The organism is Massilia sp. HP4 (assembly GCF_005222695.1).
Taxonomy (GTDB): domain Bacteria; phylum Pseudomonadota; class Gammaproteobacteria; order Burkholderiales; family Burkholderiaceae_D; genus Telluria.
In genome coordinates this window covers 1-57,333 of sequence record NZ_STGG01000009.1, presented here as the reverse complement: position 1 = coordinate 57,333, position 57,333 = coordinate 1, and the positions used below count along the sequence as shown (strand labels likewise).

The window sequence follows — 57,333 nt, the reverse complement described above, 5'->3', positions numbered from 1 at the left end:
TATATCGGCTACGTGCTGTTCGAAACGCCGAGCAACCTGCTGCTGGCGAAATACGGCGCGCGCAAGACCTTCGTGCGGATCATGATCCTGTGGGGCCTGGCCTCGGTCGGGATGATGTTCATCCAGACGCCGACCCACTTCTACATCCTGCGCTTCCTGCTCGGCGTGTTCGAGGCCGGCTTCTTCCCCGGCATCGTGCTGTACCTGACCTACTGGTATCCGCCGCTGCGCCGCGCCTCGGTGCTGGCCTATTTCTTCGCCGGGGTGGCCGTGGCCGGCATCCTGGGCGGCCTGGTGTCGGGCTGGATCATGCGCGACATGGCCGGCGTCTGGGGCCTGGCGGGCTGGCAGTGGATGTTCGCGATCGAAGGGTCGCCCGCGCTGCTGCTGGCGGTGATCGCCTATTTCTACCTGAAGGACAGCCCGGCCCAGGCCCACTGGCTGAGCGCCACCGAGAAGGCGCGCCTGGCGGCCAACCTGGAAACCGGCGGCGGCCAGGTGCACGGCAGCGCCGGCAAGTCGCTGGCCGCGACCCTGCGCGATCCGCGCATCTACCTGTATTCGATCCCGTATTTCGCGGTGACCGGCGCGGCGCTGACCCTGAGCTTCTGGATGCCCCTGATCATCCGCGACTTCGGTGTCAGCGACGTGTTGATGGTAAGCCTGTACTCGGTCATTCCCTACACCGTCGGCGCCATCGGCGTGATCGTGGTGGCGCGCGCCGCCGACCGCTCCGGGCGCCACGCCCGCTACTTCGCGGCCTGCGTGATCAGCGCCGCCGCCGCCCTGGCCGTAATGACGACCCATCCATCGAGCCTGCCGGTGTCGCTGGCGCTGCTGTCGGTGGCGGCCGTCGGCTTGTATTCGGGCCTGCCGATCTTCTGGGCGATCCCGACCGCCAACCTGCCGCAGGAATCGCGCGCCGCCGGCATCGGCGTGATCAGCAGCCTGGGCACCAGCGCCGGCATCGTGGCGCCGTGGGTGATCGGCCAGGTGCGCACCGCGACCGGCAGCATGGACGCGGCGCTGCTGGGCATCGGCGTGATCCTGGTGGCCAGTAGCGCGGTCCTGTTCATGGTCAAGGGCGGCGCCGGAAAGGGCAAGGCATGAGCAAGCATCTGTTGATCGCGGCCGCGGTCCTGGCCCTGGTCCAGGCCGCCGAGGCCCGGGCGCAAGGCGGCGTGCAGGTGTTCGGCATCATCGACACCTATCTCGACGTCAGTCGCGGCGGCGAGGCGAAGGCCGAGCGTGTGCAGAGCGGCGGCATTTCGGGCTCGCGCCTGGGCTTTCGCGCCAGCGAAGACCTGGGTTCCGGCATGAAGGCGGTGTTCCTGATCGAATCGGGCATCAATGTCGACGACGGCAGCCTGGGGCAGGGCGGGCTGACGTTCGGGCGCCAGGCCTGGGCCGGCTTGTCGACCCGCGCCGGCGACCTGACCTTCGGCCGCCAGTATTCGCCCAACTTCTTCACGATCGTGACCTATGGCCTGGGCGGCGGCCTGGCCTGGGGCAATGCGTCGAATTACTTCACCGACGTGTCGCCGCTGCGGGTCAACAACTCGGTCAGCTATACCTCGCCGACGGTCAAGGGCTTCAAGGCGCGCCTGCTGTATGGCGCGGGCGAGAACACGACCCAGCCCGGCGGCCACCACATCGGCGACAGCAGCAGCGGCTCGCTCCAGTACGACAACGGGCGCTTCTCGGCCGGCTTCGCGGTCCAGACCCGCAAGACGACGACGTCGAACACCGAGCGCTTCTTTGCCGGCGGCGCCAGCTACCAGTTCGACGTCGCCAAGGTGGCGCTGCTGGCCCAGGGCCGGCGCGACGACGTGAACCTGACGGAAAACGACGCGCTCGAGATCGGCGTACAGATTCCGGTCGGGCCGGGTTTCCTGCTGCTCGACGTGGGCCACACCCGGCACCGCAACCTGCAACAGGCCGATGCCACGGCCTTGAGCGTGCGCTACGACTACAACCTCTCGAAGCGCACCATGCTGTATGCCGGCGCGGCGCACATCCGCAACCAGGGGCAGGCGCGCTTCGGCATCAACGGCAATACCGGGCAGGCGCTGGCGATGTCGCCCGGCGCCGATCCGCGCTCGGTGGTGGCGGGCATGCGGCATTCGTTCTGAAGCCCGGGCGGCGAACGCGCCGCCCGGCCCCGCCGGCATGATTTCCTGCGCTAGCCAGGTCGCATGATTTGCCCGTTGCCGATGCTATCATCCGGCAATGAGCCTTCCGTTATCTCGCCACGCTTGCCGGCACGCGCTCCGGACCGGATCGCGCCTGCTGGCAGCGCCGGCGATAGCCTTGCTGCTGTTCGTGGCGGCCGGCGCGCAGGCCATGACGCCCGACCGCCTGGACCACCGGCGCTGGCTGGCCTCCGACGGCGGCCCGGGCCAGGTCGGGGCGATCGTCCAGGCCGCCGATGGCTATCTCTGGCTCGGCACCAACGACTCCCTGGTGCGCTTCGACGGCATGCGCTTCCGGCCCCATTCGCCCGACGCGCGCGGGGCGCCGCTCATTGTCTCGTCCCTGCTGGCGCAAGGCGACGCCCTGTGGGTCGGCCTGCGCAGCGGCGGCGTGGCGCAGGTCCGCGCCGGCATGCCGCTTGTGCGCGAAGCCGCGCCTGGCGCGCCGGCAGGGGTGGTATTCGGGCTGGCGCAAGACCGCCGCCAGGCCCTCTGGGCCGCCGCCGACGATGGTCTCGCGCGGCGCGCGGACGGCGCCTGGCGACGGGTTGGCCCCGGCGACGGCTTCGGCGACGGCGGGGCGCGCGCAGTGTTCGTCGACCGCGACGGCGTGCTGTGGGCCGCGGGCGAACGCCGGCTCTACTATCTGCGCCATGGCGAGCGCCGCTTCCTTGACGCCGGGCTGGCGGTGGATGGCGTGGGCCAGATCGCGCAGGCGCCCGATGGGGCGATCTGGCTGACGGAACGCCATAGCGGCAAGGTGCACCGCGTGGTGCTGGGCGGGCAGGGCGTCGCGCGGGATACGGCGCGGCTGGATGCGCCGGCAACCGGCCTCGTGTTCGACGCCGCGGGCGAGCTGTGGCTCGGCACGCGCGGCAACGGCCTGCTGCGTGTCGCGCGGCCGGACGGCCTGGCGGCGCTGGCCGGCGCCGCCAGCCTCACGGCCAGGCAGGGCCTGAGCTCGGACTTCGTCTGGAAGCTGCACGCCGATCGCGAAGGCAATCTCTGGGTTGGCACCAATACCGGCCTGGATCGTTTCAGGCCGCGCCTGCTGGCGCCGGCGCCGTTCCCGGCCGGCGCGCTGAACGTGGCGCTGGCCGCCGCCGACGACGGCAGCCTGTGGGCCGGGCCGGGCAGCGGCGCCGCGCTGCGGCTGCACGCTGGCCGGGCACGGGCGCTGGCGATGCCGGCCCCGGTCAACAGCGCGATGCGCGACGCCGACGGCGGCATCTGGATGGCCGGCCCGGCCGGCATCTGGCGTTCGCGCGGCGAGCAGCTGGCCTTCTTCGCAGGCCTGCCGCCCGGCGCCGGCGCCCAGGCGCCGGTGCGGGCAATGGCGCGCGACCTCGAGGGCGGCCTGTGGGTCTCGATCGACAAGTCCGGCCTGTTCCGGCACGCGGCCGGACGCTGGGAACGGATGGCAGCGGGATCCGCCCGCGACAGCCAGCGCATGCCGGTCAGCGCGCTGGCCGCGTCCGACGGCTGGCTTTGGTTCGGCTACCGCGACGGCTTGCTGGAAGCGCGCCGCGGCGGCGCAACGCGGCGCTGGACCCAAGCCGACGGCCTCGAGGTCGGCCATGTCACGGCGCTGGCCCACCATGCGGGACGCACCTGGATCGGCGGCCAGCATGGCTTGGCGTACCTCGAGGCGGGCCGCCTGCGGCGCCTGGCGCTGCCCGACGACGGCGTGTTCGACAATATCTACGCCATCGTCGCCGTCCCGCGTCCGTCCGGCCCCGACGCCGACCTGTGGCTGCACACCAGGGCCGGCATCTTCCAGCTGGGCGCCGCTGAACTGCGGCGCGCCCTTGCCAGCCCCGGCCACCGAGTCGGCTACCGTTCCTTCGACGCGCTCGGAGGCCTGGCGAACGATCCGCACCAGGTACTGCCCCTGCCGACCGCGGTGCGCGGCGGCGACGGCCGCTTATGGTTCTCGACCAGTGGCGGCGTGGTGTCCCTCGATCCGGCGCGCCTGCCGCCGCCGGAACCGGGGCCGGTTGCCGAGATCGAGACGGTCAGCGTCGACGGCGCCAGGGTGTCCCTGGCCGCGCCGCTCAGCCTGCGGCCGGAAACGCAGCGGATCGCCATCGACTACACCGCCCCCAGCCTGGCCGCGCCCGAGCGCCTGGGCTTTCGCTACCGGCTGGACGGTTTCGATAACGAGTGGATCGACGCCGGCCGCGCGCGCCAGGCCATCTATACCGGCCTGGCGCCGGGTGCCTACCGCTTTCGCGTGATCGCCCTGAACAAGGACGGGGTGGCGGGCGCACGCGAGGCCGGGTTTGCGTTCCGCGTCGAGCAGGCCTTCTATCGCCATCCGCTGTTCCTGAGCGGCGTCGGCCTGCTGCTGCTGGCAGCCTTGTGGCTGTCCTACCGCGCCACCGCGCGCCGCGCCGCCGAGCGGGTGCGCGATCGCCTGCAGGAGCGCCACCGCGAACGCGAGCGCATCGCGCGCGAGTTGCACGATACCCTGCTGCAGGGCGTGCAAGGCCTGGTGCTGCGCTTCCAGGCCGCGGCCGACATGCTGCCCGCCGACGCCCCGGCCAGGGCGCACATGGAACAGGCCTTGCTGCGCGCCGACGGGGTGCTGGTGGAGGGACGCGACCGCGTGCGCGAGCTGCGCGGCGGTCCGCACGATACGCGCGAATTGCACGAGGCGCTGGCGGCGGCGGGCGAGGAACTGGCTTCCCAGTGGGATTGCGGCTTCGCGTTCGCGACCAGCGGCTCGGCCAGGCGGCTGCAGCCGGTCATCCTCGACGAGGTCTATCGGATCGGGCTCGAAGCGCTGCGCAATGCCTTCGCCCACGCCCGGGCGGCGCAGGTGAGGGTGGACCTTGCCTACCGGCGGGCCGCCTTCGTGCTGACGGTGTCGGACGATGGCTGCGGCATCGACCCGGCCTGGCTCAACGAATGCGGCCGGCCGGATCACTGGGGCTTGCGCGGCATGCGCGAACGCGCCGAACGCATCGGCGCGAGGCTGGAGATCGGCGGTGCGGATCGGGCGGGCGCTGGCGGCACGCGGGTCGTGCTCACGCTGCCGGGACGGATGGCGTACCGGCGCCGGCGCGGGGCGCCATGAGGGCATCGGTCGCGATGCGCGCGCCGCTGCCCCGGCAGTGCACGTACACTCACTGGCGATTGTTGACTTACCGTCGGTAGGGCCGGTGGCGCCTGCCGGCGGCTCCGAGGAGATCCCCTGCATGCCATCGAACTTGCCCACTACCGACACATCCGCGCCGCAGTCGGCGGCCCGACGCGCTATCCTGCTGGCGTCATCCCTGGCCGGCCTTGGCCTGGCGCCGCTGCCATCGATGGCGGCCGAAGCACCGCCGCTCCGGCGCCACAAGCTGCGCGTCAATGGCGAAACATTCCACGTGATCGAGCAGGGATCCGGCCCCGCGGTCCTGTTCTGCCATGGCTTTCCGGACACCGCCGAGACCTGGCGCAGCCAGATGCGCGCCGTGGCGGCGGCCGGCTACCGCGCAGTGGCCCTCGACATGCGCGGCTTCGGCGACAGCTTCGCGCCGCCGGATGCGAGCCAATACACTTCGCTGCACATCGTCGGTGACCTGGTCGGCGTGCTCGACGCCCTCAAGATCGACAGCGCAGTCATCGTCGGCCATGACTGGGGCGCCGACCACGCCCAGCGCGCGGCCCTGCTGCGGCCCGACCGCTTCCGCGCCCTGGTCAGCATCAGCATCCCATACGCCCCGCGCGGCGACATCGACACCTGGAGCGACTTGCGCAAGCGGGGGCTGGGCGAACGTTATTACGCGCTGGACTGGATCAGGCCGGGGCGCGAGAGCCTGTTCGCGCCGGCGGCGAAGTCGATCCCCGCCATCCTCTACTGGCCGTCAGCCAGCCCGCTGCCCGCGCAGCGCTGGGATCCGGTCGACCCGGCGCGCAGCATGCTGCGTCCGGCGCCGGTGGCCGCGCCTTCGTGGGCCGATCCGGCCTATGTGCGGCACACGGTGCAGGCCTTCGACAAGAGCGGCTTCCAGGGCGGCCTGAATTACTACCGGGCCTTGCCGATCACCTTCGAATTGACATCGGCCTACAGGAATACGGTCATCCGCCAGCCGTCGTTGTATATCTGGGGGGCGGCCGATGGGCTGTGCCGGTTCTTCCATCCGACCACGCCGTCGCTGGAGCAATTGCGGCGCACCCAGCCGAACCTGGTCAGGCAGGTGCGCCTGGAAAATGTCGGCCACTGGGTCCAGCACGAGGCGGCCGAACGCCTGAACGCGGAGCTGCTGGCCTTCCTCGGCGCACTGGCGCCGCGATAAGGTGAACATCAGCCGCGCATCAGCCGCCTGCGCAAATCGTGCAGGCGCTGGCCCAGGCCGCGCCTGGGCAGGGGGCGATAGGCCTTGTCGGCCGGGATCCGCAAGGCGATCTCGGTCCCCTCGCCCCGGGGCGAGTCCAGTTCGAGCGTACCGCCCAGCGCCAGGGCCCGTTCGCGCATGCCGGCCAGGCCCCAGTGGCCTTCGCGGCCGCCGGCGCAACGGATCGCCGGATCGATGCCACGGCCATCGTCGCGCACGACGAGGCTGAAGTGCCTGGCGCCGTACTCGATCTCGAGCCCGATCCGGCGCGCATCGGCATGGCGGTAGGCATTGAACAGCGCTTCCCGGCCAATATTGTAGAGCTCATGCCAGGCGACGTTGGCCAGCGCGCGTGGCGTACCGCCGACCTGCAGCGTGAATTGCGGGCCGCACTCGGCCCGCAGCGCGCCTGCGAAGATGGCAAGTGCCTGGCCGAGGTCCTGCTCGCCCTTGGCCGGCCGGGCGCGCAGGTCGGCCAGCTCATCGCGCGCCTCCGCCATGACGGTATCGGCGTGGTCGAGGATCGCTTCGATGTGCGCCCGCGCCGCGCTGTCGCCCGACATGCCCATCACCACGGTATTGAGGCGCAGCACCAGGCCCTGCACGCTTTGCAGCAAGCTGTCGTGCAGGGCGCGCGCGATGCGTTCGCGTTCGGCCAGCCTCTCCCGATAGCGCTCGGCATAGCGGCGCGCCAGCAGGAGCGTGCGCCACCGGAATATGCCGAAGGCCAGCAGCGTCAGCGCGAGCGCGCACAGCGCCGAGAACCAGCGGGTCTGGACGAGCGTCGGCTCGATCTCGAAGGCGAGGCTGGTCTCGCGCTCGCTCGGCACGCCGTCTTCGTTAATTGCCATGACCCGGAACCGGTAGGCGCCGGGATCGAGCCCGGTATAGAACGCCATGCGGCGCGCGCCGGCTTCCTGCCATTCATCGTCGACGCCGTCGAGCCGGTAGCGAAAACGCACGCGCTCCGGCATGGCATAGCTGAGCGCCGTGTAGTCGACGCGCAGGCGGGTGGTGTCGGGTGGAAGCACCATGGCGCCATCCGGCCGGCGCCGGGCGCCCGCCACGTCGAGCGGCGCGATCGCCACCGGCGGCGCGATGGCGTTGCGATGGACCCGCGCCGGATCGAGGTAGGCCACCCCGCCGTTCCCGGAGAACCACAGCCGGCCATCGCGCGTGCGCCGCGCGGTGGAGAGTGTCGGCAGGGCGATCGCCGAGCCGGGATAACCATCGAGGTGGTCCAGTACGCGCACCTCGAGCAGGCCGTCGGGGTCGGCAAGGGCGCGCGCCCAAGCCTCGGCGCTCACGTGCACCGCGCCGCGCCGGCCATTGAACCAGCGTTCGCCGCCGGCGCCCAGGATCTGGCCGCCGATGCCGGCCAGCGCTTCCGGATCGGCGCTGCGCAGCTTGCGGATCTTGCCGTGTTCGAGCACGGCGATGCCGTTCTCCGTCGCCAGCACGACGCCGTCGCGCGCGTCGATGAAGACGATCGCGCCGAAGCCGCTAGCGTCGCCCTCATTGAAGCGGCTCGCGCGGCCTTCCTGGACGCGGATCACGCTGCCGTCGCGGTAGCCGATCCAGACCGCGCCATCCGGCGCCCGCGACAGGCCCAGCATGCCGCGCGGGAGCCCGTAGCTGGCGGCCGCCGTCCAACTTCCTTGCCGGTAGTGGAACAAGCCCTTGCCAGCAAAGGTCAGCCACAGCTCGTTGCGGTCCCCGGCCAGGATCATCGGGCGCTTGCCGACCGGCTTGCCGTCGGCGCCGCGCGGAAAGGCCGTGAAACTTGCCTTCCCGTCCAGCAGGTGCGTGACGCCTTCGCCGTCGGAGCGCAGGAGGCCGCCGTCCCAGCCGGTGGCGATCTGTGCGGACTGGGGCAGCTTGGCGAATCCGGTCGCGCCGGCCTCGAACAGGTAGCCGTTCGGCACCGAGCGCAGCAGGGGGCGTCCATCCTGGTCGGCGAATACTTCGAACCAGTTCTCGCCGGTTGGCAGCGGCACCGTGACCAGCTGGTTGTGGCGGAAGCGCTCGAGTCCGGCCTCGGTGCCCACCCAGATATTGCCCTCCCGGTCTTCGAAGATCACATTGGCCGTGAGGTTGCTCAGCTGCCAGGGCTGGTCGAGGCGCTCGGTCGCCAGTGCGCCGGCTGAGAAACGGTCGATGCCGCGCAGGCGCGGCGCGGGTGTGCGGCACACGCCGACCGGGCAGCCCAGCGACCAGTGGTTGCCGTGGCGGTCGAACAGGCCGCCCGCCGATGCCGACGGCGCCCGCCAGGCGGCAACCGGGACCGGCGCCGCGTTCGCCGGCAGCGGCAAGACCTGCCACTGGCCGTCGATCCCGCGCCAGACCTGGCCATCGGGGGAGGGGACGATGGCGTTGGCGCCGCCTGGCGCGTGGCGCGCGAAACGCCCCTGCCGGCGATCGAGCAGGTACAGGTGGTCGCCGTCGCCGGCCCATAGCCGGCCGTAGTGGTCGAGCGTGACGGTGTGGGCGTCGATACCGGAGAAGCCCTGGGCCGCGCCGAAGGTCGTCCACCTGCCGGCGTGGTAGCGGTGCAGGCCGCGCAGCGCGGCGATCCACAGGCTGCCGTCGATGTCGACTTCGGCCTGGTAGCTGCCCAGGATATCGTTGCGGCTTCGCAACGGCCGCAGCTGGTCGTGGCGTAGCAGGTCGAGCCCGCCGGTGAGGTAACCGATCAGCAGGTCTCCGTTGTCCATCGCGTACAGGTTCGAGATCGTGGCGCCCAGCGGCGTCGAGCCGTCGAGCGCGACGAATCTGGTGAACCTGACGCCGTCGAAACGGTACAAGCCCGAAGGCGTGCCGAGCCACAGCCAGCCATCCCGCGTCTGGGCCATGGTCGTGATCCTGGCCGGCGCGCCTTCTTTCGCGGTCCAGGTCGTATGGTGGTAGTCGACCAGGCGCACGGCGGGATCGAGGGCGCGTGCCGGCGCGCTCAGGAGGCAGGAGAGGATGACGCAGGCGGGCGGCAGCAGGGCGGCGAACTGCGTGAACCGGTAAGCAAACGGATGCATGGCAGACAGTCGTATTGGCTACGCCGTATTACCGGACTGCCGGCGCAGGGTATTTATTATGGTGGCCGCATGTAAAGACGTATGCGGCAATACTATATTGACATTTGTCTACGCTGCTTGTCATCAGCTTTATCGATGCGGCGCAGAAAAAATGCGGCGCTGTACGCGGCGGATGCAGGGCCTCACGACGCCGTGTCGAGGCCGTCCAGCCAGGCGTGGAACACCGCCGCCGAGGCCGCGGCCAGGCGCGTGCCGGCCAGGCGCGCCTGCTCGCGCAGGGTGCGCGGATCGATGCCCGCCTGGGCCAGCTCGCTGGCATGGCCCACCAGCCAGCGCTCGATCTGGCCGCTATCGGCTTCGAGATGGAATTGCAGGCCCAGCACCGTGGCGCGGAGCGCGAAGGCCTGGTTGTCGCAGGCCGGCGTCGCCGCCAGGCGTAGCGCGCCGGGCGGGATGTCGAAGCGGTCGCCATGCCAGTGCAGCACCGGCACGCCCGCGAGGCCGGCCAGCGCCGACGCCTTCCCGGCGTCGGCCAGCTCCAGCGCGCCGAAGCCGATTTCCTTGATGCCCATCGGGGCCACGCCGGCGCCAAGGGCACGCGCGATCAGTTGCGCGCCCAGGCAGATGCCCAGCAGGGGACGCGCCGCCGCCAGCCGGCGCTCGACCAGCGCCAGTTCGGCGGCCAGGAAAGGATAGAGCGCATCGTCGAAGGCGCCGATCGGGCCGCCCAGCACGACCAGCAGGTCGGGCGCCAGGACGTCGAGCCAGGCCAGGTCGTCGACGGCCGGATCCACGTACTGCACCCGATAGCCGCGCGCCTGCAGCACGGGCCCCAGCGTGCCCAGGTCTTCGAAATGGATGTGGCGGATGACGACGGCGGACTTGTTCATGGCGGGCTTTCGGGTGGCTTCGGGGAGGCGACGATTCTATCTTTTTCGACGTGCGGCATGGATTGAAAAAACCTCTGGCGCCGATAGCCTTGGTGCGCCCCGGCGCCAGTGTCGCGCTCAGCGCCCCGGCTGGCCGCGGGTACCGGTCCAGACTCGCGCCACCGGGCAAGGCGGCTTGCCCTGGTCGACCGTGCCCGAGAAGATCGGATTGCGATGCGGCTGGTTGACCGCGACATACAGCCAGGACTCGGGGCCGAAGTGGGCATTGTCGGGCCACAGGAAGCGTTCGTCGCGCACCAGTGGCTTCAATTGCCCGTCCTTGTCCAGCATGTCGATGCCGTTGGCCGACAGGTTGGTGAACAAGTGGTTGCCCTCGGCGCCGGTGGCGGCGCCGTCCGGGACCGGCTTGGCTTGAACCCGCACGATGCCGGCGCCACCTGCCGGTCGAAATCGTGGCGGCAGGCCAGCTTGCGGCTGGCGCTGTCGACGGCCACCAGCTTCGGCGGCTGCGGAATGGCCATTGCCGCATACAGAGCCTGGTTTCGCATGGAAAATTCCCTCCTGTAGAGGTGGTTGACCTTGATCAGGCTAGCACTTGGGTGCAGTTGATAAAAGTTAAGTGTTGTCTATTCTTGTACTGTGGGCGCCGCGGCGCCTTCACCAAAAAATTCATGAAGAATGTCTGGACCGTCCAGGGTGCGCGGCGTTCCACTGTCCGGACGACAGCCTGCGCGAGCACGGCACCGGCCGGCCCGCGCAGGCCCGTGTTCGACCCCGATCCCTGACCTGGAAGGAGTACCCCGTGTCCACTCATCAAGCCCCTATCGATCCACCCAGTAATCGCGTGCGCCGCACGCTCGTGAAAGCGGCCGGCCTGGGCGCCATTGCCGCCATGCCCGGCCCGGCGTCGGCCATGGGCGGCGCCGCAGAGGATGCCCAGGGACAGTCGTCCAGGCAGGCCGCGGCGCCGGCGCGTGGCCGGGGCGCGCTCGGCGCCCGGCTGCAGGGCGTGCAGCACTTCGGCATCACGGTGCAGAATATGGATCGCGCCTACGCCTTCTATACCGAGGTGCTGGGCGGCACCGAGATCATGCGCGACGGTGATTTTCAAGGGGACGTGATCCATAACACCTTGCTGTTGAGCGAGGAACTCGATGCCAGGCAGCGCGGCGTCAACCCGGTCTCGCTCGGCGTGCCGGACTTGCGCGGCGGCGCCCAGCGGCTCGACGTGCGCTTCATCCAGTTCGACAACGTGGTGATCGAATTGCTGCAATACCGTGACAGCGCCCAGCCGCAGGGCAGCGGCAACAGCTTCGCGCCGCCCCAGGCCTTTACCAGCCCGGCCTTCCCGAAGTCGATGCATGTCTGCTTCTATGTACGTGAGGACGTGGATTTTAATCAATTCATCCATGACCTTGAGGCCGAGGCGGCGCGGCGCGGCATGCAGAACGTGAAGGCGAACCGCATCGTGCCCTCGAACAGCGAGCAGGACCGGCGCCAGGCGCCGCTCGACACGCTCACCAACCGCATCACGAGCGGCAAATCGGATGGCTGGTCGCTGATCTATGCCAAGGGGCCGGAGGGCGAGCAGCTCGAATTCGTCCAGGTGCGCGGCCAGGCCAAGCGGGTATTCGGCGAAGCGATCGAGGCGCGCGGACGCACGGCGGCAATGGAGCGCAGCTAGTCCCGGAGGGCGGCGCGCGGGCAGGCCCGGCTTGCCCTTATTATTGAGAATGGGATATCATTATCGAATTGTTGCCTTTGGCATGCTTTCCTGCGCTAGTCCAACCTACTCGATAATGAAGAAAAAAATCCTTCCGCTGGCGCTGGCCGCCAGCCTGCCCTTGCTCGCCCACGCGGCCGACCCCACGATCGTCATGGGTGAAGTACGCGTCAGCGCCCAGCGCGATGCCGGCGCGCTGCGTTCGAGCACGGTCCTGACCTCGGTCGACGTGCTCGGCGCCGACAAGATCGAAGACAAGAACGTCACCAATAGCTGGGAGCTGGTCGGCCAGTTGCCCGGGATCCAACTGACCGAGACACGCATGGGCGCCGAGTCGGGCAAGGTGACCTTCCGCGCCTTCAATGGCGAAGGCTATATCAACGGCATCAAGGTGCTGATCGACGGCATCCCGAGCAATGTCAACAGCGGCAACCAGCGCTTCATGGACATGATCTTCCCGCTCGAAGTCGACTACATCGAGGTCGTGCGCGGCACCAACGATCCGCGCTATGGCCTGCATAATATCGGCGGCAACATCAACCTGGGCACGCGCCAGGGCGGCAACTACCTGGACGGCCGCTTTACCGTGGGCAGTTTCAATACCCGCGAGGCGCAACTGGCCTATGGTCGCGAAGCCGGCGGCTTTTCGCAGAACTATTTTTTGGCCAAGCAGGACACCGACAGCTACCGCCGTACGCACGGCGACTCCGACAAATACTCGGTCGGCGGCAAGTGGTTCCTGACGTCGAAGGACAAGTCCCTGACCGGCGGCGTGGTGCTGCGCACCTACCGCCATGACGCCGACGAGCCCGGCTTCCTGACGGCGGAGGAACTGACCCGGGACCGGCGCCAGTCGCCGGCCAGGAACGTCAACGACTTCACCGAGCGCGAGATGCACCATGCCAGCGCCCACCTGGACTGGCAGATATCCTCGAATGCTTTCCTGAGCAACAAGCTGTACTACAACGAGTACAAGGACGACCGCCGCGTCACCTTTACCAGCAACCCGGCCGGCACGGCGCCGCGCCAGCGTCGCCTGTGGGACGAACAGCAGGTCGGCTTCATGAGCACGCTGACCTGGCGCGCCAGCGAGCGCGTGACCGTCGACGGCGGCATCAACACCGAGCGCCAGGACAATGGCTACCAGCGCCTGCGCTATGCCTACGCGATGCCGACCGACTTCGGCACCCCGGCCACGACCCAGAACGACGACCGCTACAAGCTCAACAACGTGGGCGCCTATGTGCAGGCGGTCATCAAGGCCACCGACGCCCTGCGCATCGTCCCTGGCTACCGCGTCGACCGCTTCACGGGCAGCAGCTCGCTGCCGGGCGCGCGGGCGACTGGCGCGACGGCCGGCTTGCAGGATTACGGCTGGATCAAGCAGCCCAAGTTCAGCATGGTGTACAGCCCGGCCGCGGACGTGAGTGTGTATGGCAACTGGGGGCGGACCTTCCAGATCCTGACCGGATCGGTCGGCCCGGCCTACCTGGTGCCGGGACAGGCGCCGTTCGATGCCTCGGTCAATACCGGCAAGGAAGTCGGCATCAAACTCAAGCCGAATGCGCGCAGCGACCTGCGCCTGGCCATCTGGCGCCAGGATGCGACCGGCGAAGTGGCGAATATGCCGGCCACCGGCACCACGGTCGGCCTGGGCGAGACGCGGCGCGAAGGCATCGACCTGCAGTTGTCCGGCAAGATCAGCGACAAGCTCGAGCTGTGGGCCTCGCATTCGCTGCAAAAGGCGGAAGTGGTGAGCGCCTTTGCCGATGGCGTGTCGCTGGCCGGCAAGGAAGTGTTTTCGACGCCGCGCCATATCAGCAATGTCGGCCTCGATTATCATCCGTCCGAGCGTTGGCACCTCGGGGTGCAGGGCAGGGCGCAAGGGAATTACTACATCGACAGCCCGAATGCGCTGGGCAAGTACGGCGGCTTCGTGCTGTTCGACGCCAATGTGCGCTATGCGATCACGCCGCGGGTCAGTGTCGACCTGCAGGTCAAGAACATCGCCGACCGCCGTTATGAGTACGCGTGGTATGACAATTTCTTCTGGCCGGCGAACCAGGCGCAGCCGATGTACTCGTCGGGCAATGGCCGCGCAGCGTATGTGTCGCTGAACGTGAAGTTGTAGTTTTTCAGCAGGTCAATAAAAAGGGCGAGCCAGGCGGCTCGCGCTTTCTGGTTCGGCTAGCGGATCAGCCGACCTGGCTGCTCAAGGCTGCCTCGTAGCGGCGCTCGACCTCGGTCCAGTTGATGATGTTGAAGAAGGCCGCGATATAGTCCGGACGCTTGTTCTGGTATTGCAGGTAATAAGCGTGTTCCCAGACGTCCAGGCCCAGGATCGGGGTGCCGCCCGACATGCCGGCGAACTGGCCCATCAGCGGGCTGTCCTGGTTGGCGCTGCTCTCGACCAGCAGCTTGCCATCCTTGCCCACGGTGAGCCAGGCCCAGCCGCTACCGAAGCGGGTCTGGGCAGCCTTGGTGAAGGCGTCCTTGAAGCGCTCGTAGCCGCCCAGGTCGTCTTCGATGGCCTTGGCCAGCTTGTCCGAAGGCTCTCCGCCGTCCGGGCTCAGCACGGTCCAGAACAGCGCGTGGTTGGCGTGGCCGCCGCCGTTGTTGCGCACCACGTTCTGGACTCCCTGCGGCAGCGAGCCGATGTCGGCGATCAGTTGTTCGACCGGCACCTCGGCCACATTCGCTTCGGCGAGGGCGTTGTTGACGTTGGTGATATAGGTCTGGTGGTGCTTGGTGTGGTGGATTTCCATCGTGCGCGCATCGAAATGCGGTTCCAGGGCGTCATAAGCGTACGGCAGTGGCGGCAGTGCGTAAGGCATGATCAATCTCCATTTTGATGGTTAGAAACACTGTTCGGTAGGGTCGGCGGCGACGCCGCCGACGCGGTGATCGCTATCGGCTCCGTATTCGTGCCGGATGATCTGGGCGCAGACCATCACCGCGTCGGCGGCGAAGCCGCCAACCCTACGTGACATTACACAACATGAAGCGTGCTTGAGGTCAAGCGGGCGAAGATCGGCGAGAAGAATGGGACGCGCGAAGCACGCCCCGCAGACGGCTCACCGGGCGCCTGGTCCTGTCCAGAATACCAGCATCCCGAGGATGCTGGCGCGCCAGGTGAGCGTGAAGGCGATCGCGAGCGTGGCGCCGGCCAGCGCCATGAACCATACCAGCACCGCGATCGACGGCGAATCCACCGTCAGGCAGAGGACCAGCGACAGCAGCAGGGCGCCGGCGCCGCCCAGGCGCAGGGCCTTGGCCAGCGCCGGGGAATGGGGTGTATTGCCCCGCACTTGCGACCAGTGCACGTCCATCGACAGTGCGAACCAGCCCATGCCGGCCAGGGAGGCCAGCAGGGCCAGCAGCAGGAGCAGCGCGTCAGGCATGGCCGGCCTCCAGGGTCACGTTGTTGACCGCCAGCGGCCTGGATGCGCGCTGCCGCAGCTTGCGCGCCGCCAGCACCGCCAGCGCGGCGCTGGCCAGCATGAACAGGTCGGCGCCGGCCACCGGCCAGTAGCCGGAACCGATGGTGTGCAGCAAGTGGTCACCGGTGGTGATCCAGTTGAGCACCGGCGCCGTCACCGCCAGCACGGCGATGGCCAGGCATTGCTCGCGCCAGGCCGGGGCCAGGCGGCCCTCGGCGACCGCGGCGGTGCGCCACCATGCGTGGACGCCGGCTACCGCCCAGCTGCCCCAGAACAGGTATTTTTCCATGGCGCCGCGCAGCGGCCAGCCGTCCGGCATCGCAGCGGGCAACAGGCGGTTGGCGATCAGCATGCACAAGGTGGCTACCAGCATGCCGGTGACGACCGTGACGGCCAGCGCATCGACCACGCGCGCGCCGCTCACGCCCTGCCTGGCGTGCTGGCGCTTGCGTTTCTCGACGAAGAAGAACAGGCCGGTGGCGATGCAGGCCGCGCCCGACAGGCCGCCCAGCACGTACAGCCAGCGCAGCAGCCAGTGCTTGAAGTGCTGCAGGTGCAGGCCGGTCAGGAATTCGTTGATGCGCGCCACCACGGTCGGTGGCGGATCCTCGCGCAGGAGCTCGCCGGTCGAGGCCTTGAAGTGGATGCCTTCGCCGGCCAGCTGGACGCGGTCGGTGCCGGCGCGGTACACACTGACGTAGCCGTTGGCGTCGCCGACATGGGTGAGGTTCAGGAAGCCGACGTCGCCGGCCATGCCCTTGGCCGCCCAGCGGCGCTGCGCTTCGGCAACCATGGCGTCGACCGAGGCGATCGGGGCCGCCACGCCGGCGCGGTCGTGTGGCAGGCCGGTTTCCTTCGACTCGAGCACTTCATGGCGGTCGTGCAGCGGAGTCAGTTGGGTGTGCGTGACCGGGAAATAGATGTAGGCGAAGATCACCAGGCCGGTAAAGGCGAAGAAGAAGTGGAAGGGCAGGGCCACGACGCCGGTGAGGTTGTGCAGGTCGAGCATGCTGCGCTGGGTGCTCTTCTTGGGGCGGAAGGTGAACAGTTCGCGGAAGATCTTGCGGTGCATGATCACGCCGGTCACCAGGGCCATCAGCATCATGAGGGCCGAGAAGCCGACGATCCAGTAGCCGACGTTCTTCCAGTCCAGGGTCAGGCTGTAATGCAGCGGATAGAAGAACTCGCTGCCGATCTTGAGGCGGTCGACCGGCAACAGCTCGCCCGTGCGCGGATCGACGGTGCGCAAGGCCCAGATCGCCGTTTCGTGGTCCTTGGCGTTCGGCACTTCATAGCTGGCGAACAGCGCCAGCACCGGGTCGCGGTGGGTGGTATAGGCGCCCCAGCTGCGCGGCGTGTCGAAGGTGGCAGGCAGCGGGCCGTCGGCCAGCGGCGCGGTCGCGGCGCGCGCGGCGGCGTCGGGCTGCATCTCCTTGAAGATCGGCGTCAGCATCTTGTCGAACGACGGCATCGGCTGCGGTTCGAAGCGGGTGTCGGGGATGGCCCAGCGGTCGATCTCGCGGTCGAACACCGACAGCGAACCGAAGAAGAACACGACCATCAGCACCAGGCCAAGCGCCAGGCCGAACCAGGTGTGCAACCAAGCCATCGTGTGGCGGAAATTTGGAAACATATCAGACCCCCGAAGCGATGATCAGGCCCTGCACCCACCAGGCGGCGGCGCTCATCAGTGCGCCGCCGCCCACCAGCACCAGCGCCACCTTGCGCAGCGCCTGGGCGGCGAAGGCGACCAGGAAGGCGGTCAGGAAGACCAGGAAACCGATGATGTAAGACAGGTGCTCGGCGTCATGGAATTCCATGCCGGCGCTGTACATGAGGGCGATGCCCAGGGCGATGACGCCCCAGGTGAAGGCGTAGCCGCCGAGGATGGCCACCGCGGTGCGCGAGGCGATGTGGCGGGGCGTGAGAGTGATCGAGGTCATGGTCGCGCTGGTTGGGCGTGGCAGGAATGAATGGAACCGTAAATGAGACGGCAAATGATAATCATTCTCATGATAGATGCATCACGCCGCCTTGACAAGCAGTCACACCGATTTTGAATGCGTTCGTGGCCGACAGATGACGGACAGCTGCCTGCCCGCCTGGCTTTATGGTTGTGCCCGCGTGTCGCGCTGGATCGTGAGCGGGCGGATTTCAGTGCTCTGCTGCATTGTGTTGCGCCAGCCTTCCGGCCCTAGCACCCACATGCGTACATACCGTCCGCGGATTTCGCGCGGTCGCTTGGCGCCCTGCGTCTCGGCCCGGAAGCGGCCGGTGACCAGCGCCGCGCGGCCATTGTCGAGCATCCTGATTTCCATATCGTCGACTTCGTAGGAACGGAACTCGAACTCGCCGCGCGCCAGCAGTTGCAGGAATTCGGTCTTGGTGCGGGCGCGGCCACTGGTCTCGACATGGTAGTAGTCGCCACTGATCAGCTTGCGCAGGGTGGCGATGTCGCGGATGGCGACGGCGTCGGCGCGTTGCTGCTCGGCTGCGCGCAGGGCTGCCTCGGGAGCCATTGGGCTGGCGGCGCACTGGAAAGCGGCGAGAAAGAGCGATGCGGACAGCAGGATGGAAAGAAAACGCATGGTCGGCGGGAAAGTTTGCACCGCTGATAGTATATAAATTCCCGGAGGTAAGTATGTAACAAAGTTTTGCAATCATGGCACATCATGGCGCCTGCCGCTCGGGCGTCGCTGTGTCTTGCGCTTCCGTTCCCGGTGCAATTCAGATAATCTGGCGACACAAGGTCAGGCACCGCGCGCCCGATTCGTCAGATTCAGGAGAACACCATGCATACCGCAGGCGGACAGGATATTCAGGCACACAAGGACACGATGGGCATCGACCTGTTGCGGGTCGGGCTGGCGACGGCAATGATCCTGCTGGTGCCGCTGGTCGCCATGCAGTTTACGCGCCAGGTCACCTGGAGCGGCTTCGATTTCGCCGCTGCCGCCGTGCTGCTGGCCGGCACCGGGCTGGCTTGCCTGCGCACCGCGCGCCGGGTAGCGCGCCTGACGCTGTGGCAGCAGGTGCTGGCCGTGGGCGCGGTGGCCCTGGTGGGCGCCGCAGTCTGGGTGGAGCTGGCGGTTGGCGTCTTTCTTGGCGTCGGCAGCTAAGCACCTTAGCGCAATCGCAGCCCATCCAGCCGGAACGGCTGGGCGATGAACACCGTATTGCACACTTCGCTCGGATAGGCATAGTCGAAAGCCACCTGGCCGGCGCCGTCCAGCGCCACCAGGCGCGCCTTTGTGCGCGCCGCCAGCGATGAATAGGCCACCAGGTACTGGCCGGGCGCGCCTTCATATGTCGACGAGCAGATGTCGGACAGCAGCTCGCGGTTGGCATCCCAGGTCCAGACTTCGCGCGCGGTGCGCGCCTTGTCGTCGATCGCATAGCGCGACGGCGTGCTGTAACTGCGGTTCTGGCCAGCCGGCGCGCCGGCCGGCTGGTTGAAGCTTGCCAGGCCGTTGTTAAATAGGATCAGTTCGCCGTTGGGCGCCACCGACAGGCTGTGCTGGCCGATCGGCGCCTTGCCCTCGGTCACGCGCAGCGCCAGCGCGCGCAGCGATGGATAATTGACATACCAGTGCTTGCCGGTGTCGCCCAGCAGCCAGCGGATGGCGCCGGTGTCGTAGTCGAGCTTGACGACGAAGTTCTCGCGGCTCGAGATCAGCAGCGTATTGTCCTGGGCGTCGTAGATGGCCGAATTCATGTGGAACCAGTCGACGCCGTCGCGCACGAAGTTGTCGGGATTGTCTCCACCCGCGCGCATCGCCGCGCGGAAGATCTGGCCCAGGTCCCATTCCTTGAGCACCCGTCCCGATAGGTCGATCTCGGCCAGGATCGATTCGATCAGCCGCACGCCGCCGACCTCGGCATCGAGTTCGGCCAGGAAGCCGCTCTTGCCGCGCGCCAGTTCGTGGTGGAAGTTGGTGAACCTGGGGTCGTCGAGGCGGCTGCTGCGCACGCTGCCGTCGACGTCGACCCGGTGCAGCAGCGGCGCGGCCTGGTCGCCCAGATAGAAGGCGTCGTCGCCGAACAGCGACGAGAACGAGTTGGCGACCGCGGCGCCGGCCCAGCGCATCTGGCCGTCGCTGTCGAGGATGACCGGCATCGTGATGCCGTTCTTGACCAGCATGTAGTCGAAGCCGGGCGAGGCCGCGCCGCGCGCGGTGCGCACCTCGGGCGTGGCGTACAGCGTGGCCGGGCCGGTGTAGGCGCCGGTGACCACTGCCAGCGTCGATTGATGCAGCGAGCCGTCGCGAAAGCGGGTGGTCAGGGTCAGTTCGTTGCGGTGATTCGCGTACAGGCCGAACACCGGGAAGGCGATGCGCTCGCTGGGCCCGTCCCAGGCCGCGCGCCGCCCCAGCCAGGCGCGGTCGTAGGTGACCGACACCGGCCGCGAATGCGTGCCCGGGCGGGCGGCGATGGTGTAGTGCACGCTGTCGAGGTGGGAGAAATCGTGCAGGGTATGGCTCAGTTGCGCCACGAACGGCGTGGCCCCGGCGGCCTGGGCGATGGCGCCGATGCCCGCGCGCTCGGCCTGGGTTTTGTCGTGGTCTTTGCCGCCGCAGGCGGACAAGAGGATGGTCAGCAGTATCCAGAGGAATAGCGTGATGGGCGACTTCATCGGTGCTCCTGCGTGAACGAGGGCCAGCCTTAGTTTTATTCTCTTTGGCGGGCCCATGCCTGCGACCCGCGCAAGCCCGTCGCGTGAACTAAATGAAAACCCCTTGACCTTCCCATCGTGGGAAGGATTATCCTCATGGTATGGATCATGGGAACAAGCAAATGAACAACACCGTCCTGGACATCGAAGGCATGACTTGCGCCTCCTGCGTGGCGCGGGTCGAGAAGGCGCTGCGCGCGGTGCCGGGGGTGAACCACGCCAGCGTCAACCTGGCGACCGAGAAGGCCAGCGTGCAGGGAGAGGTAGCGGCCGAGGTCCTGGCCGCCGCCGTGCGCACGGCCGGCTATGAGGCGGCGCTCGTGCTGCCCGATGCCCATGGCGCCGCGCCGCCTCGCAAGGAGCACGCCGGCCAGTTGCCCGCCTGGTGGCCGGTGGCCGCCGCGACGATCCTGAGCCTGCCCCTGGTGCTGCCGATGCTGGCCGCGCCATTCGGCCGTGACTGGATGCTGCCCGGCTGGCTGCAGCTGGCGCTGGCCACGCCGGTCCAGTTCTGGCTCGGCGCGCGTTTCTACCGCGCCGGCTGGAAGGCGCTGCGCGCCGGCAGCGGCAATATGGATTTGCTGGTGGCGCTCGGCACCAGCGCGGCCTACGGCCTGTCGCTCTACCTGCTGCTCACCGCCAGCGGGCATGGCGCCCACGCCGAGCCGCATCTGTACTTCGAGTCGTCGGCGGTCGTGATCACCCTGGTCTTGCTCGGCAAGTGGCTCGAAGGCCGGGCCAAGCGCCAGACCCTGGCCGCCCTGGATGCGCTCGGCCGCCTGCGGCCCGACGAAGCACTGGTGCGGCGCGCGGGCGCAGACCTGCAGCTGCCGCTGGGCGAGTTGCGCGTGGGCGACCTGATGGTGGTCAAGCCCGGCGCCCGGGTGCCGGCCGACGGCCGCGTGGTCGACGGCCGCAGCCACCTCGATGAATCGCTGCTGACCGGAGAGAGCCTGCCGGTGGCAAAAGGCCCGGGCGACAAGGTGGCCGGCGGCGCAGTGAACGCCGACGGCCTGCTGCTGGTCGAGGCGACCGCGGTCGGCGCGGCGACGATGCTGTCGCAGATCATCCGCATGGTCGAGGATGCGCAGGCGGTCAAGGCGCCGATCCAGCGCCTGGTGGACCGGGTCAGCGCGGTGTTCGTGCCGGTCGTGCTGGCGCTCGCCCTGGCGACCCTGCTCGGATGGGGCGTGGCCAGCGGCGACTGGCAGGCGGCCCTGCTCAATGCGGTGGCGGTGCTGGTGATCGCCTGTCCGTGCGCGCTGGGGCTGGCCACGCCGACCGCCGTGATGGTCGGCACCGGGGCCGCGGCCAGGCACGGGATCCTGATCAAGGATGCCGAAGCGCTCGAGAGCGCGCATGCGCTGGACGTGGTGGTGTTCGACAAGACCGGCACCCTGACCGAGGGCAAGCCGCGCTTGCTGGCCTGCGAGGGCGACGATCCCGCGCGCCTGCTGGCGCTGGCGGCCAGCGTGCAGCAGGGCAGTTCCCACCCGCTGGCCGGGGCCGTGCTCGAGGAAGCGATGCGCCGCGGCATCGCGTCGCAAGCGGCCGGCGCCGTGCGCGCCTTGCCGGGCCGCGGCGTCGAGGCCGAGGTCGATGGCGCCACGCTGTTGCTGGGCAACCGGCGCCTGATGGAAGAACTGGGCTTGCCGGCGGCCGGCGCCGAAGAACACGAAGCGCTGGGCCGCACCGTGTCCTGGCTGGCCGAGCGCCGCGACGGCCGGTTGACCGTGAGAGGCCTGCTCGCCTTCGGCGACCGGATCAAGCCGGGCGCGCTGGAGGCCGTCGCGCATCTGAAACGGATCGGCATCGAGCCGGTCCTTCTCAGCGGCGACAGCCCCGGCGCCGTGCGCAGCGTGGCGCAACAGCTCGGTATCGGCCGCGTGCATGCCGAGGTGCTGCCGGCCGACAAGGCGCAGGTCGTCGACGCGCTGCGCCGGCAGGGGCGCAGGGTGGCGATGGTCGGCGACGGCATCAACGATGCGCCGGCCCTGGCGGCGGCCGACGTCGGCATGGCGATGGCGACCGGCACCGACGTCGCCATGCACAGCGCGGGCGTGACCCTGATGCGCGGCGATCCGCGGCTGGTGGCCGACGCCATCGCCGTGTCGCGCCGCACCTACCGCAAGATCCGCCAGAACCTGGGTTGGGCCTTCGTGTATAACGTGATCGGCCTGCCGCTGGCGGCCTTTGGCCTGCTCGATCCGGTGCTGGCCGGCGCCGCCATGGCGGCCAGTTCGGTCAGCGTGGTGGCCAACGCGCTGCTGCTGCGGCGCTGGAAGGGCGCACCGGCCTTGCCCGCAAGCGCACCCGAGCCCGAACCTGATATTGAATCCATTTCAACCACCGGGGCGACGACGCCCCAAGCACCAGGAGAAAACACCATGTATGAACTGACCGTGGAAGGCATGAGCTGCAATCACTGCGTGGGGCGCGTCACCAAGTCGGTACAGGCGGTCGACGCCGAAGCCACGGTAGCGATCGACCTCGACAAGGCCAGCGTGCGCATCGCCAGCCAGGCCGACCTCGAGCGCATCGTCGCCGCCATCGACGGCGCCGGCTATCCGGTCACGGCGCGCACCTTGGTATAGAAAATTCTCCGTCCAAAGTATCGGATGTGGACGATAAGACATCAATTTTCCTCCCCGGGCGGTGGTAATTGCGCTATATTTTATTGAAACGACAATAAATACAGGCGCCGCTTGGCCAGCCCGGAAAAAACCTCGCTGCCCCCGCCGGATCCTCCACGGGGAGAACCATGCGACACGGTGTGCTAGCGGAACCGACGGACCTGGTCAGGCATCCGCCAAGCGGCGCCCAGCTGCGTCATGTGGTCTGGGTGCTGGCCGGCCTGGCGCTCATCTTCGCGCTGCTGGCGCCGGCGGCGCGCCTGCCGCTGGCCCAGGCGCCGGAATTCATCCCGATGTACGGCTCGGTGCTGATCGGCGCCAACCTGCTGACCGGCATCCTGCTGATCGGGCATGTCCACACCAGCCGCTCGCGCGCGCTTGGCATCCTGGTGCTGGGCTACCTGCTCACGGCGCTGATCGCCAGTGTCCACCTGCTGACCTTCCCCGGCCTGTTCGCCGAGCAGGGTGTGCTGGGTGGCAATATCCAGACCACGCCCTGGCTGCACCTCGCCTGGCATGCGCTGTTTCCCCTGTTCGTGCTCGGCTATGCGCATACCGCGCCCGGCGCGCCGCCGCTGCCGCCGCACTTCATGCGGGTCGGCGCCTTGCTGATGGTGCTGTTCGTGGCGCTGCTGATGCTGGTCTCGACGTCGGGGGCGCCCTGGCTGCCGCCGCTGATGGAAGGCAAGCGCACGTTGCCGCTCTACCACTGGCTCTCGGGTGCGGTGCTGGTGCTCTCGCTCTGGGTGTTGTGGGCCATCGTGCGCAAGCGGCCGCGCACCGTGCTCGACGTCTGGCTGGCGGTGGCGATGGCGGCCTGGGTGTTCGAGGTCGGGCTGTCCTGCGTGCTCAATGGCGGCATGTTCGACCTCGGCTTCTATGCCGGCCGCCTGTACGGCCTGGCGGCCTCGCTGTTCGTGCTGGGTGCGCTGGCGATCGACAATATCGCGCTGCATGCGCGCCTGCACGCAACCTTCCAGGAGATGATGGAAACCCGCGCCCACGCCCAGTGGCAAAGCCTGCTGGGGACCGTGCTGCGCCAGTTGCCGGACGGGGTCCTGATGGTCGACCAGGCGGGGCGCTGCGTGATGGCCAACGACCAGGCCAGCCGCATGGCCGCCAGTTTTGCGCCCGGGCCGGTGGCGGGAGGTGGTGCGCCTGGCGGCGCGGCCGATGACTGTGCGTCGCACGGCGTGGCGGCCATGCTCGAGCTGATCCGCGGTCCGGTGGCGCGCGCAGTGGGCGGCGAGACCTTCCACGACGCCCTGCTGGAAAGCGACCATGACGGTGTGCGCCGGGTCTACACGGTCAGCGGCGCGCCGCTGCGCGATGGCGCGGCCGAACTGGCGGCGGCGGTGATCGTGCTGGACGATATCACCGAGCGCACCGAGGCCAGCGCGGCGCTGGCGCGCGCCCTGGACCAGACCCGCTACCTGGTCGAGAACACGCCGCTGGCCGTGATCGAATGGAACCGCGAGCTGGTCGTCACGCTCTGGAACAGGCGCGCCGAGGAGCTGTTCGGCTGGCGCCAGGACGAGGTGGTGGGCACCCGCATCGATGCGCTGCCGCTGATCCACGAGAGCGACACCGACCAGGTGGCGCTGATGATCCAGCGCCTACTCGAGACGCCGACCCACCACGCCAAGTCGCGCAACCGCAATCTCACCCGCGATGGCCGCGAACTGTGCTGCGAGTGGTACAACTCGGTGCTGGTGGACGAGACCGGCGAGATCCAGACCGTGTTCTCGCTGGTGCTGGACGTGACCGAACGCGAGCAGGCGATGGACGGCTTGCGCGAGGCCGACCGGCGCAAGGACGTGTACATCGCCACCCTGGCGCACGAGCTGCGCAATCCGCTGGCGCCGATCGCCAACGCCGCCTCCCTTCTGCGCAGCAAGACGCTGGCGCCGGAGCGCATCGAATGGATCGCGGCCATGGTCGGGCGCCAGACCGCGCAAATGGCGCGCCTGCTGGACGACTTGCTGGACGTCTCGCGCATCGGACGCGGCAAGATCGAGCTGCGGCGCAGCCGGGTGGAACTCGGGCGCCTGATCCGCGACACCCTGCAGACCAGCATGCCGCTGGTCGAGACCGGGCGCCACCACGTGACGCTGCGGCTGGTCGACGAGCCGCTGTGGGTCGAGGCCGACGCGCTGCGCATGACCCAGGTGTTCGCCAACCTGATCAACAACGCGGCCAAGTACACGCCGCCCGGCGGCGCGCTGGAGATCGGGCTGCGTTCCGAGAACGGAGAAGCGGTGGCCTGGGTCGAGGACAATGGGGTCGGGCTGGACGCCAGCATGATCGAGAGTGTATTCGATCCGTTCGTCCAGGTCGGCAGCGCGCGCCACCTGGCCCAGGGCGGCCTGGGGATCGGGCTGTCGCTGGCCAAGGGCTTCGTCGAGCTGCATGGCGGCAGCATCCGGGCCGATAGCGAAGGCCCGGGGCGGGGCGCGACCTTCATCGTGCGCCTGCCGCTGTGCGAGGCGGCCGAGCCGGAAGCCGGCGCCGAGAGCCAGCCGAGCGGGGGCGCCGTCGCCGGCAGGCATATCCTGGTGGCCGACGACAATGTCGACGCCGCCGAGTCGCTGGCCTGGCTGCTGCGTTCGGAAGGCGCGACGGTGGAGGTCGCGCACGACGGCGCCCAGGCGCTGCGGCTGTACAACGCGCATTGCGCCGAGATCGTGGTGCTCGACCTGGGCATGCCCGAGATGGACGGGCTGGAAGTGGCGGCGATCCTGGCCTCGAGGTGCCCGCGTCCCTACCTGGTCGCGGTCACGGGCCGCGGCCGGCAGGAAGACCGCGAATCGTCGCGCGCCGCGGGTTTCGACCAGCACTTCACCAAGCCGGTCGCGCCGCAGCAGCTGCTCGAGCTGCTGCGCGCGGTGGAGCACGGCCAGCCTGCAGGCTAGTGCTGGTGGCCGCCGTGGCCCCTGGCGCCGGGCTTGCGCGCGTCCAGCGCCTGGCCGGCCGGCGCGGGCGCCGGCCTGGCGTCCGGTGCGCTGGCAGGCGCCGGCACCTCGCCCGTCCATTCGCGCGCGACGCTGCCGGCCGGGTGGCGGTACCAGCCTGGATCGCGGTAGTCGCTACGCCCCAGTCCCTCGCGCACCTTCAGCACCGTGAACATGCCGCCCATTTCCAGGTTGCCGAAGGGGCCGTCGCCGCTCATCATCGGCAGCGTATTGGGGGGCAGCGCCATCTTCATGTCGCCCATCGAGCCGCCCTTGTCGCCCATGACCATATAGCCCGGCACCAGCTGGTTGATCTTCTCGGCCACGCCGCGGTGGTCGACCCCGATCAGGGTCGGCACGTCATGGCCCATCGCGTTCATCGTGTGGTGCGATTTATGGCAATGGAAGGCCCAGTCGCCCGGCGCATCGGCCACGAATTCGACGGCCCGCATCTGGCCGACCGCGATGTCGGTGGTCACCTCGGGCCAGCGCGCCGATTTCGGCACCCAGCCGCCGTCGGTGCCGGTCACCTCGAAGCGGTGGCCGTGCAGGTGGATCGGGTGGTTCGTCATGGTGAGATTGCCGACCCGGATGCGCACCTTGTCGTTCTGCCGCGCGACCAGCGGATCCAGGCCCGGGAACACCCGGCTATTGATGGTCCACAGGTTGAAGTCGAGCATGGTGTTGGTGCGCGGCGTGTAGCTGCCCGGCTCGATGTCGTAGGACGACAGCAGCATCACGTAGTCGCGGTCGACGGCATGCTGGCGCGGATTCTTCGGGTGCGTGACCCAGAAGCCCATCATCCCCATCGCCATCTGCTGCATCTCGTCGGCGTGCGGGTGGTACATGAAGGTGCCGGCATGGCGCGCCACGAATTCATAGACGAAGGTTTTACCCGGCCCGATGCCGGGCTGGGTCAGGCCCGTCACGCCATCCATCCCGCACGGCAGCAACTGGCCGTGCCAGTGCACGCTGGTGTGTTCGGGCAGTTTGTTGGTGACGAAAATGCGCACCCGGTCGCCCTCGACCACCTCGATGGTGGGGCCGGGGCTCTGGCCGTTATAGCCCCACAGGTTGGCCTGCATGCCGGGCGCCAGTTCGCGCACCACGGGTTCGGCCACCAGGTGGAATTCCTTGACGCCGTCCTTCATGCGCCAGGGCAGGGTCCAGCCGTTGAGGGTGACCACCGGGTTGTAGGGACGGCCGCTGGTGGGCGCCAGCGGGGCGGCGGTGGCGGCTGAGTGGTGTACCGGGGCTTCCGGCAGCGCGGCGGCGCCGGCCTTGCTGACCAGCGAGGCGCCCAGCATGGTCACGCCGGCGCCGGTCAGGAACGATCTGCGATTGGTCATTGTGCTTCCTTGTTGTCGTGGGCGTGGGCAGGCGCGGTGGTCTGCTGGGCAGGCGGCAGGCGGCCGCCGAGCGCGGCTTCGAGGTCGGCCTCGGCCAGCCAGAAATCCTTCAGGGCCTCGATCGTGGCGTGCACCGCCGCCGCCTGTTCGCGCGCATCGGCCAGCAGCTCGAAGGGGCTGGCCAGCATGCCGTTATAGCGCAGCAGGGTTTCGTTCGCGATGCTTTTGCGCAGCGGGATCACGTGGTCGCGGTAATGGCGGGCGACGTCGTGGCTGGCGCGGTAGCCCAGGTAGCCGGCGCGCGCTTCGCTGCGCGCATTCACCGCCGTCCCGGCGACCCGGCCCAGGGCCTGCATATAGACGCCTTCGGCGCGCGCGACGCGGGCAGCCCCCCAGTCGAACAGCGGCAGTTCGAGCGAGACTTCATAGCCTTCGCTGCGGGCTTCGCCCGTCTCGCTCTTGCTGGCGTAGCCCAGGTCGAGCACATTGACCATGCGCGTGGCGCGCGTGAGCCCGAGGTCGTCGGCGGTGCCGGCGGCGGCGGCGCGCGCGGCGCGCACGTCCAGGCGCCGTTCGAGCGCCAGGCGTTCGATGCCGGTCAGCGCGACCGGCTGCGCGGGCAGTTCCGGCAAGCGTTCGGGCAGGGTGTAGCCAGCCTGGTCGCCCCACAGGCCGAGCTGGCGCGTCAGGTGTTCGCGGGCCGCGTCGCGTGCGCGGCCGGCGCGCAGCACGGCGGCGCCGGCTTCGGCGTGGAAGGCCGATTCGCGCGCCAGGTCGAGGGCGCTGGCATTGCCGGCCAAGGTCATGCGCTCCATCAGTTCGCTCGATGCGTCGGCCGCGGCCGCGACCTGGCGCGCGTAGTCGAGCGCCTGGCCGGCGGCCACCGCTTCGATCCAGGCGCGCCGGGTGGCGATCGCATGGCGCTCGATGGCGGCGGCCACCTGCAGCGTCGCCTCCTCGTGGCGGCGCGCGGCCATGCGCTGGCGCAGCGGCATGGTCAAGAGGCCGGCCAGGTCGAGCGACACGCCGCGTTCGATCTCGCGGCTGCCGCCGCCGCTCATGCGCGAAAAGCCGAAGGATGGATTGCGCAGGCGCGAGGCCTGGGCCAGGTCGGCCTGGGCGATGCCGGCGTCCCAGTAGCTGGCCTGCAGGCCGGGATGGTTCAGGACCGCGATGCGCACCGCGGCGTCCAGGCCAAGCGGCTCCTTCAGCAGGGCGTCGATCTCGGTGGCGAGCGCGCGCCGGTCGTCCTCATCGCGCAGCAGGCGCGGCTCGACGCCGGTGCGGGCGTGGGCCTCGCCCGCGCTGGCGCGCAAGGCGGCGGCAGGATCGGTGCTGGCACAGCCGGCCAGCAGCAGCGCCGCGGCGGTGGCCAGCGCGCCGCGAACCATGATGGGCGTCGGCATCAGTGGTGTCCCTCATGGTGGTGGTGATGTTCGTGTGGGTCGGCCTTCAGCGCGGGCTTGTCGGCAGGCTTGGCGTGGCCGGCATGGCCTGCATGGCCCACATGAGCGCCGTGGGCCGGCTGGCTGGCCACGATGCGGTTGCTCTCTTGCCACTTGCGATCGGGCGTGGCCGCGGGAGCGGCGGGCGCGCGCTGGACGTGGGCGGGCTCGTAGCGGGTCTCGGGGACGGCGGCGGCGGGATCGTCGGCCGTGCTCTGGGCGATGGCGGGCATGGCGGCAAGGCTTGCAGCCAGCAAGGCGGCCGCGCGCCATGGCGCGGCAGTGTGCTTGAACATGGTTTCCTCGTTCGGATGAAATGCATCAGGGCCGCGCGCGCGGCGCGGCGATGGGCGAGATCAGGCGAGCGAAAGGCGCGGAGGTCGTTCGGGCAGGGCGAGGTCGACCGCGGCCAGGCGGCCGGAAACGGTCACGGGGAGCGTCGCGTCCAGGGCCGGCGGCGGCGGTGCGAGGTTCGGCGCCGGCGCCATGGCGGCGCCCATATTGCAGGCAGCGCAGGCGCTGCAGCGGCTGTCGTGATCGTGCGCGTCCTGGGCCAGTTCAGGCGCCGCATCCTGCATCTCGTGGCAAGGACTGCTCGCGGCGTCGTGGTGCGCGCTTGCCTGCACCGCATGGGGTTCTCCCTGCGGCGCATCGTGCGCGCACGCGAGCATGGCGGCCGAAGCAATTCCCTGGAACGGGATCGCCAGCAGCATCAGCCACACGAACAGGAGACGGACGGAATATTTCACGCGGCGATTCTAGCATGGCAAGGCCGGTCGCCGGCAAGCCCGATGCTTGACGACGATGCGCGCCGTCGGGCTGCGACGTTTGATACGATGTTGCCAATAGATGTTGCCACTAGATGTTGCCACTAGATGTTGCCACTAGATGTTGCCACTAGATGTTGCCACTACTTGCCTCTGGAAAGGTCCCGACCATGCTAGACGCCGTTCGCCGTTCACTTGCCGCGCCGGGGCCGGGCGCATGAGCGTTCGCAACCTGCACTACCTGTTCGCGCCGAAGTCGGTGGCGCTGATCGGCGCCTCCGAGCGTCCCGGCAGCATGGGCACGACCCTGCTCGACAACCTGCTGGGTGGCGGCTACAAGGGCAAGCTGTATGCGGTCAATCCAAAATACGCGCAGGTCGGCGAACTGCCTTGCTACGACAGCGTGGCCGACCTGCCCGAGGCGCCCGAGCTGGCCGTGATCTGCACGCCGCCCGCGACCGTCCCGCTACTGGTGCGCCAGCTGGGCGAGAAGGGCACGCGCGCGGCGCTGGTGCTCAGCAGCGGCATGGCGCGCGCCCGCGATGCGCGCGGCCGCAGCCTGCGCCAGGCCACGCTCGACGCCGCCCATCCCTATCTGCTGCGCCTGTTGGGGCCAAACAGCGCCGGCCTGCTGGCCCCCGGCCTCGGCCTGAACGCCAGCGTGGCGCACAGCGGCGCGCTGCCGGGGCGGATCGCCTTCGTCTCGCAGTCCGGTTCCCTGATGACCGGGGTGCTCGACTGGGCGCGCACGCGCGGCATCGGCTTTTCGCACTTCATTTCGCTGGGCGACTCGAGCGACGTCGACCTGGGCGACGTGCTGGACTACCTGGCCAGCGACGGCCACGCCGGCGCCATCCTGCTGTATGTCGACCAGCTGCGCTATGCGCGCAAGTTCATGTCGGCGGCGCGCGCGGCGGCGCGCAGCAAACCTGTGCTGGTGCTCAAGTCGCGCGCGGGCGAGGACGGCGTGCGTGCAGTGGCCAGCGAGAGCGGGGCGCTGGCCAGCGAAGACGATGTCTTCGACGCCGCGGTGCGGCGCGCCGGCATGCTGCGGGTATACACCACCGAGCAGTTGTTCGCGGCGGTCGAGACCCTGGCCTATGCCCGTCCGCTGCACGGCGAGCGGCTGGCCATCGTCAGCAATGGCGCCGGGCCCGGCGTGCTGGCGCGCGATGCGCTGCGTTACGGCAGCGGCACGGCGGCCACCTTGTCGCCCGAATCGATCGCCCGGCTCGATGCGCTGCTGCCCGCCGCGCCGAGCGCCAATCCGGTCAACCTGGGCGGCGGCGCGCCGCCCGAGCGCTACGCCGCGGCGCTCGAGATCCTGCTCAAGGACCCGCAGGTCGACGCCGTGCTGGTCGTGCATTCGCCGACCGCCACCGTCGACAGCCGCGAGGTGGCGAACGCCATCGCGCCGCTGGCGCGGGCGGCCTCGCGGCCGATCCTGTCGTGCTGGCTGGGCGGGGCTTCGGTGCTCGAGGCGCGCACCATCGCCGCCAATGCGCGCATGCCCACCTTCCGCACGCCCGAGGACGGCGTGGCCGGCTTCTTGCAACTGGTGCACTACCGGCGCAACCAGAACCTTTTAATGGAAGTGCCGCCGTCGATGGTCGGCCACATGGCGCCCGACCGCAGCGCCGCGCGGGCCCTGGTGCGCGAGGCGATCGCCAACAAACGCCTGCTGCTGTCCGATCCCGAGACCAAGGCCATCCTGCGTGCCTACGGCCTGTCGCTGGTCGAGACCCGCGCCGCGGTCGACATCGACGCGGCGGTGGCGGCGGCGCGCGCCATCGGCTACCCGGTGGCGGTCAAGATCCTCACGCCCGACGTGATGCACAAGTCGGACTTTGGCGGCGTGACCCTCGATCTCGATTCCGACGAAGCGGTGCGCGCCAGCGCCCAGCGGATGCGCAAGCGCCTGGACGAGCTGTTCCCGCAGGCGCGCTTCGACGGCTTCTCGGTGCAGGCCATGTGCCGCCGCGCCCATGGCCACGAACTGATCGTCGGCGCCGCCACCGATCCGGTGTTCGGGCCGGTACTGGTGTTCGGCCAGGGCGGGGTGGCGGTGGAGGTGACCGACGACCATTCGGTGGGGCTGCCGCCGCTGAACCTGGTGCTGGCGCGCGACCTGGTCGACCGCACCCGGGTGGCGCGCCTCTTGGCCGGCTACCGCAACCGTCCCGCGGCCAACCTGGATGCGATCCTTGCGGTGCTGATCCAGGTCTCGCGGCTGGTGTCCGACATCCCCGAGATCGTCGAACTCGACATCAATCCGCTGCTGGCCGACAGCCGCGGCGCGACGGTGCTCGATGCGCGCATGCGCCTGGCGCTGGCCGACCGCTCGGGCAGCACGCTCGACCGGCTGGCGATCCGCCCCTATCCGCGCGAGCTCGAGGAAACCATCGACTGGCACGGCGCGCCGCTGCTGCTGCGTCCGATCCGTCCCGAAGACGGTCCTGCCCATCTGGCTTTCTTCGACGCGCTCACGCCGGACGACATCCGCTACCGGATGTTCGTGCGCATCCGCGAGCTGCAGCCATCTCAGTTGGCGCGCTTCACCCAGATCGACTACGACCGCGAGATGGCCTTCATCGCCACCCGCAAGAACGCCGAGGGCGTGAACGAGACGCTGGCGGTGGCGCGGGTGGTGGCCGATCCCGACAATACCAGCGCCGAATTCGCGGTCACCGTGCGCTCCGACCTGAAGGGCATGGGCCTGGGCGGGATCATGATGAAGAAGCTGATCGGCTACTGCCGCGCGCGCGGCACGGGCGAGATCGTGGGCGAGGCCTTGCCGCAGAACTCGCGCATCGTCGCCATGGTGAAAAAGCTGGGCTTCGAGGTAACGATCGATGGCGAAGAGGGCATCCGAAAGATGCGCCTTGCATTACGTTAGCGTTTTCCTATGTTTCGTGACATTCGGAGGATTTTGCGTGAAGTCGCGGTGGTATCGTAGCGCCCAACCTGAAGCGTACTTGCCGCCCTGTCACGTCGTGACGATCCGCCATAGTCCCAGCAATTCGAACCCCGTATCGCTCACGATGTCCCGTCTCGGTCTTTTCTTTTGCGCCCCGTATGCCCTGTTCATCGCGGCCTGTCTCGGCATCGTCTCGATGGGCCAGGTCGATTACCAGTCGCAGTTCACCTATCTGGAGCTGCCAATCGCGGCCCAGCTGGCGCTGGCGCACTGGCTGGGCATGGACCGCGCTCTGGCGGTCATTTCGTGGCCGGATGCGTACGGCTTGTTCATGACGCCGGCCTTCATCCTTCTGTACGCAGCCGGTGCGGCGTTCGAGCGCCAGCTGGAGCGCAGGCGCGGGATCTTGTCAGCACACGACTAGCACCCGATCAGGTGCTGCCCTGACGGCAAGCTCAGATGACGCGGCGCGGGGCAGCAGTCAGCGGGTCGCCGCTATTTGGCGTCCCGGTCGGCTCGATCAGCACGATATGGGCCTCGCCGATGGCGCGGGGCCGGTGGCGCACTCCCCTGGGGACGATATACAGCTGGCCAGGCGCCAGCTTCACCGTCGCCCCATCTTCGAGGTCGATTTCAAGGTCGCCATCGAGGACCAGGAAGAAGTCGTCGGTGTCGTCGTGGACATGCCAGTGGTATTGGCCGCGCAGCTTCGCCACCATCACATCGTGACCGTTGAACAGGGATACTGTGCGGGGTTGCCAGGCTTCGGTGAACGTGGCCAGCTTCGCGGCCAGGTCGATGGGAGTGTGCATGGGGTTGTCCAGGAATGAAAGCACCATTGTTACTTTTCGGCGCTCCGTGGTCTTGTACAATTGTTGCATGAGCCAATCATCCCGCCAGGCGGTCAACCAGGCCACGTTCGGGGCGCTCGCCAATGGCGTGACGCTCATGCGGGCGGATTTTTCCGACCATGTCTTCGAACGGCACAGTCACGATTGCTACGTGATCGGGGCCACGACCCATGGCATCCAGCGGTTTCGCTGCAAAGGGAGGCAGTACGATAGCCAGGCCGGCGATTTCGTGCTGTTCAATCCCGACGAAGACCACGACGGCCGGCCCGGGACCGAAGAAGGGTTCCGCTATACGATCTGGTATGTTCCCGATGAATTCGTCGCGACCGGCGCGTGGGATGATGGCCAGGCCGCCCGCGGCAGTTATTTCACCCGCCCCCATGTGACAGACCGGCAGATGGCTGAACAGTTCAGCCTACTGTCCGCCAGCCTGGCCCGGTCGCAGGCCGAATCGCTAAGGGCGGAGTCACTGATGCGCGCATTCTTGCGCACCATGCTGAACCGGCATGGCGAGCGGCGGCAACCGGATGCCGTCCAGCCTCGCATCGCCAGCGCTGCGGCGCTGGCACGGGTCAAGGACTATATCCGCAATTACTACGCACACGACATGACGGTCTCGGACCTCGCGGCCGTGGCGGGCTTGTCGCGCGCGCACCTGACGCGCGCGTTCAGCGCCGCATATCACATGCCGCCGCACGTCTACCTCAATGCCGTGCGTATCACCCAAGCGCAGGCGCGGATCCGGCGCGGCATGCCGCTCACGATGGTCGCCCTCGACTGCGGTTTCGCCGACCAGAGCCATTTTACCCGGCGCTTCAAGGGCGGTGTCGGGGTCACGCCATCGGCATGGCGGGCGATGTATCGCGCGTCGGCGTCGGGATCAGGGGCGCCCGACTAGCCCTTGCGACGTCCAAGCAGGTGAACCCAACTGCCCCTGTGCAGTTCGTTCCTAAGTTCTTCCTTGGTCCAGCGGATATTGATCATCCCCTTGTAGGCCGCGAAGCTTTCGAGCCGCTTGGCGGTTTTCCTGCCTTCCCAGAAGCTGTCGAATCCGATGAACTCATCGCCTTCGCGCGCCATCAACAGCGAGTAATGGTCGGCACGTTCTCCCGTCGTCAGGCAGGCGACCCCGCCATCGCGCAGGCAACGCAACAGCGCGCCATTCGTCGCGAGATCGACCAGCTTGCCTTCGATGATTTCCGAGGTGAACGGCAGCTCACCTTTCTCGCGCCCGTCCTCGTGGGCACGGTCGAACCATTTGCTCAAGAGAACCGCAAGCGTGTCACAGCAAACCCAGCCGGTGCCGCCGTGCTTGTCCTGGTCGCCAGCGAGAGCCCAGACCAGTTGATGCAATTTGGAATGGAGTGGCCGGCCCATGAGGACAGCCAAGCCATTGATGATCGTCGTCGGAACGCAGTCGCTGGCCGACGCCTGGTAACGCAGTGGGCCGATTTTATGGTACAGGGATTCCCAATCTTGCATTCATTTACCCAATCTCGATTGTCGCACCCGGGAAAACGGGTGCCGTCCTGGCTGACCCGCAGGCTCAACGCCTGAACCGCACATCCTCGCTCACCACCGCCGCATCCCCCTTCGGCTTCTTGGGCTTCTTTGGCTTCTTGACGATCTGCCCCCTGGCATCCGTGACCGGCACCCGGTGATCGGGCGCGAAACCCGGTTCTTCGACCCGTTCCAGCGTCTGCCGCGTCAGCACCTCGATCGCCGCCAGCTGCTCGACCTCGTCGGCGCACACCAGCGACACCGCCTCGCCCGAAGCGCCGGCGCGGCCGGTGCGGCCGGTGCGGTGCACGTAGTCCTCGGCCACGATCGGCAGGTCGACATTGATCACGGCCGGCAGGTCGTCGATGTCGATGCCGCGCGCGGCGACATCGGTCGCGACCAGTACCCGCACTTCGCCGGCCTTGAAACGCTCGAGCGCGCGCAGGCGCGCCGGCTGCGGCTTGTCGCCGTGGATCGAATCGGCCGAGATGCGCCTGGCTTCCAGCAGCGACACCAGTTCATCGACGCCCTTGCGGGTGCGGGCGAAGGCCAGCACCTGGCCCCAGTCGTGGCGTTTGAGCAGGTGCACGAACAGCTCGGGCTTGCGCTTCTTGTCGACCGGGACGATCCACTGCTTCACGGCTGCCACCGTGGTGTTGCGCGGCGTGGCTTCGATGCGCACCGGCTCGCGCAGCATCTGGTTCGACAGGGCGCGGATCTGGTCCGAGAAGGTGGCCGAGAACAGCAGGGTCTGGCGCTTCTTCGGCAGCAGCTTCATGATGCCGTCGAGCTCGCGCGCAAAGCCCAGGTCGAGCATGCGGTCTGCCTCGTCGAGCACCAGGGTCTTGACCTCGTTGAAGCGCACCGCGTTCTGGCGCTGCAGGTCGAGCAGGCGGCCGGGCGTGGCGACCATCACGTCGACGCCGCGGCGCAGCGCCATCATTTGCGGATTGATGCTCACGCCGCCATAGGCGACCATCGTGCGCAGCGGCAGGCCGGCCGCGTAGGTGCGCACGCTCTCGTGCACCTGCTCGGCCAGTTCGCGGGTCGGCACCAGGATCAGCGCGCGCACCGCATTCGGGCTGACAGTGCCGCTCTTGCTCAGGCGTTGCAGGATCGGCAGGGTGAAGCCGGCAGTCTTGCCGGTGCCGGTCTGGGCGGCGGCCATCACATCGTGGCCGGCCAGCACGGCCGGAATCGCCTGTTCCTGGACTGCGGTGGGGGTGGTGTAGGCGAGGGCGTCGAGGGTGCGGACGATCTGGTCGATCAGGCCGAGGGATGCGAACGACATGGGCAGGAAAACCTTGGATGGAAATGAACAGGCCGTAGTTTATCCTGCCGGGGCCGGCATTGGCGATAGCACCGTGGACGGCAGCGAAACCGTCCGACCTTACAGGCGCAGTGCCGGCGGCGCGTCGACCGACAGGTCGGCGATCGGCTTCACCGGTTCATTGTGTTCGCGGCAGCCTCCCAGCAACAGGCAGGTCATGGTCAGCGCGGCGGCGAGCATTCGGCGTGGTTGCATGATGTGTCCTTACGGTGGTGGAAAGCCCATCATACGCCGGCCGCGTCGGCCATGGCGCGCGCCCGCGTGGCGCACGCCGGAAGCCGACGCTCAGAAGCTGTAGGACACGCTGGCGCGCAGCACCGGGAAGAATTTGTAATCCGACAGATTGTCTTTCAGGCGCGCCTCTTCTGCCGCGACGTCGCTGGTGAGCACGGTGCAGGTCACGCGCGAGCTGCTGCAGCCGCGGCTGACCAGGTTCACCTTGGCATTGCCCTGGTAGAAGGCGCCCAGGTCGGCGTTCAGGTTCCAGCGCTTGTTCGGGGTCAGGGCATTACCCCAGCCGATGCCGATATAGGGCGCGGCCTTCTGGAAGTCGACCTTGCCGTCGAGCGTGCCGACGTCGGACGGCAGGTAGCGGCGGCCGTTGAGGTGGTAGAAGCCGTCGCCTTCGGGACGGGCGCGGCCCGTGATCTCATTGCCGTTGTACATCACGCCGCCGGTCAGGCGGAATTGGCTGTTGGCGATCACATACCAGTCGAACAGCACGTCGAAGGTCTGCAGCTTGGCGTCGGCGTCATACGAGATGCCGCTCGAGCGCTTGTCGCTGCTGTGCTTGAGGTAATTGATGCCGAAACGGCCGTTGAGGTCGCTCTCCATCGGGACCACCAGGTGGACACCGGCGCCCGTGGTGCCGAGATCGGCCGTGACGGCGATGCCGACCTGGGCGTGGGCGGAAGCGGCGGCCAGGGTGGCGGCCAGCACGAAGGCAAGGCGTTTCGGAGACATCTGCAAGACCTTTCAAATCAGGAAGGCGAAATTGTAGCGGGTAGGTATGGGGCAGTGCCTGTCTGAAAATTGTAATCAGAGGTAGAAAGCAACACACTCGACCGTCGTTGGCGGCCGCGTTGATGCCGCCGGGCGGCGCTTTCGTCGGCCCAGTCCCGCGTTCGTCGCATAATGCTGTCTTGCAAGGAACGGCCTGCCTATGCTGGACCCATTCCCACTTCGAGAAAGCCCATCATGTTTGCAAGCCTGTTCCATGTATTCCGCCTGCTGCTGGCCTGGCTGGCGGTCTACCTCGCCCTGTGCATCACGCTCAGCCAGACCTGGTTGCAGCGCGTCGACATCGACCTCGGCGCCATCGGCCCGCTGTTCGGCTTCGGCCTGTGCGGCTGGGTATTGCTCGAGGTGTTCTCGCATATGCGCCGGGTGCGCCTGGTCACCGGCCGCCTCGACGCCAATACCCTCTCGAACCGCCAGCGGCGCCAGATCGAGATCCCGCTCGAAGCGGGCGAAGCCTTCGACATGATCGACGCCGCGATCCGCGAACTGCCGGGGGCGAATGTGGTCGACAGCGCGCGCGACAGCCTGCAGGTGCGGGCCAAGGTCGATCGCATCGACCCCTACGGCAACGCATCGACCAGGCTGTGGGGCCTGGACGGCATCGGCGCCCGCCGCAACCAGATCCTGGCCACTGTGACGCCGAACGGCGACGTGGCCGGCAGCGTGACCCTGATCTGCGAACCCGAGGCGCCGGCCTGGACCGACTGGTTCCTGGTCGACCACGGCACCAACCTGGAAAACGCCGAAGCCGTGGTGCGCGCCATCGCGCGCCGCATCGCCGAGCGCCGCCGGATCGAGGCGAACCAGGTGCGCGAGAGCGCGACCGAGAAGGAATTGACGGTGGCGCGCCTGAACCTGCTGCACGCCCAGGTCGAGCCGCACTTCTTGTACAACACGCTGGCCAGCGCCCAGGTGCTCACCCGCAGCGACCCGGCGCGCGCCGACGCCATGCTGGGCAACCTGATCCAGTACCTGCGCCACTCGCTGCCGCGCACCGAGGATGCACCGTCGACCCTGGGCGAGGAGCTGGAGCGGGCCCGCGCCTACCTCGACATCCTGGCGATCCGCATGGGGCCGCGCCTGGCGCTGCAGGTCGACGTGCCGGACGAGCTGCGCCGGCTGGTGTTCCCGCCGATGATGTTGCAGACGCTGGTCGAGAACGCGATCAAGCACGGGCTGGAGCCCAAGCCGGGCGGCGGCACGGTGTGGATCCTGGCGCGCGTCCTGGACAACGCGGTGGCCGTGACGGTGGCCGACGACGGGCGCGGTTTCTCGGCCGAGGGCGGCGGCACCGGCATCGGCCTGCGCAATGTACGCGAACGCCTGCGCCTGGCGTATGGCAACGGCGCCAGCTTCGCCATCGTCGCCAATTTCCCGAGCGGCGTGGCGGCGACGATCACGGTGCCGCTCGCGCTGCAGGGCAACGGAGGCCGCCATGCGGGATAAAGCGACTACCTGCGTCGTCGCCGAAGACGAGGCGCTGCTGCGCGATGAACTGGTCAAGCTGCTGGGCGAATGCTGGCCCGGGCTGGAGATCGTCGCCGTGTGCGAGGATGGCGGCAGCGCGCTGGAAGCCATCGAGACCCATAGTCCCGACGTCGCTTTCCTCGACATCCGCATGCCGGGCCTGTCGGGCCTGGAGGTGGCGTCGAACATGCTGGCGGCGGGCCTCTCCACCGAGGTCGTGTTCGTGACCGCCTACGACCAGTATGCGCTCGATGCGTTCGACCGCGGCGCGGTCGACTACCTGCTCAAGCCGGTGTCGCGCGAGCGGCTGGCGACGACCGTGGGCCGGGTGCGCGAGCGCCTGGCGCGCGGCGGAGCGGACAGCGCCCAGCTGGCCGAGCTGCTGGCGCGGCTGCAGCTCGCCGTCCCGCCGGCGCCGCGCGCGCAGCCCCTGGTGTGGCTGACGGCCAGCCGCGGCAACGAGACGCGCCTGATCCTGGTCGACGACGTAGCCTATTTCCAGGCCGATTCCAAATACACGGTGGTGATGACGGCCGAGGGGGAGTCGCTGCTGCGCAAGCCGATCCGCGATTTGCTCGAGGTGCTGGACCCGACCATGTTCAAGCAGGTGCACCGCTCGACCATCGTCAACCTGCGCGCGGTGGCGGGCGTGGCGCGCGACGAGAGCGGGCGCGGCACGATCCGGCTCAGGAACCGGCCCGAGACACTGACAGTCAGTCAATCCTTCATGGGGCTGTTTCGCAATATGTAGTCAACAATATTGACACGTGCAACGCCATTCACGCCGCCATAGTAAAATCGACATGGCCTGAGGGCCCGGTGTTGTTGCCGGGCAGGGCATCAACAGGAGGCAACTTGCGTAGCGATATCGTGATCGTGGGTGGCGGCGCCGGCGGACTCGAGCTGGCCTGCAAACTGGGGCGCAAGCTGGGCCCATCCAAGGTGACGCTGGTCGACAGCCGCCTTTACCACATCTGGAAACCGTCGCTGCACGAAGTCGCGGCGGGTACCCTGGACATCCACCAGGAAGGTTTGTCTTACGCCATGCTGGCGCACGACAATGGATTCAATTTCATCCTGGGCCCGATGACCGGGCTCGACGCCGCCGGCCAGGCGATCGAGATCGGCGCCGTGCGCGCCGCGAGCGACAACGAAGAAGTGTTGCCGGTGCGGCGCCTGGGCTATGGCTCGCTGGTGATGGCGATCGGCAGCACCTCGAATTATTTCGGCGTGCCGGGCGCCGAGGAATTCTCGATCTCGCTCAACGCAACCGAGGACGCCGAGCGCTTCCGCCTGCGCATGCTGCGCCTGATGCTGGCGGTCGAGCAGCAGCGCGAAGAGGGCAAGGAAACCGGCCTGGATGTCGTCATCATCGGCGGCGGCGCCACCGGCGTCGAGCTGGCGGCCGAGCTGCGCGAAGCCTCGGGCGCGTACGCGCGCTATGGTTTCGCGCGCATGGACGTCAAGCGCGACGTGCGCATCACCATCCTCGAAGGCGCGCCGCGCATCCTGGCGCCGCTGCCGGAACGGGTGTCGAACGCGGCGCGCGACCTGCTCGACAAGCGCGGCATCAAGGTGGTGGCCGATTGCCGCGTCACCGCGATCGAGGCGGACAAGGTCATCGACGGCAAGGGCAATGTCTATCCGGCCGACCTGTGCGTGTGGGCCGCCGGCATCCGCGCGCCCGAGCTGCTGGGTACCCTCGGCCTGCCGACCTCCAAGGGCGGCGGTCTCGACGTCGACGCCCACCTGCGCGTGAAAGGCGTGCCGAATATCTGGGCGCTGGGCGACTGCGCGGTCTGCATCGACGGCAATGGCGCGCCGGTCCCGCCGCGGGCCCAGGCCGCGCACCAGCAGGCCGATTACCTGGTGACGGCGTTCCTGCGTATCGACAAGGGCCAGGCGCCGCAAGACACGCCGTATGCATACCGCGACTACGGTTCGCTGGTCTCGGTCGGGCAGAGCACCAGCGTCGGCAGCCTGATGGGTTCGCTGCGCGGGGCCAGCTGGTTCGTACAGGGCGCGGTGGCGCGCAGCATGTACGCCAGCCTGCACCTGATGCACCACCGGGCGGTGATGGGCATTACCCGCACCGCGCTGCTGGCGGTGGCGCGGTTCCTGATCCGGCGCAGCACGCCGCTGGTCAAGCTGCACTGAGCGCTGGGTTCCACGCACAAATGAAAACGGCGGCCATGGGCCGCCGTTGTCATTGATCGGTCGACCTGAAAATCGGTCGACCTCAAGCCACCAGCTGGCGCGGCAAGGTCATCTGCAGGATGGCGCCGCCGGTATCGCTGCGCGCCAGGGTCAGGTTGCCGCCCTGGTGGCGCGCCCGTTCGCGCAGCAGGCGCAGACCGTGGCAGCCGTTCGCGGCGCCCGTCAGCGCGTCCTCGCGCGGGCCTACGCCGTCGTCGCGCACGGTGAGCATCGACATATCGCCATCGTCGTCCAGGATCACGTCGACCCGCGTCGCCTGGGCGTGGGCCGCGGCGTTGCGCAAGCCTTCCTCGGCGCAGCGCAGCAGCAGCACGCCGTGCTCGCGCGACCAGGCGCCGTCTTCGTCGGGCAGGCTGGCGCGCGCGGTCAGGCCGCGTTCGGCGCCGAAGGCCGGCACCAGCTCGGCCAGCGCGGCGCGCAGGCCCAGGAATTCGAGCTTGTCGTTCCACAGCGCGAGCTGCATCTTGCGGTTGGTTTCGATGATGCCGGCCAGCAGGGTCTTCATTTGCGCGGCGCGCTCGCGCGCCTTGCCGTCGGCCGGCAGGTTCTGGGTCAGCAGGGCCAGGTGCATGGTCAGGGCCGTCATCGACGAGCCCAGGCTGTCGTGCAGCTGGCGCGCCAGCTGGCGGCGTTCCTGGTCCAGGCCATTGGCCAGCCAGGCCAGCATGTCGGTGAGTTCAGCAGTGCGCGCCGCGACCAGGCGTTCGAGTTCCGGGTCGGGGGGCGATGGGGCCGGTGCGGTCATCGTGGGCTCTGTTAAATGTTTCCCAAATCATACAACAATTGGCATTCCGAGGGCGCGCGCCCGGCGCGGCAAGATCGGCAGGCCTTGTTCCTGCACAGCGTGCGCTCCCGAACAGTCTGCGCGCGCGTGGCGGCGCATGCTGTGGATGTGGCCAGCGAGCCATCCACAACAGACAACTATCGGGGGTATTACCATGAGCAAGAATGACAAGCAGCAGGACGCGATCGAACTCCTGATCAGCCAGCACGACGAAGTCAAGGCACTGTTCAAGCAGTTCGACGAACTGGGCGAGCGCGCCACCACCAGCAAGAAAAAGCTGGCCAATGAGATCTGCGAGCAGCTGATCATGCACACGCAGATCGAAGAAGAAATCTTCTATCCGGCGCTGCGCGCGGCGTCGAAAGAGATGGAAGACATGCTCGACGAAGCCGTGGTCGAACATGCCTCGGCCAAGGACCTGATCGCGCAGATCCAGGAAATGGAGCCGGGCGAGGACCTGTACGACGCCAAGGTCACGGTGCTGGGCGAATACATCGAGCACCACGTCGACGAGGAAGAAGAAGACATGTTCCCGAAAGTGAAAAAGCTCAAGCTCGACCTGGACGCGCTGGGGGCCGAGATGGCGGCGCGCCGCGACGAGCTGCTCGCCACGGCTTGATCTCGCCCCGGCCTCAGGCGGCCGTGCCGGCCGTGGCCGGGGCCGGAAGCAGCGCCTCCAGCAGGCGCTCGATCGCGACCGGCTTGACCAGGTGCTGGTCGAAGCCGGCTTCCATCACGCGCCGCTGGTCGTCCGGCAGGCCATAGCCGGTCACGGCGATCAGGCGGATGCCGCGCGTGGCCGGGTCGGCGCGCAGGCGCCGCGCCACCTCATAGCCGTCGATGCCCGGCAGGCCGATGTCGACCAGCGCGGCGTCCGGTTTGCAGGCATGCGCCTGGCTCACGCCCTGCAGGCCGTCGGCGGCCTGGTGCACCGGGTAGCCGTGGGCGGCCAGCATGGTCGCCATCATCTCGCGTCCGTCTTCATTGTCTTCGATCAGCAGCACCGACGGTTTGCCGGTATCGACCGGTGGCGCCAGCGCGGGCGCGCAGGGCGCGTCCGGGCTGGCCGCACCGGCCGGGTTTGCATACGGCAGGCGGATCGTGAAACTGGAGCCGAGCCCCGCGCCGGGGCTGTCGGCGGCCACGCTGCCGCCATGCAGCTCGACCAGGCGCCGCACCAGCGACAGGCCGATCCCGAGGCCGCCTTGCGAGCGGTCGATCGAGATCGCGCCCTGCACGAACACGTCGAATACCTGGGGCAGCAATTCGGGCGGGATGCCGACGCCCGAGTCGCGCACGCTGAACACGACGTCGTCGCCGGCGCGGGCCAGCTTGAGGTCGATGCTGCCGCCGCTTGGGGTGTACTTGAGCGCATTGTCGAGCAGGTTCGACACGATCTGTTCGAGACGGGTCGGGTCGCCGTCGACCCAGCCCGGCGCGAGATCCACCGCGAGCTGGTAGCCGTTGGTGCGGCCGGTGGCGCGGAAAGTCTCCAGGCAGCTGGCCACCAGCCGCGACAGGTCGGTCGACTGGCGCGCCAGCAGGATCTTGCCCGACATCGCGCGCGACAGGTCGAGCAGGTCGTCGACGATGCGCGACAGGTGCTGGCTCTGGCGCTGGATGATGGCGCGGGCGCGCGCCACCGTGTCGGGCGCTGCGCCGGGCAGGCCGATCAGGCTCGAGGCGCTGGTGATCGCCGACAGCGGATTGCGCAGCTCGTGGCCGAGCATGGCCAGGAACTCATCCTTGGCATGGCTCTTGCGCTCGGCCGCGCGCCGCTCTTCCATCTCGCGCACCAGGCGCCGGTTGGTGGCGGTCAGTTCCGACGCGTGCTGCGACAGTTTCTCGGCCTGGCGCTTGAGTTCCTCGTTCTTCATGGCCAGGGTGACGAACACCGATACCTTGGCATGCAGGATCTGCGGGATGACCGGAGTAAACAAAAAGTCGGCGGCGCCGCGCTGGTAGGCCTTCAGGCGGTCGATCTCGTCGGCCAGGAAGGCGGTGACGAAGATGATCGGGATGTCGGCCGAGCGCGCGCGCTGGTGGATCGCCTCGGCGGTCTCGAAGCCGTCCATGCCGGGCATGTTCACGTCGAGCAGGATGACGGCGAAATCGTGCAGCAGCACCTGGCGCAGGGCCTCCTGGCCGGAGCGGGCCGACAGCACGCTGTAATTGCCTTCGTCGGCGCGTCCGTCGAGCAGGCTGGTCAGTGCCAGCAGGCTGGCAGGGTCGTCGTTGACCACCAGGATCTTGGGTTTATCGCTGTTCGCCACGATGGTTTCCGTCAACATTGCCGTGCTCGCCCGACCAGGTGAAGTCTAATCTTGTGTTACGCCCGAGTAAATACCTTGCAAAACGAGCCATCATATCATGTGACATAAGTGCCACTTGGCAAATAAATCAATCGTGCGGCCCAGGAGGATGTTCGGTGCCGCACATACGTCGGTACGGGGCTATGCGATAGTGGAATCGAACCGGTTCGCTGGAGGACGGGGCCACCAAGAAAGGACATGATATGAACATCGACACCATCGTAAATGAACAATTTCACGGCAAGACCTTCCGCGAGCTGGCCGACGCCCCGCTATCGGCACTGCGCGGCATCGGCGAGCAGCAGGCTGCGGCGCTGGGCACTGCGTTCGGTGTGAAGACCATCGGCGAGTTCGCCGACCTGGACCTGATCCGGTACGTCGTCGCCATCGCGGCGCTGTCCGGCTGCGAAGGCCTGTCCAGCAAGGAGAAGGCCGAGGAAACGCTGCTCGACGACGCCGTCGAAATGACCTTCCCGGCGAGCGACCCGATCTCGGTCGACGCCGGCATCACCCGCATTGAAGTAGCGCCGGACATGGTCGATGCGGGCCACGACCACCAGCACGCGCAGTCGATCGAAGAAAAGAGCAGGATCCGCGAGTGCCCGGTGGAAGAGAAGCGCTGATTCGTCATTGAGCCGGTAGATAGAGCAGGTCACGCGGCGCCAGCCGCGTGGCCTGCTCGTTTTGTGCGCTCGTTTTGTGCGCTCGTTTTGTGCGCTCGTTTGCTGGCGGCGCTGGGTGCGGCGCAAAAGACCGAGCCCGGCGTCCCACAGCGGGGAGGCCGGGCTCGTCAGGATCTGGAAAGCCGTGCTGGTCTCAGCGATGTTGCGTCGCCAGCTCGACCGGCGGCGTCGCCTGGCTTGTCGGCTGGCTCGGCGCCGCCGAGGTCTTGGCCGCCGCCTGGCGATTCGCGGCCGGCGAGCAGAAACGGTTCTTGCCGGCGCGCTTGGCTTCGTACAGCGCGTAGTCGGCGATATTGATCAGCGCATCGACCGATTCGGCGTCGTCCGGATAGATGCTGATCCCGATCGAGGTCGACAGGCGCAAGGTGAGGTCGTTGATGAAGAACGGCTCGGACAGCGCCTCGACCAGCTTGGAGGCCGGTCCCTGGGCGTCGGCCAGGCTGTGGATGTCGCCCAGCACCACCATGAATTCGTCGCCGCCCAGGCGCGCCACGGTGTCTTCCTTGCGCGAGCTCGACAGTAGACGCTGGGACACCATCTTGAGGATCTCGTCGCCGTAGGCATGGCCATAGGTGTCGTTGATCGCCTTGAAGCCATCCAGGTCGAGGTACATGACGGCGGCCTTGGCATGGCCGCGATTGGCGTGCTGCAGGGCGGTCTCGATGCGGTCTTCGAGCAGGCGCCGGTTGGGCAGGCCGGTGAGGGCGTCGTGCAGGGCCAGCTCCTGCTGCGCCTTCGAGTATTGCGCCAGTTCCTTGTACAGCAGGCGCACCTCGAGCATATTGTGGATGCGCTTGTGCACCTCGAGCAGGTCGAACGGTTTGCTGATGAAGTCGCGGGCGCCGGCTTCGAGCGCGGCGATCTTGAAGCTCGGCTGCGCGGTCAGGGCCAGCACCGGCAGGTAACCGCCTTGCTCGATCTCTTTCAGGCCCTTCATGACCTGGAAGCCGTTCAGGCCGGGCATTTGCAGGTCGAGCAGGATCAGGTCGTAGTTGTGCTCGCGGTGCAGCGGGCAGACCTGTTCCGGCAGCATCGTCGAGCTGACGCAGGTGTAGCCCTCTTCGCGCAATATCTCTTCCATCAGTTCGATATTGTCGGGCGAATCGTCCACTACCAGGATCTTCGCGTTCAAAATGTCTTGTCTGCTCGGCATGCTTTTTCTCTTTTCGTCGTATGGAGCGGATTCCCTTCTGGGTGGAATCGGGCTTGAACCCATCACTACTTAGTCTAGCAAACAGCTCAAAATTTCTTGTAGGACAGCGCCGCGTGCGTTGGTAGGATCATCAAGGCGATATTCCAGGACCCATTATCCACGCACCGAGGTGCGCGCACCATTGACCATTTGTGCACCCGCTAGGGAACTCACCATGCCGATCGCCGCCATGAGTTCGGCCTGCTCGACCGGCTTGGACACATGGGCCGAGAAGCCCGCTTCGAGCGCCTTGAGGCGGTCTTCGGAACGGGCAAAGGCGGTCAGGGCGATGGCGGCGACCTGGCCGCCGGCCTCGCGCGGCAGCGCCCGCACCCAGGATAACAGTTCCAGGCCGTCGACCTCGGGCATGCCGAGATCGCTGATCAACAGGTCGGGCGGCTCGGCGCGCAGCAGGTCGTAGGCTTCGCGCGCGCTGGCCGCCAGGCGCACGCTGGCCTGGCAATCGGCCAGGATGCGGGCGATCAGCTCGCGCGCGTCGCGGTCGTCGTCGACCACCAGCACCGAGGTGCCGCGCATATCGCGCACCGCAGTGTCGGCGGCCTGGCCGGCGTCACCGGCGCCGGCCGCCGACGGTGCCGACTGCAGGATCATCTGGGCGCGGGCCGACTGGGTGGCGCGCGGCGGGGTCTTGGCGACCGGCAGCTCGATGGTGAAGCTGGCGCCGCGGCCGACGCCGGCGCTCTCGGCGCGCACCGTGCCGCCGTGCTGCTCGACCAGGTGCTTGACGATCGACAGGCCCAGCCCCAGGCCGCCGTGGCTGCGCGTCATCGAGGCGTCGGCCTGGCGGAAGCGCTCGAACACGTGAGTGATGAACTCGGGGCCGATGCCGGCGCCGGTATCGCGGATCGTGATCGCGACCTGTTCGTCGTGCCGGCCGACCGCGATCGTGACCAGGCCGTCGCGCGGCGTGAACTTGATCGCGTTCGACAACAGGTTCCAGATCACCTGCTGCAGCCGGCCCGGGTCGCCGGCCACCGCCGGTGCATCCGTTCCGTAATGGCGCTCGATGCGGATGCCCTTGGCATCGGCCGCCGGGAGCACGGTCTCGATCGCGGCGTCGATGAAGCTGGCGGGGGCGAGGGTCTGCATATCGAGCAGCACCTTGCCCGAGGTGATGCGGCTCATGTCGAGCAGGTCTTCGATCAGCTGGGCCTGGGCGCGCGCATTGCGCTCGATGGTGGACAGGCCGCGCTGCAGGTCGGCGCCGTCGCGGCTGCCGCGGCGCAGCACCTGCGACCAGCCGAGGATGGCCGACAAGGGCGTTCTCAGCTCGTGCGACAGGGTGGCCAGGAATTCGTCCTTCATCTGGCTGGTGCGCTCGGCCTCGGCGCGCGCCTCGCGCTCGTTCTCGAGCAGCACCTTGCGCTCTTCGGCGGCCCGGCTGGCCGCTTCCACCAGGCGGATATTGTCGACCGCGATCGCGGCCTGGGCTGCGATGCCGCTGACGATGCGCTCGCTGCGCTCGGTGAACACGCCGGGCTCCGGATGGCCGAAGAACATCGTGCCCAGCAGTTCGCCCGAGCGCGCCATCACCGGCACCGACAAGTAGCTGCGCACCGGTGGATGGCCGGCCGGCAGGCCGAATTGCGGCGCCTTGCCGGCGTGCTGGGGATCGTGCCCAAGGTCGCCGATGCGTACCAGCCCAGCGCCCGGGCTGAACAGGGCGCTGGCGCCCGGCGCGGCGAAGTCCTGGAAGTCGGCCGAGGTGGCGCCGGACAGGGTGTACAGCGAGAACAGCGTGCCCGCGCCTTGCTCGCCATAGTGGAAGAATGCGCCGAAACGGGCGCCGCAGACGCCGGCGGCGGCGTCGGTGGCGGCCTGCATCAGCGAGCGCAGGTCGCGGGTCGAGGCCAGGATGGACCCGGTGCTGTTGAGCAGTTCGAGCACGTGCGATTCTTCGCGCAGCGCCTGCTCGGCGCGCTTGACCTGGTCGACGTCGGTATTGGTGCCGAACCAGCGCACCACGCGGCCGTCGCGATCGTGCACCGCCTCGACCCGCGTCAGGAACCAGCGGAAGTTGCCGTCGGCGCCGCGGATCGGAAATTCCATCTCGAACGGCGTGCCGGTGCGTACCGATTCATCCCAGTGTTCGAGCACGGCAGGCAGCACCGCCGGGTCATACACGGCTTTCCAGCCCCAGCCCGTCGATTCGCTGGGCGTGATGCCGGTGTACTCGTACCAGCGCTGGTTGAACCAGACGATGGCGCCGCTCGGATCGGCCATCCAGGCCAGCTGCGGGATCGTGTTGGCCAGCGCGCGCAATTCTTCTTCGCTCTGGCGCAGGTGGTCGTCGGCCTCGCGCCGGGCGCTGATGTCCTGGGCCATGCCGGTCATGCCGAGCACGCCGCCGCCCTGGGCCGGGCTGGCGTAGTCGGGGCGGCCGACCAGGGCCACGCAGCGCGCGGCGCCCGACAGCGGCAGCAGGTGGCATTCGAGGTCGAGGTCCTTGCCCTGCGAAAAAGCCTCGAGCACGGCGCGCCGCACGCGCGGCCGGTCGTCTTGTGCGAGGCGGGCGCGCAGCAGCGGCCATTCGAGGGCGCTGTCGGCCGGCAGGCCGAGGATCTCGGCTGCGCGCCTGCCAAAGGTGACGCGGTCGCTGGCGGCATCCCAGCGCCAGTCGCCCAGGCGGCCGGCGGCGATCGCGAGCTGCAGCCGGTTATTGTTGTCGATCAGGGCTTGCTGGTCGAGCTTGCGCGCGCTGATGTCCTGGAAGTACAGGGTCAGGCCGTCGGGCGACGGATAGACCCGCATGTCGAGCCAGCACTGCAGGCGGCGGTAGAAGAATTCCTTGTTGACCGTGATGCGCTGCTCCATCGCGCGCAGGCAGTCGGCGGCGACCGAGGTGCCGTGCAGGTCTTCGAATTCGTCCCACAGCCGGCGTCCGACCAGGCTGTCGCGGCTCTTGTTGAGCGGCGCCACCATCTGCAGCGCGCGGCCGTTGATATACGTGATGCGCCAGTCGCGGTCGACCGCGCAAAAGCCATCGGTGAGGCTTTCGAGCATGTTTTCCATGCGCTCGGCGGCGCGCTGCAGCTCTTGCCGGGCGGCTGCCAGGTCTTGCTCGGACGCATGGCAAGGGGTGCTGCTGGAATGGTCGGAGGGAGTGTTCATGCCGGGGGTGCGGAACGCCCGAAACCGGGCAGGATGTGTTTCATTGTAGACCAGACAAGCCGGTCTGACACACACGCTTGGCGCCCGCTCGCAGCCGCGCCGCTTTTATCGAACCGTGCTTCAAGCGCCCTTGCGCGCTACCTTCGACAGGGCGTCCTGCAGCTGGTCGATCTCGTACGGCTTCTGCAGCGACTGGTAGGGGAAGGACAAGTGGCGCAGCAGGGTGTCGCCATAGCCCGAGGCGAAGATCACGCGCAGCGCCGGGTCGTCGGCGATGGCGCGGGTGGCCAGGTCGACCCCCGACATGCCGGGCAGGCTGACGTCGGAGAACAGCACGTCGTAGCGCTGGCGCGCGAGCAGGGCCAGGGCGTCGTCGGGGTGGGCCACGCCATCGGCCTCGTGGCCGAAGGCCTTGAGCATCTCGCACACCAGGTATTGGGAATCGACATTGTCCTCGACCACCAGGATGCGCAGGGCGCCATTGCCGGCGTCTTCCTCGACCGCCGCTTCGGTGGCCGGGGCCAGCGCCAGCTGCACGCCGCGCACCGCGCCGCTCTCGTCGCGTACCGGGGTCAGGCGCAGGTCGAAGCGCGATTCGTGGCTGCCGTCGAGACGGCGGAAGGTGAGGGGGGCATTCTGCACCACGCCGGCTTCGCCGCGCCAGGCGGCGTCCAGCGCCTGGGCGGCGGCCGCCAGCGGTGGCGGCAGCACCGGCGGCACCGAACCGCCGGGGATGCGGCCATAGCCTGGGCCGGCGAGAGCGGCATAGGCCTCGTTGAACACCACGATCGTCTCCGTGCCCCAGACCAGCAGGGTGGGGAGGGGAGAGTTGAGCAGCAGGTCGCTACTGAGCCGCAGCGCGAAAGGCCAGCGGGCGCTGTCGCCCAGTGCGGAGGCGGACCAGTCGTAGGACGCGGTGCTCCGCGCGGTGGTGTCGAGGTCGGGCATGGGCAGCTTGTTGTAAAAACGAAAATATGGGCGGCATGCTACACCAATTGTCCGATTGCTGCTTTGGCAACCGTGTGCGGCCGCACAGACATTGTTCCGTATCTAATTGACGACCTGCGAGGCTGACAGTTCGGCAGCGCATTAATTCGGCGCAATCGATAAAAGGCAAAAAAAAGCCCGCTTCATGAGAAGCGGGCTGAATCTATTTCCTAGGAGGAGAATAGAGGAGACAGGTGAATGATGCTGCATTGCGGCAAATCAGTCCAATTTATATTTGCAATACCAGTCATAGCTTTAATAAATATCTCACGCCACTGTCAAGTGCACACTGTAGCGTGTGCGCACTTGGTGCGCGCGAGAAAATGTTCTAGGATGGCAACTATGTCATCTTTCTCCTTGCTCGCTCGCGCCGGTGTCGCGCTGCTGTCCTGCGCCTGCGCCGGGCAAGCGCACGCGCGGCCATCCGACCCGCCATCCGGGCCGGCGGTCCCGCTGGCCGATTATTCCCTCGAGCAGTTATCGGATATCGTCGTCACCTCGGTCTCGCGCCAGGACGAGGCGCTGGGCCGCGCCGCGGCCTCGGTCTATGTGATCCAGGGCGCCGAGATTGCCCGCTCCGGCGCCACCACCTTGCCCGAGGCGCTGCGCCTGGCGCCCAACCTGCAGGTGGCGCGCATCGACGCCGGCGCGTACGCGATCAGCGCGCGCGGTTTCCTGTCGTCGCTGTCCAACAAGCTCTTGGTGATGATCGACGGGCGCAGCGTCTATTCGCCGCTGTTTTCCGGCGTGTTCTGGGAAATGCAGGACGTGGCGCTGGAAGACGTCGAGCGCATCGAGGTGATCAGCGGTCCGGGCGGCACGGCCTGGGGCACGAATGCCGTCAACGGCGTCATCAACATCATCACGCGCAGCGCGGCCGATACCCATGGCGGCTATGCGAGCGTGCATGCCGGCGCCACCGACAAGGGGGCCAGCGTGCGCTACGGCGGGCAGCTGGAAGGCGGCGCGCACTGGCGTGCCTATGCCCGGGGGCTGGATATCGACGGCCTCGATGGCGAGGTGGCCGGCGCCGGCAGCGGCGGTATGCGGCGCCAGCAGGCGGGCTTCCGCCTCGACTGGGAAGCCGGAGCGACCGACGTGACCGTCAGCGGCGACATCTACGATGGGCGCCAGCGGGCCGGCGGCCTGCAGACCCGCACCGAAACCTCCGGCGCCAACCTGCTGGGCCGGGTCGAGCATCGGATCGACGATCGCCAGAGCGTACGCCTGCAGGCCTGGCTCGACCATTCACGGCGCGACCAGGACCGTATCGGCGCCCAGCGCCTCGATACGATCGACGTCGAGGCCCAGCACCTGCTGCGCCTGGACCGGCATTCGCTGACCTGGGGTGGCGGTTATCGCTACAGCCGCGACCGGATTGACAATGGCCCCTTGCTGCGGTTCACCCCGGCGCGCCGCAGCCTGCGCTGGTCGCACCTGTTCGTGCAGGACGAAGTGAGCCTGGCGCGGGGCGTGCGCGCCAGTGCCGGCGTGCGGGTCGAGCACAATGTCCATACCGGCAGCGAGGTGCTGCCCAGCCTGCGCCTGGCCTGGGACGTCGACGAGCGCGCGATGCTGTGGGCGGCGCTGTCGCGCACGGTGCGGGCGCCGTCGCGCATCGACCGCGATTTCTATGTGATCGACCCGCTCCAGCCCGACGCCTTCCTGGTCGGCGGCGGTCCGGAGGTGGTGTCCGAGACGGCGCGCGTCGCCGAGCTGGGCTACCGCGCCCAGCCAACCCCGGCGCTGTCGTGGTCGGCCACTGCTTTCTATACCGACTTCGAGCGCTTGCGCACGCTCGAGCGGGCGCCAGCGGGCCATGCTCCGCCGGCCACCTATGTCCTGGCGAGCCTGGGCAAGGGCGCGCTGCGCGGGCTCGAGCTGTGGGCCGGCTGGCAGGCCGCGCGCGGCTGGCGCCTGCATGCGGGTGCCGTGCTGCAGGACGTGGACGTCGGCCGCGAGCCGAGCAGCCGCGACAGCACCGGCTTGAGTTTTCTTGCCGGCAACGACCCGCGCGTGACCTGGAGCCTGCGCAGCGCGCACGACCTGGGGCCGCGCCTGCGCGCCGACCTGGCGCTTCGTTACGTCGCCGGCCTGCCGCAGGCAGCCCTGCCAAGCTATCATGAGCTCGACGCGCGGTTGGCGTGGCAGGTGCGCCCCGATCTCGAGATCGCCCTTGTCGGGCGTAACCTGCTGCACCCACGCCATGCCGAGTTCGGCGCGGCGGGCAGCCGCCAGCTGATCGAGCGAACGGTGTTCGCCAGCGCTGTGCTGCGTTTTTGACTGGCCAATGGATTCCATGACTATCACTGAACCTGATCGCCCGCAGCGCCGCCTGGCATGCCGGGCCCTGGCGCTGCCCTTGCTGCTGGCCGGCGTGGGCGTGCCCTTGCTGCCGCTGGCCGCCCAAGCCGCGGCGCCGGCGCTCGAGCGGCGCGTGAAGGCAGCTTTCCTGTATAAATTCCTGGGCTATGCCGAGTTTCCGCCGCAATCGTTCGCCGACGCCGCCACGCCGCTCTCCATCGGTGTGTTCGGCGCCGACGACATGGCGGCCGAGCTGACCCGGATCGCGACCGGGCGCATGGTTGCGGGGCGCACGATCGCCGTGCGCGCGCTGCGCGAACCGGACCTGGACCTGCCGGTGCACCTGCTGTTCATCGCCGGCGAAGACGAGGCGCGCACGGCGCGCCTGCTGCGCGCCTCGCCGGCCTGGCTGACCGTGACCGAATGCGAAGGCTGCCTGCAGCATGGCAGCGTGATCAATTTTACGATCGTCGATGAGCGCGTACGTTTCGACGTTTCGCTCGATGCGGCGGAAAAAAAGAATGTGAAGCTCAGTTCGCGCCTGCTGACCGTCGCGAACCGCGTGCAGAAAGGAGCATCATGATGCCGATGCACGATACCGGCTCGGTCCGGAGCAAACTGATCCTGATGGCGGTGGCGACCACGGTGGTGGCGCTGCTCACCGCCGGCGTGGCGATGCTGCTGCTCGACCTGCGCACCTTCCAGCGCTACTGGATCGACGACCTCACCACCCAGGCCGACATCGTGGCCAGCGTGACCGCGCCCGCAGTCTCGTTCAACGATACGGCCGATGTCACCCAGAGCCTGACCCTGCTGCGGGTGCGTCCGCAGATCGTGGCGGCCGCGGTGTACACCGCCAACGGCACCCGCTTTGCCACCTATGTGCGGCCCGACGTGCGGGCCCAGTTGCCGGAGCGTCCCGAGCCGGCCGGCTACCGCATCGAGCGCGGCGAAGTGGTGCTGTACCGCGACATCGTCGAGAACGGCGAACGGGTCGGCACCGTCTACCTGCGCTCGCGCTACGGGGTGCTCGACCGGGCCCTGAGCTACGGCGCGATCCTGGGCGGCGTGCTGCTGGGCGCCCTGGTGATCGCGGCCCTGGTGGCCTCGCGCCTGCAGGCCTCGATCACGCGCCCGCTGGAGGCCGTTACCGATGTCGCGCGCCAGGTCATGCTGCGGCGCGACTTCTCGCTGCGGGTGCCGGGCAGGGAAAAGGGCGAGATCGGGGTGCTGGTCGAGGCCTTCAACGACATGCTGGCCGAGATCGGCCGCCGCTCGGACGCGCTGCAGGCGGCCAACCGCACGCTCGAGCACGAGATGGAGGTGCGCCAGCGCGCCGAAGGCGCCCTGATCGTGGCCGACCGCCGCAAGGACGAATTCCTGGCCACCCTGGCGCACGAGCTGCGCAACCCGCTGGCGCCGATCCGCACCGGCCTGGACATCCTGCGCATCCGCAGCGGCGACGCCCAGGCCACCCAGCGCGCCACCGACATCATGGAACGCCAGCTGCGCCAGATGGTGCGCCTGGTGGACGACCTGCTGGACGTCTCACGCATCAATACCGGCAAGTTCACGATCAAGATGGGACGGGTCGAGCTCAAGGCCGTCGTCAACGACGCGCTGGAAGTGGTGCGCTCGTATATCGAGCTGCACGGGCACGAGCTGGTGCTGGAGCTGCCGGACCGTCCCGTGTTCCTGCACGGCGACGCCACGCGCCTGGCCCAGATCCTGTCGAACCTGCTCAACAACGCCGCCAAGTACACCAACCGCGGCGGCAAGGTGATGCTCAAGGGGGCAGTCGAAGACAAGACCCTGGTGCTCGAGATCGCGGACACCGGCATCGGCCTGGCGCCGGACATGCTCGATTCGGTATTCGAGATGTTCGTGCAGGTCGACTCGACCCTGGAGCGCAGCAATGCCGGCCTGGGTGTGGGCCTGTCGCTGGCGCGCAAGCTGGTCGAGCTGCACGGCGGCACCATCACCGCCCACAGCGAAGGCCCGGGCCTGGGGAGCCGCTTCCTGGTACGCCTGCCGATCGTGGTCGAGCCCGAGCCGCCGACCAAGCCGACGCCGGCTGCCTTCATCAGCACCGAGAGCTACCGCATCCTGCTGGCCGACGACAACGTCGACTTCGTCAACAGCATCGGCGCCCTGCTCACCGCAATGGGGCATAGCGTGGTGATCACCCACAACGGCCCGGACGCGCTGGCGGCGGCGGCGCGCTTCTGCCCGGACTATGCCTTCCTCGACATCGGCCTGCCGCATATGTCGGGCTACGACCTGGCGCGCGGGATCCGCAAGCTGCCGACCGGCGCCATGACGGTGCTGATCGCGGTGACCGGCTGGGGCCAGGAGAAAGACCGCCAGCTCGCCTTCGAGGCCGGCTTCGACCACCATATGGTCAAGCCGGTGCGCTTCGAGCAGATCGAGGAAATCCTGGGCACGCGCAGCATCGTCAAGAAGCTGCGTACGTAAAAAAACGGAAAGCGCGTCCTGCGCTTTCCGTTCTTGCCTGTCCTGGCGGGGCGGCTCAGTCCTGCCGGGTGCGGCGGCGGTGCGCCAGGAAGCCCAGCACGCCCAGGCCTCCCAGCATGAGGCCATAGGTTTCGGGTTCCGGCACCGGCGCCAGCGCCACCGCGCCGCCGAAGCTGGCGCTGGCATCCGACACCAGTTCCCCGCTCACCTGCAGGTAGTAGTCGCCGGCGGCCAGGTTGTCGCTGGCGATGGTCCACAGGTCGAAGGCGCCGCTTTCCAGTTCCTCGCCATCCGTGATCAGGGCGTCGTCGGCGCCGTACAGGGCCAGGCCGGTGATGTCCAGGCCGACGTCGCCGCTGCGGCTGATCGAGGCGACCACGGCGTCCAGGTTATGGCCGATCGTGCTGTCGATCGAGAAGGTGAAGCGGTCGGCAAAGGTATTGCCTTCGTTGTCGGCGGCGAAGGCGTCGCCGAAGTAGGCGGTGAGGTCGACCAGGTTCAGGGCTTGCGGTGAATCACCGATGACGTCCTGCGCCATCGCGGGGGAAGCACCTAGTCCAGCGCCAGCCAACACCATTGCAGCAATCAGAGATCGTTTCATATCGTTCCTCGCTAAGAATCAGCCGCGACCTGCAGCCAAGGTTCAGGGATTGGAACTTCATGCTAACAAAAGAGTAAATAAAAGCATCCTCCAGCGATAGGGGGCTTATGGAACAAGAAATTTTATGCTACACGCTAACTAGTTTCTAGCAAGATAGCTATTGGATCGCGCGTCATAGGAGAGAGGGGCTATCCGGCGTTGTAGTGCAGAAAAAGTCGGGCTATTTGCGAGGAAGGTGTAGGGAAGGTCCTACGTAAATTGGCGATGCATTCCCGCGCTGAGGCTGTTGACATCCCTGATCAGGTGCTGAACTGTGTGAAAGAGATGAATGGCAAATGCTTGGGCGAACATGTCGTGTAAAGAAATGGTCGCGCAGCAAAGAGCAGTAAGCGGGAAAGAAAAATGGCTCAGAATTTCTTCTGAGCCATTCTCTTTGAAACAGTTGGTGCGGCTGGCAGGAATCGAACCCACGACCCCTTGGTTCGTAGCCAAGTACTCTATCCAGCTGAGCTACAGCCGCCCGAGGCACGCATTATAGCAGCATGTGATCGGATGGCAAAGCCTGGGTTTTCGCATGCATGAGCCAACCCGGGAGCGTCAGGGATTGCGTCCGGTCGCCGCCGTAGGTAAAGCATGCATTTCCTGTTCCAACATGAAGAGTGTGCCTAGGAAGATCCGGCCTGGTATACGGAATCAAGGACCTTGAAATTTGCTGTCGACAAGAGAGTCGGATGGCGCCTGAGGACCAAAGACATCGCGCACTGCGTCGATCACTGAATTGGCCAGATGCGGGTCGGCCAATGGTGGAAATGCCTTCACAAGCTTGTTGGACACTTTCCAATCGTTCTCTCGTATTGAGCGTATGATTTGATCGATGTCGGCGTTCGGTCCTTCCAGATGATTTTTGACGCTGTCCCGTGCTCGCTCGATGTCACGCAGAAGGCGCGCCTCCTTGCGCATCTCGACTTCGATTGTGAGGCGAATAACGTCGCCGATATATTCACTCTGCTGAGTCAGGTCGGGATAGCGCCAGGTCGGCAGGGCGTCGTCATAGGAGTCAAAATGGAAGTTCGAGCGTATGCCGTCCGCGCAGGTGTACTGGATCCCGAAGCGAAAATTCTCTTGATATTTCAGCATGAACGGTCGTGATAGTGCTTCGAGTGCGCGATCATAGCCAGCTCGCTGCTGGGTTTTGTTGGTGATCGTTGCCGAGATTGGCAGAATAAATGGCGCGGGAACTGCCCCATCCCTCCGGAGCACGTCGTTCACCAGGAATCGGGAAATGCGTCCGTTTCCATCGCTCATAGGGTGGATGTAGACAAACCCAAATGAAGCGATCGCTGCGCGCAGGACCGGAGAAGCGCCTGCAGTCCTGGCCATGCTCTGACGCAGGCCATCGAGAAGCTCGGTCGTGCGTTCCCAAGGCGGCGCGATATAGTCGACAATATTGTCGAAGCCGTAAGTGTGTCCAACGATAACGGGTGATTGACGCACCCCGTAGCGTGTGGAGGTTCCCAGAATGTCCGCCTGTAGTTCCGTCAGTGTTTGCACGCTCAATGGATCCTCGCCCTGTCCACATCGACGTTCCATGACTGCCGCGAAGCGTTTGACGCGATCGGCTTGTTTTTCCTCATGTTCAATAGCGAACGAAGCACGGCTTTCCTTAATCGAGAGCCATACCGCGCTGCGCATCAGGACGTCGACGCCAAATTGCACTTCAAGCGCGTCAAGTGCGGCTGAACAATCGTACTTTTCCAGTTCGCGCACGATGCCTGTCTTGCGTATTGTTGGGCAAAAGGCGCGGCTGCCCAGCAGATTGTCTCTGACGCGCCAGCGCGGCACATTGCGAGACCGGGATGCTACGATGAACTCGTCGGGGTTCAGGGCATCGATGTAGTTCCCAGATGACGTATCCGGCACATTGAGTTGTCGGCCTGTGAGCCATTCGAAAAGAAAACCCGCGCGCCGTGCATAGACTCCGGTGGGCTCATTGCGAATCCAATCCTCCAGGACGCATGGATCGAGAATAGCTGTTCAGTATCGTGCGATCATGTTCCTCGCCGTAGCTGGCCTTTGTTCCGTGCAAAAGCTATGCTGGGCGACTTGATTGCTGGATTCAGCAGTCCCAGTATTCAATCGCACCCG

Annotated in this window: 46 protein-coding genes and 1 tRNA gene (1 of these 47 only partly in view); 20 read left to right on the top strand and 27 right to left on the bottom strand. The window is 67.7% G+C overall.

Annotated elements, in window-relative coordinates:
- The 4 genes from E8M83_RS02480 to E8M83_RS02465 form a co-directional block, all read left to right on the top strand.
- On the top strand, positions 1-1,110 hold the 3' portion of the coding sequence (locus E8M83_RS02480; RefSeq protein WP_137171812.1) for an MFS transporter. 219 nt of this gene lie to the left of the window's left edge; the window shows 1,110 of its 1,329 coding nt (coding positions 220-1,329); the start codon falls outside the window, past its left edge; its stop codon occupies positions 1,108-1,110.
- Entirely contained in the window at positions 1,107-2,132 is a 1,026-nt protein-coding gene (locus tag E8M83_RS02475) for a porin (RefSeq protein ID WP_137171811.1), read from the top strand. Before E8M83_RS02480 ends, E8M83_RS02475 begins: the two co-directional genes overlap by 4 nt.
- 178 nt (positions 2,133-2,310) lie before the next feature.
- Complete coding sequence (locus E8M83_RS02470) at positions 2,311-5,271, top strand: sensor histidine kinase (RefSeq protein ID WP_170976662.1); 2,961 nt, start codon at positions 2,311-2,313, stop codon at positions 5,269-5,271.
- Between the two features lie 121 nt (positions 5,272-5,392).
- Positions 5,393-6,478: an alpha/beta fold hydrolase gene (locus tag E8M83_RS02465; protein WP_206077416.1), complete on the top strand. Its 1,086-nt coding sequence runs from the start codon at positions 5,393-5,395 to the stop codon at positions 6,476-6,478.
- Positions 6,479-6,486: 8 nt separating this feature from the next.
- Here the strand turns inward: E8M83_RS02465 and E8M83_RS02460 are convergent, their stop codons facing one another.
- From E8M83_RS02460 to E8M83_RS02450, 3 genes are all read right to left on the bottom strand, one after another.
- The gene (locus E8M83_RS02460; protein WP_137171809.1) at positions 6,487-9,546 is read right to left on the bottom strand and encodes a sensor histidine kinase; all 3,060 of its coding nucleotides are present in this window, start codon (positions 9,544-9,546) and stop codon (positions 6,487-6,489) included.
- A gap of 182 nt (positions 9,547-9,728) precedes the next feature.
- Positions 9,729-10,436, bottom strand: coding sequence for a glutamine amidotransferase (locus E8M83_RS02455; RefSeq protein WP_137171808.1), 708 nt, complete (start codon positions 10,434-10,436; stop codon positions 9,729-9,731).
- 117 nt (positions 10,437-10,553) lie between these two features.
- Entirely contained in the window at positions 10,554-10,859 is a 306-nt protein-coding gene (locus E8M83_RS02450; RefSeq protein WP_206077415.1) for a hypothetical protein, read from the bottom strand.
- 379 nt (positions 10,860-11,238) lie between these two features.
- On the opposite strand from E8M83_RS02450, the gene E8M83_RS02445 reads away from it, so the two are divergent.
- The gene (locus E8M83_RS02445) at positions 11,239-12,120 is read left to right on the top strand and encodes a VOC family protein (RefSeq protein ID WP_229491390.1); all 882 of its coding nucleotides are present in this window, start codon (positions 11,239-11,241) and stop codon (positions 12,118-12,120) included.
- A gap of 115 nt (positions 12,121-12,235) precedes the next feature.
- Positions 12,236-14,290 (top strand): TonB-dependent receptor, encoded by a 2,055-nt coding sequence (locus tag E8M83_RS02440; RefSeq protein ID WP_137171807.1) that lies wholly within the window; start codon positions 12,236-12,238, stop codon positions 14,288-14,290.
- Between the two features lie 64 nt (positions 14,291-14,354).
- On the opposite strand, the gene E8M83_RS02435 is transcribed toward E8M83_RS02440, so the two are convergent.
- The 6 genes from E8M83_RS02435 to E8M83_RS02415 form a co-directional block, all read right to left on the bottom strand.
- Positions 14,355-14,993 (bottom strand): superoxide dismutase, encoded by a 639-nt coding sequence (locus E8M83_RS02435; RefSeq protein ID WP_137171806.1) that lies wholly within the window; start codon positions 14,991-14,993, stop codon positions 14,355-14,357.
- 21 nt (positions 14,994-15,014) lie between these two features.
- On the bottom strand, positions 15,015-15,149 hold the full coding sequence (locus tag E8M83_RS26415; RefSeq protein ID WP_267874161.1) for a hypothetical protein: 135 nt from the start codon (positions 15,147-15,149) through the stop codon (positions 15,015-15,017).
- Between the two features lie 84 nt (positions 15,150-15,233).
- Entirely contained in the window at positions 15,234-15,560 is a 327-nt protein-coding gene (locus tag E8M83_RS02430; protein WP_137171805.1) for a DUF3325 domain-containing protein, read from the bottom strand.
- Positions 15,553-17,232, bottom strand: coding sequence for a PepSY domain-containing protein (locus tag E8M83_RS02425; protein WP_137171804.1), 1,680 nt, complete (start codon positions 17,230-17,232; stop codon positions 15,553-15,555). The genes E8M83_RS02430 and E8M83_RS02425 overlap by 8 nt, the downstream gene beginning before the upstream one ends.
- Before the next feature lies 1 nt (position 17,233).
- Positions 17,234-17,542: an iron uptake protein gene (locus E8M83_RS02420; protein ID WP_137171803.1), complete on the bottom strand. Its 309-nt coding sequence runs from the start codon at positions 17,540-17,542 to the stop codon at positions 17,234-17,236.
- A 165-nt stretch (positions 17,543-17,707) separates the two neighbouring features.
- Positions 17,708-18,187 carry a nuclear transport factor 2 family protein gene (locus tag E8M83_RS02415; protein WP_137171802.1) on the bottom strand — a complete coding sequence of 160 codons (480 nt, stop codon included), beginning with the start codon at positions 18,185-18,187 and terminating at the stop codon, positions 17,708-17,710.
- 204 nt (positions 18,188-18,391) lie between these two features.
- Between E8M83_RS02415 and E8M83_RS02410 the strand changes: the two genes are divergently transcribed.
- On the top strand, positions 18,392-18,718 hold the full coding sequence (locus tag E8M83_RS02410; RefSeq protein ID WP_206077414.1) for a hypothetical protein: 327 nt from the start codon (positions 18,392-18,394) through the stop codon (positions 18,716-18,718).
- 5 nt (positions 18,719-18,723) lie between these two features.
- Here the strand turns inward: E8M83_RS02410 and E8M83_RS02405 are convergent, their stop codons facing one another.
- Positions 18,724-20,232 carry an aryl-sulfate sulfotransferase gene (locus E8M83_RS02405; protein ID WP_170976661.1) on the bottom strand — a complete coding sequence of 503 codons (1,509 nt, stop codon included), beginning with the start codon at positions 20,230-20,232 and terminating at the stop codon, positions 18,724-18,726.
- A gap of 140 nt (positions 20,233-20,372) precedes the next feature.
- Here E8M83_RS02405 and E8M83_RS02400 point away from each other — a divergent pair, with 140 nt between their 5' ends.
- A complete protein-coding gene (locus E8M83_RS02400; protein WP_137171801.1) occupies positions 20,373-22,865 on the top strand; it encodes a heavy metal translocating P-type ATPase in 2,493 nt (830 codons plus the stop codon).
- Positions 22,866-23,032: 167 nt separating this feature from the next.
- Positions 23,033-25,816 carry a PAS domain S-box protein gene (locus E8M83_RS02395; protein WP_137171800.1) on the top strand — a complete coding sequence of 928 codons (2,784 nt, stop codon included), beginning with the start codon at positions 23,033-23,035 and terminating at the stop codon, positions 25,814-25,816.
- Here E8M83_RS02395 and E8M83_RS02390 read toward each other — a convergent pair.
- Genes E8M83_RS02390 through E8M83_RS02375 form a run of 4 tightly spaced genes read right to left on the bottom strand, consistent with a single transcriptional unit; the run spans position 25,813 to position 29,398 of the window.
- Positions 25,813-27,204 carry a multicopper oxidase family protein gene (locus tag E8M83_RS02390; protein WP_137171799.1) on the bottom strand — a complete coding sequence of 464 codons (1,392 nt, stop codon included), beginning with the start codon at positions 27,202-27,204 and terminating at the stop codon, positions 25,813-25,815. The two genes, E8M83_RS02395 and E8M83_RS02390, sit on opposite strands and share 4 nt — an antisense overlap.
- Entirely contained in the window at positions 27,201-28,610 is a 1,410-nt protein-coding gene (locus E8M83_RS02385; protein WP_137171798.1) for a TolC family protein, read from the bottom strand. Before E8M83_RS02385 ends, E8M83_RS02390 begins: the two co-directional genes overlap by 4 nt.
- On the bottom strand, positions 28,610-28,945 hold the full coding sequence (locus E8M83_RS02380) for a hypothetical protein (RefSeq protein ID WP_137171797.1): 336 nt from the start codon (positions 28,943-28,945) through the stop codon (positions 28,610-28,612). The genes E8M83_RS02385 and E8M83_RS02380 overlap by 1 nt, the downstream gene beginning before the upstream one ends.
- A gap of 60 nt (positions 28,946-29,005) precedes the next feature.
- On the bottom strand, positions 29,006-29,398 hold the full coding sequence (locus E8M83_RS02375) for a hypothetical protein (protein WP_137171796.1): 393 nt from the start codon (positions 29,396-29,398) through the stop codon (positions 29,006-29,008).
- A gap of 235 nt (positions 29,399-29,633) precedes the next feature.
- Between E8M83_RS02375 and E8M83_RS02370 the strand changes: the two genes are divergently transcribed.
- Positions 29,634-32,312, top strand: coding sequence for a bifunctional acetate--CoA ligase family protein/GNAT family N-acetyltransferase (locus E8M83_RS02370; RefSeq protein WP_137171795.1), 2,679 nt, complete (start codon positions 29,634-29,636; stop codon positions 32,310-32,312).
- A gap of 145 nt (positions 32,313-32,457) precedes the next feature.
- A complete protein-coding gene (locus E8M83_RS02365; RefSeq protein WP_137171794.1) occupies positions 32,458-32,757 on the top strand; it encodes a hypothetical protein in 300 nt (99 codons plus the stop codon).
- A 31-nt stretch (positions 32,758-32,788) separates the two neighbouring features.
- Here E8M83_RS02365 and E8M83_RS02360 read toward each other — a convergent pair whose 3' ends face one another.
- Positions 32,789-33,145, bottom strand: coding sequence for a cupin domain-containing protein (locus E8M83_RS02360; protein WP_137171793.1), 357 nt, complete (start codon positions 33,143-33,145; stop codon positions 32,789-32,791).
- A gap of 67 nt (positions 33,146-33,212) precedes the next feature.
- Between E8M83_RS02360 and E8M83_RS02355 the strand changes: the two genes are divergently transcribed.
- Entirely contained in the window at positions 33,213-34,082 is an 870-nt protein-coding gene (locus E8M83_RS02355; RefSeq protein ID WP_137171792.1) for an AraC family transcriptional regulator, read from the top strand.
- On the opposite strand, the gene E8M83_RS02350 is transcribed toward E8M83_RS02355, so the two are convergent.
- The 4 genes from E8M83_RS02350 to E8M83_RS02340 all read right to left on the bottom strand — a co-directional run bounded on the left by E8M83_RS02350 (position 34,079) and on the right by E8M83_RS02340 (position 36,977).
- Complete coding sequence (locus E8M83_RS02350) at positions 34,079-34,666, bottom strand: hypothetical protein (protein ID WP_137171791.1); 588 nt, start codon at positions 34,664-34,666, stop codon at positions 34,079-34,081. The genes E8M83_RS02355 and E8M83_RS02350 overlap by 4 nt on opposite strands.
- 64 nt (positions 34,667-34,730) lie before the next feature.
- Positions 34,731-35,975, bottom strand: coding sequence for a DEAD/DEAH box helicase (locus tag E8M83_RS02345; RefSeq protein ID WP_137171790.1), 1,245 nt, complete (start codon positions 35,973-35,975; stop codon positions 34,731-34,733).
- A gap of 99 nt (positions 35,976-36,074) precedes the next feature.
- Complete coding sequence (locus E8M83_RS26410) at positions 36,075-36,209, bottom strand: hypothetical protein (RefSeq protein WP_267874160.1); 135 nt, start codon at positions 36,207-36,209, stop codon at positions 36,075-36,077.
- Between the two features lie 90 nt (positions 36,210-36,299).
- A complete protein-coding gene (locus E8M83_RS02340; protein ID WP_137171789.1) occupies positions 36,300-36,977 on the bottom strand; it encodes a hypothetical protein in 678 nt (225 codons plus the stop codon).
- A gap of 234 nt (positions 36,978-37,211) precedes the next feature.
- Here E8M83_RS02340 and E8M83_RS02335 point away from each other — a divergent pair, with 234 nt between their 5' ends.
- The 3 genes from E8M83_RS02335 (at position 37,212) to E8M83_RS02325 (ending at position 40,658) form a co-directional block, all read left to right on the top strand.
- A complete protein-coding gene (locus tag E8M83_RS02335) occupies positions 37,212-38,480 on the top strand; it encodes a sensor histidine kinase (RefSeq protein ID WP_137171788.1) in 1,269 nt (422 codons plus the stop codon).
- The gene (locus E8M83_RS02330; RefSeq protein WP_137171787.1) at positions 38,470-39,252 is read left to right on the top strand and encodes a LytTR family DNA-binding domain-containing protein; all 783 of its coding nucleotides are present in this window, start codon (positions 38,470-38,472) and stop codon (positions 39,250-39,252) included. Before E8M83_RS02335 ends, E8M83_RS02330 begins: the two co-directional genes overlap by 11 nt.
- A gap of 104 nt (positions 39,253-39,356) precedes the next feature.
- Entirely contained in the window at positions 39,357-40,658 is a 1,302-nt protein-coding gene (locus E8M83_RS02325) for an NAD(P)/FAD-dependent oxidoreductase (protein ID WP_137171786.1), read from the top strand.
- Between the two features lie 82 nt (positions 40,659-40,740).
- On the opposite strand, the gene E8M83_RS02320 is transcribed toward E8M83_RS02325, so the two are convergent.
- Positions 40,741-41,463, bottom strand: coding sequence for a sensor histidine kinase (locus E8M83_RS02320; protein WP_137171785.1), 723 nt, complete (start codon positions 41,461-41,463; stop codon positions 40,741-40,743).
- 193 nt (positions 41,464-41,656) lie between these two features.
- On the opposite strand from E8M83_RS02320, the gene E8M83_RS02315 reads away from it, so the two are divergent.
- Positions 41,657-42,121: a hemerythrin domain-containing protein gene (locus E8M83_RS02315; protein ID WP_137171784.1), complete on the top strand. Its 465-nt coding sequence runs from the start codon at positions 41,657-41,659 to the stop codon at positions 42,119-42,121.
- A gap of 13 nt (positions 42,122-42,134) precedes the next feature.
- On the opposite strand, the gene E8M83_RS02310 is transcribed toward E8M83_RS02315, so the two are convergent.
- A complete protein-coding gene (locus tag E8M83_RS02310) occupies positions 42,135-43,793 on the bottom strand; it encodes a response regulator (protein ID WP_137171783.1) in 1,659 nt (552 codons plus the stop codon).
- Positions 43,794-44,017: 224 nt separating this feature from the next.
- On the opposite strand from E8M83_RS02310, the gene E8M83_RS02305 reads away from it, so the two are divergent.
- On the top strand, positions 44,018-44,437 hold the full coding sequence (locus tag E8M83_RS02305) for a hypothetical protein (protein WP_137171782.1): 420 nt from the start codon (positions 44,018-44,020) through the stop codon (positions 44,435-44,437).
- Positions 44,438-44,630: 193 nt separating this feature from the next.
- Here the strand turns inward: E8M83_RS02305 and E8M83_RS02300 are convergent, their stop codons facing one another.
- The 3 genes from E8M83_RS02300 to E8M83_RS02290 form a co-directional block, all read right to left on the bottom strand.
- Positions 44,631-45,650: a diguanylate cyclase domain-containing protein gene (locus E8M83_RS02300; protein WP_137171781.1), complete on the bottom strand. Its 1,020-nt coding sequence runs from the start codon at positions 45,648-45,650 to the stop codon at positions 44,631-44,633.
- A gap of 153 nt (positions 45,651-45,803) precedes the next feature.
- Positions 45,804-48,821 carry an ATP-binding protein gene (locus tag E8M83_RS02295; protein ID WP_137171780.1) on the bottom strand — a complete coding sequence of 1,006 codons (3,018 nt, stop codon included), beginning with the start codon at positions 48,819-48,821 and terminating at the stop codon, positions 45,804-45,806.
- Positions 48,822-48,941: 120 nt separating this feature from the next.
- Positions 48,942-49,769 (bottom strand): response regulator, encoded by an 828-nt coding sequence (locus E8M83_RS02290; RefSeq protein ID WP_137171779.1) that lies wholly within the window; start codon positions 49,767-49,769, stop codon positions 48,942-48,944.
- A 381-nt stretch (positions 49,770-50,150) separates the two neighbouring features.
- Between E8M83_RS02290 and E8M83_RS02285 the strand changes: the two genes are divergently transcribed.
- The 3 genes from E8M83_RS02285 to E8M83_RS02275 are packed head-to-tail and all read left to right on the top strand — an operon-like array spanning position 50,151 to position 54,587.
- Positions 50,151-52,091: a TonB-dependent siderophore receptor gene (locus E8M83_RS02285; RefSeq protein ID WP_137171778.1), complete on the top strand. Its 1,941-nt coding sequence runs from the start codon at positions 50,151-50,153 to the stop codon at positions 52,089-52,091.
- 16 nt (positions 52,092-52,107) lie between these two features.
- Positions 52,108-52,695 (top strand): YfiR family protein, encoded by a 588-nt coding sequence (locus E8M83_RS02280; RefSeq protein WP_170976660.1) that lies wholly within the window; start codon positions 52,108-52,110, stop codon positions 52,693-52,695.
- Positions 52,692-54,587, top strand: coding sequence for an ATP-binding protein (locus E8M83_RS02275; protein ID WP_137171776.1), 1,896 nt, complete (start codon positions 52,692-52,694; stop codon positions 54,585-54,587). The genes E8M83_RS02280 and E8M83_RS02275 overlap by 4 nt, the downstream gene beginning before the upstream one ends.
- Before the next feature lie 55 nt (positions 54,588-54,642).
- On the opposite strand, the gene E8M83_RS02270 is transcribed toward E8M83_RS02275, so the two are convergent.
- The 3 genes from E8M83_RS02270 to E8M83_RS02260 all read right to left on the bottom strand — a co-directional run bounded on the left by E8M83_RS02270 (position 54,643) and on the right by E8M83_RS02260 (position 57,108).
- Positions 54,643-55,188 (bottom strand): FxDxF family PEP-CTERM protein, encoded by a 546-nt coding sequence (locus E8M83_RS02270; RefSeq protein ID WP_137171775.1) that lies wholly within the window; start codon positions 55,186-55,188, stop codon positions 54,643-54,645.
- 443 nt (positions 55,189-55,631) lie between these two features.
- Positions 55,632-55,708 (bottom strand) — tRNA-Arg (locus E8M83_RS02265).
- 173 nt (positions 55,709-55,881) lie between these two features.
- Complete coding sequence (locus E8M83_RS02260; RefSeq protein WP_229491389.1) at positions 55,882-57,108, bottom strand: Fic family protein; 1,227 nt, start codon at positions 57,106-57,108, stop codon at positions 55,882-55,884.
- Between the last annotated feature and the right edge of the window lie 225 nt (positions 57,109-57,333).

Bases quoted from the DNA above. Each gene is read 5' to 3' on its own strand.
- E8M83_RS02320 (WP_137171785.1), bottom strand. From the start codon at position 41,463: ATGACCGCACCGGCCCCATCGCCCCCCGACCCGGAACTCGAACGCCTG.
- E8M83_RS02415 (WP_137171802.1), bottom strand. From the start codon at position 18,187: ATGCGTTTTCTTTCCATCCTGCTGTCCGCATCGCTCTTTCTCGCCGCT.
- E8M83_RS02405 (WP_170976661.1), bottom strand. From the start codon at position 20,232: ATGAAGTCGCCCATCACGCTATTCCTCTGGATACTGCTGACCATCCTC.
- E8M83_RS02440 (WP_137171807.1), top strand. From the start codon at position 12,236: ATGAAGAAAAAAATCCTTCCGCTGGCGCTGGCCGCCAGCCTGCCCTTG.
- E8M83_RS02385 (WP_137171798.1), bottom strand. From the start codon at position 28,610: ATGCCGACGCCCATCATGGTTCGCGGCGCGCTGGCCACCGCCGCGGCG.
- E8M83_RS02365 (WP_137171794.1), top strand. From the start codon at position 32,458: ATGTCCCGTCTCGGTCTTTTCTTTTGCGCCCCGTATGCCCTGTTCATC.
- E8M83_RS26415 (WP_267874161.1), bottom strand. From the start codon at position 15,149: ATGTCACGTAGGGTTGGCGGCTTCGCCGCCGACGCGGTGATGGTCTGC.
- E8M83_RS02330 (WP_137171787.1), top strand. From the start codon at position 38,470: ATGCGGGATAAAGCGACTACCTGCGTCGTCGCCGAAGACGAGGCGCTG.
- E8M83_RS02335 (WP_137171788.1), top strand. From the start codon at position 37,212: ATGTTTGCAAGCCTGTTCCATGTATTCCGCCTGCTGCTGGCCTGGCTG.
- E8M83_RS02300 (WP_137171781.1), bottom strand. From the start codon at position 45,650: ATGCCGAGCAGACAAGACATTTTGAACGCGAAGATCCTGGTAGTGGAC.
- E8M83_RS02380 (WP_137171797.1), bottom strand. From the start codon at position 28,945: ATGTTCAAGCACACTGCCGCGCCATGGCGCGCGGCCGCCTTGCTGGCT.
- E8M83_RS02400 (WP_137171801.1), top strand. From the start codon at position 20,373: ATGGATCATGGGAACAAGCAAATGAACAACACCGTCCTGGACATCGAA.
- E8M83_RS26410 (WP_267874160.1), bottom strand. From the start codon at position 36,209: ATGCAACCACGCCGAATGCTCGCCGCCGCGCTGACCATGACCTGCCTG.
- E8M83_RS02345 (WP_137171790.1), bottom strand. From the start codon at position 35,975: ATGTCGTTCGCATCCCTCGGCCTGATCGACCAGATCGTCCGCACCCTC.
- E8M83_RS02460 (WP_137171809.1), bottom strand. From the start codon at position 9,546: ATGCATCCGTTTGCTTACCGGTTCACGCAGTTCGCCGCCCTGCTGCCG.
- E8M83_RS02295 (WP_137171780.1), bottom strand. From the start codon at position 48,821: ATGAACACTCCCTCCGACCATTCCAGCAGCACCCCTTGCCATGCGTCC.
- E8M83_RS02360 (WP_137171793.1), bottom strand. From the start codon at position 33,145: ATGCACACTCCCATCGACCTGGCCGCGAAGCTGGCCACGTTCACCGAA.
- E8M83_RS02280 (WP_170976660.1), top strand. From the start codon at position 52,108: ATGACTATCACTGAACCTGATCGCCCGCAGCGCCGCCTGGCATGCCGG.
- E8M83_RS02310 (WP_137171783.1), bottom strand. From the start codon at position 43,793: ATGTTGACGGAAACCATCGTGGCGAACAGCGATAAACCCAAGATCCTG.
- E8M83_RS02435 (WP_137171806.1), bottom strand. From the start codon at position 14,993: ATGCCTTACGCACTGCCGCCACTGCCGTACGCTTATGACGCCCTGGAA.
- E8M83_RS02425 (WP_137171804.1), bottom strand. From the start codon at position 17,232: ATGTTTCCAAATTTCCGCCACACGATGGCTTGGTTGCACACCTGGTTC.
- E8M83_RS02395 (WP_137171800.1), top strand. From the start codon at position 23,033: ATGCGACACGGTGTGCTAGCGGAACCGACGGACCTGGTCAGGCATCCG.
- E8M83_RS02275 (WP_137171776.1), top strand. From the start codon at position 52,692: ATGATGCCGATGCACGATACCGGCTCGGTCCGGAGCAAACTGATCCTG.
- E8M83_RS02390 (WP_137171799.1), bottom strand. From the start codon at position 27,204: ATGACCAATCGCAGATCGTTCCTGACCGGCGCCGGCGTGACCATGCTG.
- E8M83_RS02285 (WP_137171778.1), top strand. From the start codon at position 50,151: ATGTCATCTTTCTCCTTGCTCGCTCGCGCCGGTGTCGCGCTGCTGTCC.
- E8M83_RS02370 (WP_137171795.1), top strand. From the start codon at position 29,634: ATGAGCGTTCGCAACCTGCACTACCTGTTCGCGCCGAAGTCGGTGGCG.
- E8M83_RS02270 (WP_137171775.1), bottom strand. From the start codon at position 55,188: ATGAAACGATCTCTGATTGCTGCAATGGTGTTGGCTGGCGCTGGACTA.
- E8M83_RS02430 (WP_137171805.1), bottom strand. From the start codon at position 15,560: ATGCCTGACGCGCTGCTCCTGCTGCTGGCCCTGCTGGCCTCCCTGGCC.
- E8M83_RS02420 (WP_137171803.1), bottom strand. From the start codon at position 17,542: ATGACCTCGATCACTCTCACGCCCCGCCACATCGCCTCGCGCACCGCG.
- E8M83_RS02455 (WP_137171808.1), bottom strand. From the start codon at position 10,436: ATGAACAAGTCCGCCGTCGTCATCCGCCACATCCATTTCGAAGACCTG.
- E8M83_RS02340 (WP_137171789.1), bottom strand. From the start codon at position 36,977: ATGTCTCCGAAACGCCTTGCCTTCGTGCTGGCCGCCACCCTGGCCGCC.
- E8M83_RS02350 (WP_137171791.1), bottom strand. From the start codon at position 34,666: ATGCAAGATTGGGAATCCCTGTACCATAAAATCGGCCCACTGCGTTAC.
- E8M83_RS02290 (WP_137171779.1), bottom strand. From the start codon at position 49,769: ATGCCCGACCTCGACACCACCGCGCGGAGCACCGCGTCCTACGACTGG.
- E8M83_RS02410 (WP_206077414.1), top strand. From the start codon at position 18,392: ATGCATACCGCAGGCGGACAGGATATTCAGGCACACAAGGACACGATG.
- E8M83_RS02355 (WP_137171792.1), top strand. From the start codon at position 33,213: ATGAGCCAATCATCCCGCCAGGCGGTCAACCAGGCCACGTTCGGGGCG.
- E8M83_RS02305 (WP_137171782.1), top strand. From the start codon at position 44,018: ATGAACATCGACACCATCGTAAATGAACAATTTCACGGCAAGACCTTC.
- E8M83_RS02475 (WP_137171811.1), top strand. From the start codon at position 1,107: ATGAGCAAGCATCTGTTGATCGCGGCCGCGGTCCTGGCCCTGGTCCAG.
- E8M83_RS02315 (WP_137171784.1), top strand. From the start codon at position 41,657: ATGAGCAAGAATGACAAGCAGCAGGACGCGATCGAACTCCTGATCAGC.
- E8M83_RS02465 (WP_206077416.1), top strand. From the start codon at position 5,393: ATGCCATCGAACTTGCCCACTACCGACACATCCGCGCCGCAGTCGGCG.